Source organism: Arthrobacter sp. UYEF36 (assembly GCF_040547025.1).
Classification (GTDB): Bacteria; Actinomycetota; Actinomycetes; order Actinomycetales; family Micrococcaceae; genus Arthrobacter.
The window spans coordinates 114,879-169,798 of sequence record NZ_JBEPOX010000010.1; the positions used below are offsets into that span (position 1 = coordinate 114,879).

54 protein-coding genes and 1 riboswitch (2 of these 55 cut by a window edge) are annotated in these 54,920 nt (G+C 68.4%); of the genes, 24 read left to right on the forward strand and 30 right to left on the reverse strand.

What is annotated here, in order from left to right:
- Positions 1-542, forward strand: partial view of an MFS transporter gene (locus ABIB29_RS15135; protein ID WP_502915628.1) — the 3' portion only. Its footprint begins 868 nt before the window's first position; only the last 542 of its 1,410 coding nucleotides appear in the window; its start codon lies off the left edge, out of view; it ends in the stop codon at positions 540-542.
- A gap of 117 nt (positions 543-659) precedes the next feature.
- Here ABIB29_RS15135 and ABIB29_RS15140 read toward each other — a convergent pair whose 3' ends face one another.
- Positions 660-1,325 (reverse strand): SAM-dependent methyltransferase, encoded by a 666-nt coding sequence (locus tag ABIB29_RS15140; protein WP_354173627.1) that lies wholly within the window; start codon positions 1,323-1,325, stop codon positions 660-662.
- A gap of 216 nt (positions 1,326-1,541) precedes the next feature.
- Here ABIB29_RS15140 and ABIB29_RS15145 point away from each other — a divergent pair, with 216 nt between their 5' ends.
- Together ABIB29_RS15145 and ABIB29_RS15150 are read left to right on the forward strand one after the other, a co-directional pair.
- The gene (locus ABIB29_RS15145; RefSeq protein ID WP_354173628.1) at positions 1,542-1,931 is read left to right on the forward strand and encodes a hypothetical protein; all 390 of its coding nucleotides are present in this window, start codon (positions 1,542-1,544) and stop codon (positions 1,929-1,931) included.
- Positions 1,932-2,252: 321 nt separating this feature from the next.
- Complete coding sequence (locus ABIB29_RS15150; RefSeq protein WP_354173629.1) at positions 2,253-4,163, forward strand: DEAD/DEAH box helicase; 1,911 nt, start codon at positions 2,253-2,255, stop codon at positions 4,161-4,163.
- 96 nt (positions 4,164-4,259) lie between these two features.
- Here ABIB29_RS15150 and ABIB29_RS15155 read toward each other — a convergent pair whose 3' ends face one another.
- From ABIB29_RS15155 to ABIB29_RS15180, 6 genes are all read right to left on the reverse strand, one after another.
- Positions 4,260-4,910, reverse strand: a complete 651-nt coding sequence (locus ABIB29_RS15155; RefSeq protein WP_354173630.1) for an MBL fold metallo-hydrolase — start codon at positions 4,908-4,910, stop codon at positions 4,260-4,262.
- Positions 4,911-4,930: 20 nt separating this feature from the next.
- Positions 4,931-5,911, reverse strand: coding sequence for an aldo/keto reductase (locus ABIB29_RS15160; RefSeq protein WP_354173696.1), 981 nt, complete (start codon positions 5,909-5,911; stop codon positions 4,931-4,933).
- 177 nt (positions 5,912-6,088) lie between these two features.
- Positions 6,089-6,514, reverse strand: coding sequence for a DMT family transporter (locus ABIB29_RS15165; RefSeq protein WP_354173697.1), 426 nt, complete (start codon positions 6,512-6,514; stop codon positions 6,089-6,091).
- A gap of 2 nt (positions 6,515-6,516) precedes the next feature.
- A complete protein-coding gene (locus tag ABIB29_RS15170) occupies positions 6,517-6,840 on the reverse strand; it encodes a DMT family transporter (RefSeq protein WP_354173631.1) in 324 nt (107 codons plus the stop codon).
- Positions 6,841-6,849: 9 nt separating this feature from the next.
- A riboswitch (guanidine-III (ykkC-III) riboswitch) is annotated at positions 6,850-6,916 on the reverse strand.
- Positions 6,917-7,198: 282 nt separating this feature from the next.
- Positions 7,199-7,786 carry a cache domain-containing protein gene (locus ABIB29_RS15175; RefSeq protein WP_354173632.1) on the reverse strand — a complete coding sequence of 196 codons (588 nt, stop codon included), beginning with the start codon at positions 7,784-7,786 and terminating at the stop codon, positions 7,199-7,201.
- A gap of 37 nt (positions 7,787-7,823) precedes the next feature.
- Positions 7,824-8,564: a FadR/GntR family transcriptional regulator gene (locus ABIB29_RS15180; RefSeq protein ID WP_354173633.1), complete on the reverse strand. Its 741-nt coding sequence runs from the start codon at positions 8,562-8,564 to the stop codon at positions 7,824-7,826.
- Between the two features lie 238 nt (positions 8,565-8,802).
- Between ABIB29_RS15180 and ABIB29_RS15185 the strand changes: the two genes are divergently transcribed.
- The 4 genes from ABIB29_RS15185 to ABIB29_RS15200 all read left to right on the forward strand — a co-directional run bounded on the left by ABIB29_RS15185 (position 8,803) and on the right by ABIB29_RS15200 (position 12,925).
- Entirely contained in the window at positions 8,803-9,876 is a 1,074-nt protein-coding gene (locus ABIB29_RS15185) for an ABC transporter ATP-binding protein (RefSeq protein WP_354173634.1), read from the forward strand.
- A 61-nt stretch (positions 9,877-9,937) separates the two neighbouring features.
- On the forward strand, positions 9,938-11,125 hold the full coding sequence (locus ABIB29_RS15190) for an ABC transporter substrate-binding protein (protein WP_354173635.1): 1,188 nt from the start codon (positions 9,938-9,940) through the stop codon (positions 11,123-11,125).
- Position 11,126: 1 nt separating this feature from the next.
- The gene (locus tag ABIB29_RS15195) at positions 11,127-12,056 is read left to right on the forward strand and encodes an ABC transporter permease (protein WP_354173636.1); all 930 of its coding nucleotides are present in this window, start codon (positions 11,127-11,129) and stop codon (positions 12,054-12,056) included.
- A 41-nt stretch (positions 12,057-12,097) separates the two neighbouring features.
- Positions 12,098-12,925 (forward strand): ABC transporter permease, encoded by an 828-nt coding sequence (locus ABIB29_RS15200; protein WP_354173637.1) that lies wholly within the window; start codon positions 12,098-12,100, stop codon positions 12,923-12,925.
- On the opposite strand, the gene ABIB29_RS15205 is transcribed toward ABIB29_RS15200, so the two are convergent.
- Positions 12,922-13,584: a HutD/Ves family protein gene (locus ABIB29_RS15205; protein ID WP_354173638.1), complete on the reverse strand. Its 663-nt coding sequence runs from the start codon at positions 13,582-13,584 to the stop codon at positions 12,922-12,924. The two genes, ABIB29_RS15200 and ABIB29_RS15205, sit on opposite strands and share 4 nt — an antisense overlap.
- Positions 13,585-13,771: 187 nt before the next feature.
- On the opposite strand from ABIB29_RS15205, the gene ABIB29_RS15210 reads away from it, so the two are divergent.
- The 3 genes from ABIB29_RS15210 (at position 13,772) to ABIB29_RS15220 (ending at position 16,152) form a co-directional block, all read left to right on the forward strand.
- A complete protein-coding gene (locus tag ABIB29_RS15210; protein ID WP_354173639.1) occupies positions 13,772-14,383 on the forward strand; it encodes a phosphoribosylanthranilate isomerase in 612 nt (203 codons plus the stop codon).
- Between the two features lie 46 nt (positions 14,384-14,429).
- Positions 14,430-15,464, forward strand: a complete 1,035-nt coding sequence (locus ABIB29_RS15215; RefSeq protein WP_354173640.1) for an LLM class flavin-dependent oxidoreductase — start codon at positions 14,430-14,432, stop codon at positions 15,462-15,464.
- 118 nt (positions 15,465-15,582) lie between these two features.
- The gene (locus ABIB29_RS15220) at positions 15,583-16,152 is read left to right on the forward strand and encodes a YceI family protein (protein WP_354173641.1); all 570 of its coding nucleotides are present in this window, start codon (positions 15,583-15,585) and stop codon (positions 16,150-16,152) included.
- Here the strand turns inward: ABIB29_RS15220 and ABIB29_RS15225 are convergent.
- Both ABIB29_RS15225 and ABIB29_RS15230 read right to left on the reverse strand, forming a co-directional pair.
- Positions 16,149-16,544 carry a hypothetical protein gene (locus ABIB29_RS15225; protein WP_354173642.1) on the reverse strand — a complete coding sequence of 132 codons (396 nt, stop codon included), beginning with the start codon at positions 16,542-16,544 and terminating at the stop codon, positions 16,149-16,151. The genes ABIB29_RS15220 and ABIB29_RS15225 overlap by 4 nt on opposite strands.
- A 25-nt stretch (positions 16,545-16,569) precedes the next feature.
- Positions 16,570-16,728, reverse strand: a complete 159-nt coding sequence (locus ABIB29_RS15230; RefSeq protein WP_354173643.1) for an LPXTG cell wall anchor domain-containing protein — start codon at positions 16,726-16,728, stop codon at positions 16,570-16,572.
- Between the two features lie 132 nt (positions 16,729-16,860).
- Here ABIB29_RS15230 and ABIB29_RS15235 point away from each other — a divergent pair, with 132 nt between their 5' ends.
- A complete protein-coding gene (locus ABIB29_RS15235; protein WP_354173644.1) occupies positions 16,861-17,274 on the forward strand; it encodes a YccF domain-containing protein in 414 nt (137 codons plus the stop codon).
- A gap of 24 nt (positions 17,275-17,298) precedes the next feature.
- A complete protein-coding gene (locus tag ABIB29_RS15240; protein ID WP_354173645.1) occupies positions 17,299-17,811 on the forward strand; it encodes an SRPBCC family protein in 513 nt (170 codons plus the stop codon).
- Between the two features lie 94 nt (positions 17,812-17,905).
- Here ABIB29_RS15240 and ABIB29_RS15245 read toward each other — a convergent pair whose 3' ends face one another.
- The 3 genes from ABIB29_RS15245 to ABIB29_RS15255 all read right to left on the reverse strand — a co-directional run bounded on the left by ABIB29_RS15245 (position 17,906) and on the right by ABIB29_RS15255 (position 21,418).
- Complete coding sequence (locus ABIB29_RS15245; protein ID WP_354173646.1) at positions 17,906-18,775, reverse strand: DUF4031 domain-containing protein; 870 nt, start codon at positions 18,773-18,775, stop codon at positions 17,906-17,908.
- Positions 18,776-18,800: 25 nt separating this feature from the next.
- Positions 18,801-19,994, reverse strand: a complete 1,194-nt coding sequence (locus tag ABIB29_RS15250) for an AI-2E family transporter (RefSeq protein ID WP_354173647.1) — start codon at positions 19,992-19,994, stop codon at positions 18,801-18,803.
- Between the two features lie 89 nt (positions 19,995-20,083).
- On the reverse strand, positions 20,084-21,418 hold the full coding sequence (locus ABIB29_RS15255; RefSeq protein WP_354173648.1) for an FAD-binding oxidoreductase: 1,335 nt from the start codon (positions 21,416-21,418) through the stop codon (positions 20,084-20,086).
- Positions 21,419-21,589: 171 nt separating this feature from the next.
- Between ABIB29_RS15255 and ABIB29_RS15260 the strand changes: the two genes are divergently transcribed.
- From ABIB29_RS15260 to ABIB29_RS15275, 4 genes are read left to right on the forward strand one after another with little or no spacing between them, the layout of a single operon-like run.
- The gene (locus ABIB29_RS15260; protein ID WP_354173649.1) at positions 21,590-22,000 is read left to right on the forward strand and encodes a TOBE domain-containing protein; all 411 of its coding nucleotides are present in this window, start codon (positions 21,590-21,592) and stop codon (positions 21,998-22,000) included.
- Positions 21,997-22,767, forward strand: a complete 771-nt coding sequence (gene modA, locus ABIB29_RS15265) for a molybdate ABC transporter substrate-binding protein (RefSeq protein ID WP_354173650.1) — start codon at positions 21,997-21,999, stop codon at positions 22,765-22,767. The genes ABIB29_RS15260 and modA overlap by 4 nt, the downstream gene beginning before the upstream one ends.
- A 6-nt stretch (positions 22,768-22,773) precedes the next feature.
- Entirely contained in the window at positions 22,774-23,622 is an 849-nt protein-coding gene (locus tag ABIB29_RS15270; protein ID WP_354173651.1) for an ABC transporter permease, read from the forward strand.
- Positions 23,619-24,668, forward strand: coding sequence for a sulfate/molybdate ABC transporter ATP-binding protein (locus tag ABIB29_RS15275; RefSeq protein ID WP_354173652.1), 1,050 nt, complete (start codon positions 23,619-23,621; stop codon positions 24,666-24,668). Before ABIB29_RS15270 ends, ABIB29_RS15275 begins: the two co-directional genes overlap by 4 nt.
- Before the next feature lie 46 nt (positions 24,669-24,714).
- On the opposite strand, the gene ABIB29_RS15280 is transcribed toward ABIB29_RS15275, so the two are convergent.
- On the reverse strand, positions 24,715-25,206 hold the full coding sequence (locus tag ABIB29_RS15280) for a carboxymuconolactone decarboxylase family protein (protein WP_354173653.1): 492 nt from the start codon (positions 25,204-25,206) through the stop codon (positions 24,715-24,717).
- A gap of 472 nt (positions 25,207-25,678) precedes the next feature.
- Here ABIB29_RS15280 and betT point away from each other — a divergent pair, with 472 nt between their 5' ends.
- The 4 genes from betT (at position 25,679) to clpB (ending at position 34,123) form a co-directional block, all read left to right on the forward strand.
- Positions 25,679-27,820 carry a choline BCCT transporter BetT gene (gene betT, locus ABIB29_RS15285; protein WP_354173654.1) on the forward strand — a complete coding sequence of 714 codons (2,142 nt, stop codon included), beginning with the start codon at positions 25,679-25,681 and terminating at the stop codon, positions 27,818-27,820.
- A complete protein-coding gene (locus ABIB29_RS15290) occupies positions 27,817-29,313 on the forward strand; it encodes an aldehyde dehydrogenase family protein (RefSeq protein WP_354173655.1) in 1,497 nt (498 codons plus the stop codon). The genes betT and ABIB29_RS15290 overlap by 4 nt, the downstream gene beginning before the upstream one ends.
- 4 nt (positions 29,314-29,317) lie before the next feature.
- A complete protein-coding gene (locus ABIB29_RS15295; protein ID WP_354173656.1) occupies positions 29,318-30,895 on the forward strand; it encodes a GMC family oxidoreductase in 1,578 nt (525 codons plus the stop codon).
- Between the two features lie 558 nt (positions 30,896-31,453).
- Positions 31,454-34,123: an ATP-dependent chaperone ClpB gene (gene clpB / locus ABIB29_RS15300; protein WP_354173657.1), complete on the forward strand. Its 2,670-nt coding sequence runs from the start codon at positions 31,454-31,456 to the stop codon at positions 34,121-34,123.
- Positions 34,124-34,217: 94 nt separating this feature from the next.
- On the opposite strand, the gene ABIB29_RS15305 is transcribed toward clpB, so the two are convergent.
- On the reverse strand, positions 34,218-34,949 hold the full coding sequence (locus ABIB29_RS15305) for a septum formation family protein (RefSeq protein WP_354173658.1): 732 nt from the start codon (positions 34,947-34,949) through the stop codon (positions 34,218-34,220).
- Positions 34,950-35,416: 467 nt separating this feature from the next.
- On the opposite strand from ABIB29_RS15305, the gene ABIB29_RS15310 reads away from it, so the two are divergent.
- Complete coding sequence (locus ABIB29_RS15310) at positions 35,417-35,650, forward strand: DUF3073 domain-containing protein (protein WP_354173698.1); 234 nt, start codon at positions 35,417-35,419, stop codon at positions 35,648-35,650.
- A gap of 233 nt (positions 35,651-35,883) precedes the next feature.
- Positions 35,884-36,666, forward strand: a complete 783-nt coding sequence (locus tag ABIB29_RS15315) for a VOC family protein (RefSeq protein ID WP_354173659.1) — start codon at positions 35,884-35,886, stop codon at positions 36,664-36,666.
- Positions 36,667-36,736: 70 nt separating this feature from the next.
- On the opposite strand, the gene purM is transcribed toward ABIB29_RS15315, so the two are convergent.
- The 3 genes from purM to ABIB29_RS15330 form a co-directional block, all read right to left on the reverse strand.
- Positions 36,737-37,909, reverse strand: a complete 1,173-nt coding sequence (gene purM / locus ABIB29_RS15320; protein WP_354173660.1) for a phosphoribosylformylglycinamidine cyclo-ligase — start codon at positions 37,907-37,909, stop codon at positions 36,737-36,739.
- Positions 37,906-39,588: an amidophosphoribosyltransferase gene (purF, locus tag ABIB29_RS15325; RefSeq protein WP_354173661.1), complete on the reverse strand. Its 1,683-nt coding sequence runs from the start codon at positions 39,586-39,588 to the stop codon at positions 37,906-37,908. Before purF ends, purM begins: the two co-directional genes overlap by 4 nt.
- A gap of 78 nt (positions 39,589-39,666) precedes the next feature.
- Positions 39,667-40,011 (reverse strand): hypothetical protein, encoded by a 345-nt coding sequence (locus tag ABIB29_RS15330; protein ID WP_354173662.1) that lies wholly within the window; start codon positions 40,009-40,011, stop codon positions 39,667-39,669.
- A 101-nt stretch (positions 40,012-40,112) separates the two neighbouring features.
- On the opposite strand from ABIB29_RS15330, the gene ABIB29_RS15335 reads away from it, so the two are divergent.
- Positions 40,113-40,961 (forward strand): class I SAM-dependent methyltransferase, encoded by an 849-nt coding sequence (locus ABIB29_RS15335; RefSeq protein WP_354173663.1) that lies wholly within the window; start codon positions 40,113-40,115, stop codon positions 40,959-40,961.
- 17 nt (positions 40,962-40,978) lie between these two features.
- Here ABIB29_RS15335 and bcp read toward each other — a convergent pair whose 3' ends face one another.
- From bcp to ABIB29_RS15395, 12 genes are all read right to left on the reverse strand, one after another.
- Positions 40,979-41,458, reverse strand: a complete 480-nt coding sequence (gene bcp / locus ABIB29_RS15340) for a thioredoxin-dependent thiol peroxidase (RefSeq protein WP_354173664.1) — start codon at positions 41,456-41,458, stop codon at positions 40,979-40,981.
- A gap of 70 nt (positions 41,459-41,528) precedes the next feature.
- Positions 41,529-42,185: a winged helix-turn-helix domain-containing protein gene (locus ABIB29_RS15345; protein WP_354173665.1), complete on the reverse strand. Its 657-nt coding sequence runs from the start codon at positions 42,183-42,185 to the stop codon at positions 41,529-41,531.
- A gap of 8 nt (positions 42,186-42,193) precedes the next feature.
- Positions 42,194-43,537: an allantoinase AllB gene (gene allB, locus ABIB29_RS15350; RefSeq protein WP_354173666.1), complete on the reverse strand. Its 1,344-nt coding sequence runs from the start codon at positions 43,535-43,537 to the stop codon at positions 42,194-42,196.
- Positions 43,530-44,726: a glycerate kinase gene (locus tag ABIB29_RS15355; protein ID WP_354173667.1), complete on the reverse strand. Its 1,197-nt coding sequence runs from the start codon at positions 44,724-44,726 to the stop codon at positions 43,530-43,532. Before ABIB29_RS15355 ends, allB begins: the two co-directional genes overlap by 8 nt.
- Positions 44,727-44,729: 3 nt before the next feature.
- Positions 44,730-46,520, reverse strand: a complete 1,791-nt coding sequence (gene gcl / locus ABIB29_RS15360; protein WP_354173668.1) for a glyoxylate carboligase — start codon at positions 46,518-46,520, stop codon at positions 44,730-44,732.
- Between the two features lie 128 nt (positions 46,521-46,648).
- Positions 46,649-47,527 (reverse strand): 2-hydroxy-3-oxopropionate reductase, encoded by an 879-nt coding sequence (locus ABIB29_RS15365; RefSeq protein ID WP_354173669.1) that lies wholly within the window; start codon positions 47,525-47,527, stop codon positions 46,649-46,651.
- Between the two features lie 65 nt (positions 47,528-47,592).
- Complete coding sequence (locus ABIB29_RS15370) at positions 47,593-48,393, reverse strand: hydroxypyruvate isomerase family protein (RefSeq protein WP_354173670.1); 801 nt, start codon at positions 48,391-48,393, stop codon at positions 47,593-47,595.
- Between the two features lie 284 nt (positions 48,394-48,677).
- Entirely contained in the window at positions 48,678-48,839 is a 162-nt protein-coding gene (locus ABIB29_RS15375) for a hypothetical protein (RefSeq protein WP_354173671.1), read from the reverse strand.
- Positions 48,840-48,929: 90 nt separating this feature from the next.
- Positions 48,930-49,745 (reverse strand): bifunctional allantoicase/(S)-ureidoglycine aminohydrolase, encoded by an 816-nt coding sequence (locus ABIB29_RS15380; protein ID WP_354173672.1) that lies wholly within the window; start codon positions 49,743-49,745, stop codon positions 48,930-48,932.
- 20 nt (positions 49,746-49,765) lie between these two features.
- Complete coding sequence (locus tag ABIB29_RS15385; protein ID WP_354173673.1) at positions 49,766-51,076, reverse strand: DUF6986 family protein; 1,311 nt, start codon at positions 51,074-51,076, stop codon at positions 49,766-49,768.
- A 3-nt stretch (positions 51,077-51,079) separates the two neighbouring features.
- Positions 51,080-52,678 carry a malate synthase A gene (gene aceB / locus ABIB29_RS15390; protein WP_354173674.1) on the reverse strand — a complete coding sequence of 533 codons (1,599 nt, stop codon included), beginning with the start codon at positions 52,676-52,678 and terminating at the stop codon, positions 51,080-51,082.
- A 42-nt stretch (positions 52,679-52,720) separates the two neighbouring features.
- The gene (locus tag ABIB29_RS15395; RefSeq protein WP_354173675.1) at positions 52,721-54,133 is read right to left on the reverse strand and encodes an NAD-dependent malic enzyme; all 1,413 of its coding nucleotides are present in this window, start codon (positions 54,131-54,133) and stop codon (positions 52,721-52,723) included.
- 239 nt (positions 54,134-54,372) lie between these two features.
- Between ABIB29_RS15395 and ABIB29_RS15400 the strand changes: the two genes are divergently transcribed.
- Positions 54,373-54,920, forward strand: the 5' portion of a protein-coding gene (locus ABIB29_RS15400) for an IclR family transcriptional regulator (RefSeq protein WP_354173676.1). The gene runs 208 nt beyond the window's last position; 548 of the gene's 756 nt are visible here — the first part of the coding sequence; its start codon is at positions 54,373-54,375; its stop codon lies beyond the right edge, outside the window.

Sequence of the window (54,920 nt, forward strand, 5' to 3'; positions counted from 1 at the left end):
GCGGCCTGGCCGCTGCCGCGTTCTTCGGCGCCGAGGTGTACCTGCCGTACCTGCTGGTGGAGCGCTACGACTTCTCGCCCACCTTCGCGGGACTGGCGCTCACGGGCGGAGCCGTCTCCTGGGCCGCAGGCTCGGCGGTGCAGGGCCGGCTCGGGGCGCGTCTGGATCACCGCCGCGCGGTCCGGATCGGCGCGGCACTCGTTCTCGGCGCCGTCATCCTGGTGCTGGTGACCACGGCCCTCAACTGGCCGGCCGCCGTCGCGGTCACCGCATGGGTGTTCGCCGGTGGCGGTATGGGGCTGATGTATGCGCGCCTCAGCGTGATGACCCTGGCCCTGTCCAGTAAGCAAAACGAGGGCTTCAACAGTTCGGCAATGTCCATTGCCGACTCGCTCGGCGGGGCGCTGTCCCTTGCCACCACGGGCATCATCTTTGCCGCGTTCCCCACGACGGCTGCGTCCTTCAGCGGTGTCTTCGCCCTGACGGCGGTGATCGGCGTCGCCGGCGTGTTCGTCGCCGCGCGGGTTGCCGGTCCCCGATAGGTTCTGCCCGGTCCGCTACGCGAGATCGCCGACAACGTGCGGGATCGCGGGAACGTTACGGCGAACTGGAGAGTTTCCGGCGAGGTCGGCGCAGGACATCAGGGCCGGCGCAGGACATCAACGGGCGGCGAGGCGGGTGGCGCGCAGCACGGCGTCCGTCAGCGCGGCAGCCTCGCCGTCGGGCCCGGTGGCGCTGCGGTGCCGGGTGTCCATAACGTCAATCCGCCACTCGGGCTCCGCGATTCCCAGCTCCTGGGCGAGCTGCTCGGCGGTATAGAACCTCTCCTGCGCATGATCATGGTGCTGCCCCCACGGCGGCAGCCCGTCGGGGTGGTGGCCCACGATCAGCAGCGTGCCTCCGGCGCGGACGGCCGCGGCGGCCAGCTGCAGGGCCTGCTGCCAGGGCATCACGGTGGAGTGCAGGAACTGGGCGGTGACCAGGTCGAAGAGCTCCCCGGGCACCCAGGTGGCGAGATCCTGCCGCACCCAGGTGATGTTCCCACCCTGGCCGCGTTCCTGCGCATGCGCTTCGGCCCGCTCCAGGGCGACGCCGGAGACGTCGACGGCGGTGACTTTCCAGCCGCGGCTGGCGAGCCAGATGGCGTCCGCGCCCTCGCCGCAGCCCAGGTCAAGGGCCGTCGCGGGGGGAAGGGGCGCAGCCTCGGCGATCAGCTGCGGATTCGGTTCGCCGCTCCAAATTTTGGCCCGGCTGCGGTACTTCTCGTCCCACACTTGGGCCGCACTGGCAGTGCTGTCGTGCTCGGGGTGCTGGTGATCGGTCATCGTTGTCCTCGCCGGTCCGGGGGTGTCGGGTTGTGGGGCCGTTTCCCACATCATGGCAGGGGAAGGCTCCGGGCGACACCGGCAAAACGGTGGCACCCGAAAATTGACACACGAAGATCACCGTCCGGAAACGCCCCCGAAACCTCGGTGGTGGAGGCTGGAGCCGGAGAACGGAATGACGCTGGGGTGGATCCGGATCCGGGGAAGGAGCAGGCCATGACTGTTGAGGTAGCGGAGCAGGTTCTATCGTGTGAGGAGTTGTCGGTGGGGGACAAGATTGAAGCGTGGCATAACGGCAAACTCTTCCACCGGGGCGAGGTAATCCGGACTGTGGCGGCCACCGACCTTTTTTGGATCCTGGACGAGCGGACCGGCATGCGGAGGCTGATCGACGCCGAGGTATTGGTCATCCGGCGGGTCGCGGTCCCGGCAACCAGGCAGGGCCCGGCAGCGACCTGCGGTTCCGCGGTGCCGGACCGCTCCCAGGCGACGCGAGGTCCGGCGTTCCCGCACGGTCCGGCGGCTCCGCACGGTTCCGCGGCTCCGGCGTCCGCCAGCCCGGCGTCGCACGTTCCGCTGTTCCAGGACCCCCGCCTGGTGCCCTGAGTCCGGAAAGCGGCCCTGGGCCCGCCGGATGATAGACTGAGGGAACTTGATGTGCAGTGATGCCCACTTTGGTCTTGAATGATCGGTCCGGTTCATCAACCGGTTCCCCTGCGGATTCCTTTCGGATTCCCTCAGGGAGTGGGACTTTTTCATGTGAGAGGCACATCCTGCGTCGATGAACGCGTTCTATTTGGTCCCGGTTGCCGCCCTAACTAGCAGCTGGCCGGTTGATCACCTGACTTTTCTTCGGCGAACCCCTGGGCCAACCGGCACCGGGGGCCGATATCCGCACGGATACCGCCTGAAAGACCTTTGAAACATATGACTACTTTCGCTGCCCTCGGCACGCCCAAGGCCCTCGCCGACACCCTCACCGCCCAGGGGATCGTTGAACCGTTCCCCATCCAGGTCAAGACCCTGCCGGACACCCTGGCCGGTCGCGACGTGCTGGGCCGCGGCCGCACCGGCTCCGGCAAGACCATTGCCTTCGCCATCCCGCTTGTAGCACGACTCGCTGAGCGGGAAGCCAAGCACTTCCGCAAGCCCGGCCGCCCGATGGGCCTGGTCCTCGCCCCGACCCGTGAGCTGGCCACCCAGCTCAACGCGACCATCGAGCCGATGGCCAAGGCCATGGGCCTGAACACCACCGTGATCTACGGCGGCATCTCCCAGGCCCGCCAGGAAAAGGCGCTGCGTGCCGGCGTCGACATCGTCATCGCCTGCCCGGGCCGCCTGGAGGACCTGATCCGCCAGCGCGTCCTGACCCTCGAGGGTGTCGAGATCACCGTCCTGGACGAGGCCGACCACATGGCCGACCTCGGCTTCCTCCCGGTGGTCAAGAAGCTCATGGACATGACCCCCAGCCAGGGCCAGCGCATGCTGTTCTCCGCCACCCTGGATAACGGCGTGGACAAGATCGTCCAGCGCTACCTGTCCAACCCGCTGACCCACGCCGTGGACGAATCCCAGGCCGCGGTGACCACCATGGAACACCACGTGCTCGTCGTCAACGACCAGACCGTCAAGAAGCAGCTGATCGTCGAGCTCGCCTCGGGTGCCGGCCGCCGGGTGCTCTTCCTGCGCACCAAGCACCACGCCCGCAAGCTCGCCAAGACCCTGACCGACGCCGGCATCCCCGCCGTCGACCTGCACGGCAACCTCTCGCAGAACGCCCGTGACCGCAACCTGGCCGAGTTCTCCTCCGGCGAGGTCCGCGTCCTGGTCGCCACCGACGTCGCCGCCCGCGGTGTCCACGTCGACGACGTCGAGCTGGTCATCCACGTGGATCCGCCCACGGAGCACAAGGCTTACCTGCACCGCTCGGGCCGTACCGCCCGCGCCGGTTCCGACGGCACCGTGGTCACGCTGACCCTGCCCGAGCAGCAGTCCGACGTCAAGAAGCTCATGAAGGCTGCCGGCGTCGAGGTCAACTTCGAACGCGTCACCGCCAACTCCCCGCTGGTTGCTGAACTGGTCGGCGAAATGGCCGACAAGATCGATCCGCGCACCCGCGCCGCACTGCTGGCCGCCAAGTCCAACCAGGGCGGCGGCAGCTCCACCGGTGCCAACGCCGAGCGCAAGCGCGCCCGCCGCACCACCCAGGCTGCGCCCACTGCGGGTGGCCGGGGCGGCCGTGGCGGACGCGGACGCGTCGGAGCCGAGGCTCCCCGCACCGATCTTCCCCGTGCCGAGCGCCGCGCCGTGGCCTACGAAGGCCAGGCCGCCGCGCGCAACGCCGCAGAGCGTGTCATCGAGCGCAATGAGGACCGGTTGGATGCCGAGCGCGCAGAGCGCCGCAGCGTCCGCAGCCGCTCAACCTCGTATGGCACTCACCGCAACGATGTTCCGGCTGCAGGTGGCCGCGCCTCGGCAGGCCGCGGTTCTGACGGCCGCGCCGCAGAAGGACGCAGCGACGCCCGGGGCGCTTCGGCTCCCCGCAGCGGCGCACCCCGCAGTGGCGCACCGCGTGGCGGGGCACCCCGCACGGGCGGCGCCACCGGCGGCCAGCGCGGCGGACGTCCGGCAACGGGCCAGCGTGCAGCTGCCGGCGCCAAGACCGGTGGCAGCAGCGCCGGCGGGAATGCGGCTGTTTGGTCCTCCAACACCGGCGGCACCTCGGGCGGATCCTACGCAGGCGGCGGCAACGGCCGCTCCGGCGAAGGCCGTCCGGCACGCAGCGGCGGCCCCCGCCGCGCGTCCGCCCCGGCGTCGAACGAACGCCGCAGCCGCTAAGGTAACGGTTTTCCGCTACACAAACGGACGGACGCTACGGGGATTCCCGCAGCGTCCGTCCGAAAGCGCAGCGCCAGTCTGAAAGCGCAGCACAAGCTACCAGCCGCGGGCGCGCCACTCCTTAAGGTGCGGGCGTTCCGCACCCAGGGTGGTCGGCTTCCCGTGGCCCGGATGCACCAGGGTGTCATCCGGATAGGCCCCGAAGAGCCGCTCGCTGACATCGCTGATCAGCTGGGCGAACCGTTCAGGATCGTTCTGGGTGTTGCCCACGCCTCCCGGGAACAGGGAGTCGCCGGAGAAAATGTGTGCCGGGCCCTCCGGGTCCTGGTACACGAGCGCGACCGACCCCGGGGTGTGGCCGCGCAGGTGCACTGCCGTCACGTCGAAGCCGTCGAAGTTGCCGACGTCCCCGTGATCCAGCAGCACATCCACCGGCACCGGCAGCTCCGGGGCGTCATCCGTCCCGGCCGCCGTCTTCACCCCGGTGGCTGCCACCAGGGCCGGCAGCGCACGGACGTGGTCCCAGTGCTGGTGGGTGGTGGCAACCAGCGCCAGCTTCGGCGCCGCGGCGGTATCGGCGGCGGCGTCGGCAAGCAGCCCCTGGATGGCGGCCAGATCATCGGCCGCATCGATCAGGAGCTGCGCACCGGAGGCTTTGCTGGTGAGCAGATACACGTTGTTGTCCATCTCGCTGACCGAAATGCGGCGGATGGTGATGTCACGTAACGAGTGAATGAGCGAGTCCATGGCTTCAGTCTACGGACAGGCTATTCACGGCCCTGGGACACCCACTGGGGGTCCGCGGAACGGGAGCCGACGACGGCGTCCGCAGCGGCGTCGAGAGTCTCGAGTTGCGCTGCGGTGAAGTGAAGCGTCAAAGCCAGGGCTCCCCAGTTTTCATCGATCCGGTCCGCCTTGCGGGTGCCGGGGATGGGCACGACGGGCAGCCCCAGCTTCCGGCCCTGCGCGAGCAGCCAGGCCAGAGCCACCTGGGCAGGAGTTGCAGCCTGCCCGGCGGCGGAAAGTTCAGCCGCGACGGACTGCACGGCCGCGACCACGCCCCGGTTGGCATCCAGCGCCGCCTCGGCGAAGCGCGGGATGTTGCGGCGGAAGTCGTTGCTGCCCAGCTTCGACGCGTCCACGGTGCCGGTGAGGAATCCCCGGCCCAGCGGCGAATAGGGCACAAACCCCACGCCGAGTTCGGCCGCGGCAGGAACAACGTTGCGTTCCACATCGCGGCTCCAGATGGACCACTCGCTCTGGACCGCGGCGATCGGGTGGACGCTGCTGGCTTCACGCAGCTCCTCGGCCGTCACCTCGGACAGGCCAAGATGCCGCACCTTGCCGGCCTGCACCAGCCCCGCCATGGCCTCCACGGTTTCCACTATCGGAACGCGGAGGTCACGGCGGTGCATGTAGTACAGGTCGATGGTGTCGGTGCCCAGCCGTTGCAGGCTGCGGTCCACGGCCTGCCGCACATACGCGGCGTCACCCCGGATGTCCGAGTAGCCGGTGGACGGGGTGCCCACCAGGCCAAACTTGGTGGCCAACTGAACCTCGCCGCGGCGTTCCGCCAGGAGCCGGGCGATGAGCTCCTCGTTGCTGCCCCCGCCGTAGATGTCCGCCGTGTCAAGGAAACTGGCCCCGGCATCCACCGCATGGTGCAGGGTCCGCAGGGCCTCGGCGGGGTCCACCTCCCCGTACACCGGGGTCAGGGCCATGCCGCCGAACCCCAGGGGACTGACCATCAAACCGTCGCCGAGCCGCACTGTCGCTGCCTTCACCGTGGTCTTCCTTTCGCTGTTTCTACGCCCAACCCCGGGGTGCGCGCGGCTATTCCGGCTGCGACGGAGGAATCTCCCCACCTTTGATTGTTGCGCGGCCAGTACGACGGCGCGGGCGCCGGGACACGCCGTCGCACTGCCTTAATCGTGGGGAGTTTCCGCGGGGGCAGGCGGCAGCGCCGGGGAAACCGCGGATTTTTCGGCCGGCAGCAGCTTCAGCCCGGCCGCGCAGCCCACGATCCCCGCGATGAACAGTAATTTCAGCGGACTGGCCGGTTCGACGCCGGTCGCCATCGCCCAGCCGACCGTCAGGGCCGCGCCGATCCCCACCCAGACGGCGTAGGCCGTGCCGAGCGGGATACTTTTCACGGCCAGGCCCAGCCCCGCCATGCTCAGTGCCGCGGTCAGCGCGAACACGAGGGTGGGCAGCGGCCGGGTGAAGCCGTCGGACATGCCCAGTGCCGTCGCCCAGACCGCCTCCAGCACCGCGGAGGCGAGCAGGACGACCCAGGCCAGGGTGGTGGCCGGTGGCTTGGTTGCCGGGTTCGGTGTGCGGTTCGCAGCCATGGTCACGCCACCAGCTTCAGGCCGGCCACGCAGGCGACGATCCCGCCGAGCAGCAGGATCCGCGCCGCCGTCGCGGGCTCCACCTTGGTAGCCATGGCGTAGGCGGAGGTCAGCACCACGCCGACGCCCACCCAGACGGCGTAGGCGGTGCCCGTCGGGATGGACTGCATGGCGATCGCGAGACCGCCGGTGCTGGCGAGCACGGAAACGAGGAAGACGGCGCCCGGTGCAATCCGGCGGCGGCCCGTGGCCTGCGCGGTCCGGTGCAGGGCCGCAGCCCAGACGGCTTCCAACGACCCCGAAAGTATGAGAATTAACCACGACATGGCAGCTCCTGTGGCCAGTCTTGTCGCGTGCCGGGTACTGAACCGTCGTCCGGAGACCCCTTAGACGAGGCCTTCCTTCCAGCCTAGCAACGCCCCCGCGGAGAGGCGAACCCCCGGCATCCCCGCCCGGCACAACCGGCGCACCGCCCGCGCCCATGGACTGCTCCGATATCGCCGTTTTGAGGGTTCATAAGGGCTGTTCTGGGGCACTCGATCGGGGTTTCGGCAGGGTCAGAGCGCCGTAGCTCCGCTCCAAATCTGGAACTTCCGGCCCACGGGATGGACGCTGCAGCCCTCCCTGGCGGCGGCGCGGTCTCCGGCGGCGATGTCCGGGGCGGCCGAGACGATGGCGCGGCCGTCAGGATTGACCAGGGTGGCCCGTTCGCCGATCCGGCGCAGCGCCCGCCGGCATGGCGCCGCGCTCCAGCCGCTGCACGGTGACGTCCACCCCCACAATGCCCACCACCGGACCGTCCGCGCGGCAGAAGACCGGATGCGTGAAGGTCAGGACATATTCGTCCGTGCACAGGAAGTCCACGTACGGCCCGGTCACGTGGGCTTGTCCGGTTTCCACCGGGATGCGGAACCACTCGGACTTGACGTAGCGGCTGATGGAGTTGGGGCTGAAGTTGGCGAGGGCGTCCACGTGCTCCAGCTCCTCGCCCTGCCACCAGGCGATGTAGCTGCGTTCGGGCCCCAGCAGCCCGGCGTTGGCGAGGAATCCTGCGCCGGCAACGTACCCGTCGGGAGTGCGCACCAGTTCCTCGACCACCGGCCGGATGAGCTTGTCCACGGCGGTGCCGGTGACCCTGCCGGAGAGCGCGGCCAGGGCGGCCCCCGTGTCCGCCGCCCACGCGGCAAGCCTGTCCTCGATCCCGGTGATGGCGGCGTCGAGTTCCCCGGCGTGCAGGGCGGTGGTGTCATGGGAGGCGGTTGTTTCAGCCATCGGGGTCTCTGCCTTAGCTCGAAGGAACCTGGGGTGGTCAGTAGCGTTTGGACTGTTCCGTCAGCAGCCAGTCCGTAGTGGCGGCTACCAGCGCTTTCACCGCGGCTTCCGCGGCGGGCGGCTGGTGGGCCTCGATGGCAGCCGCGGCCTCGTGGAGGAGGTTGGTGGTCGTCGCGCAGTAGTCGGAGTCCGAGCACGGCAGCAGTGTGAGGGTGCCCAGGTCGGCCTGCAGCCGGATCAGTTCCCGGGCCAGTCTGGCCGAGCGGGCGATGGCGGCCACCTCGAGCAGGAACTCGGAAAGCGCCAGCCGCCAGTGCAGCGGATCCTCCTCCGCCGTCGGGATGAAGGAACGCAGGGTAGCCAGGTCCGCGGCGTCGGAGCGGCGGGCCGCGACGCTGGCGCAGGCGGCGGCGATGGCCTGGTAGTGCAGGCCTAGGTCGCTGATCTGGAGCCGGGTCAGTTCCCGCAGCTGGTCCAGGGCGCGTTCCCGGGAGGGCAGGACGTCATCGGCGATGAAGCTTCCGCCGCTCCGGCCCCGGACCGTGCGGATGATGCCCGCGGTCCGCAGCTGGGACAGCGCCTCGCGGGCGGTCACCGCGGAGACGCCCAGGGCGGCGGCGAGCTCGGTTTCGTTGGGCAGCCGCTGGCCGCTGGTGAGCAGCCCGGTTTCCACCGCCTGTTCAATCCGGCCGCACACCTCGTCCACCAGGCCCCGGGACTTGATCGGCGTGAACACGGCCGCCAGGCTGCGGGAGGCCCCCTGCGGTGTCAGCAGCATCCGGGCCTCCCTGGCAGTTTCTGGCGTCGCGTCCCTGGCACCTGGCCCTGGCATCCTATAGCCGGCGCGCTGGGGGCCGCCGACGCCCGGTTGATGCCATCCTAATCCGGGCTTTCGTGGGGGTCTATACACAAAACCTATGGAGTAATAGTATTTGGCCCAGCAGCCTGTTGTGGCCTGGATCACACCCCGCTGTGTCGCATCTAAGACGATCCGGCAACGGAGTTAGGCGCACCCCATGACCGAAACCCTCGCCGCCGGAAGACAGGCGCAAACGGACGCGGTTCCGGCGATCCGCCTGCGGAAACTCACCAAAGTCTTCGGGGACACGGTCGCCGTCAACAACGTGGACCTGGACATCCGCCAGGGCGAATTTTTCTCCATGCTCGGACCCTCGGGATCCGGCAAAACCACCGTCCTGCGCCTGATCGCAGGCTTTGAACTGCCCACTTCCGGAAGCATCGAGCTCGAGGGCAGGGACGTCACCGGAATGGCGCCCTTCGAACGCGACCTGAACACCGTTTTCCAGGACTACGCCCTGTTCCCGCACATGTCCCTCGTCGACAACGTCGCCTACGGCCTGCGCGTGCGGGGCATACCCCGGAAGGAACGCCGCGAGCGGGCCCGCGAGGCTTTGGAACGGGTGCAACTGGGGAAATTCCTCGGACGCAAGCCCGCCCAGCTCTCCGGTGGCCAGCGCCAGCGGGTGGCCCTGGCCCGGGCGCTGGTGGTGCAGCCGAAGGTCCTGCTGCTGGATGAGCCGCTCGGCGCCCTGGACCTCAAACTCCGGCAACAGATGCAGGTGGAACTCAAGGAACTGCAGCGCTCCCTCGGCATCACCTTCATCTTCGTCACCCATGACCAGGAGGAGGCCCTGACCATGAGCGACCGGATCGGCGTCTTCAACAACGGGAGCCTGGAACAGATCGGCACGGCGCACGAGATCTACGAGCGCCCGGGCGGTGCGTTCGTGGCCAACTTCGTCGGCACATCCAATATCTTCGACGCCGCGCACGCCCAGAAACTCTACGGCCGGGCGGAGCAGGTCTGCATCCGGCCGGAACGGCTGCGCCTGTCCTGGACGGCGGCGCCGGAACCGCGCGCCGGCGTCACCTCCCGCCCCGGAACCGTCACCGCGCTCGTCTACGTGGGGCACGCCACCCAGGTGCACGTGCAGCTCGACGACGGTCCCGCCGTCGTCGTTCTCGCGCCGGAGACGCTGCCCGGCGGCGACGCGGAACTGCTGGACCGGCGCGTCACGGTGAGCTGGGACGACGCCGCCGCCGTCTGGCTGCCGCCCGGCGGCTCCTGACGCATCAGTGGTGCACCCACACGCGGAATCCGTTTCACCCCCACAACGAAAGGTAAGGATCATGGCATCAAGGAATAGGGCCTCCCTCGTGGTTGGGGTGGCCGCGGCGGCAGCGCTCGTATTGACGGGCTGCGGCACCACCGGCGGGGGATCGGCCACCCCGGCCCCGCAGCCGGTCAAGTCTGAAATCGGCCAGGGCGAAGGGCAGCTCTCCATCCTCGCCTGGCCGGGCTACGTCGAGGACGGCAGTAACGACCCCGCCGTAGACTGGGTGACGCCCTTCGAAAACCAGACCCAGTGCAAGGTGAGTTTCAAGCCCTTCGGTACCTCGGACGAAGCCGTGACCCTGATGCGCACCGGCCAGTACGACGTCGTCTCGGCCTCCGGTGACGCGTCCCTGCGGCTGATTGCCGGCAACAACGTGGAGCCCGTCAACATGGACCTGCTGAAGAACTACGCCGACGTGTACCCGTTCCTGAAGGACAAGGCCTGGAACACCGTGGACGGCAAGAACTATGGGATGCCCCACGGCTGGGGTGCCAATCTGCTGATGTACTCCGCGGATTCCGTCACCCCGGCACCCACCTCCTGGGGTGCCGTGTTCGACGACGCCGCGCAGCACAGCGGAAAGGTCACCGCCTACGACTCTCCGATCTACATCGCCGACGCCGCCGTGTACCTGATGGCGCACAAGCCGGAACTCGGGATCAAGAACCCCTACGCGCTGGACAAGGACCAGCTTGCGGCCGCCGTTGAACTGCTGAAAGAGCAGCGCAAGCACATCGGCGAGTACTGGAGCGACGTCGTCAAGGAGGTCCAGGCCTTCGCCAGCGGCAGCACGGTGGTCGGCACCACGTGGCAGGTCGGCGCCAACATCGCCGTGGCCAACGGGACGAACGTGAAGACCCTGCTCCCCGAAGAGGGCGCCACCGGCTGGTCGGACACCTGGATGATCAATTCCGAGTCCAAGAACAAGAATTGCGCCTACCTGTGGCTGGACTACATCGCCAGCCCCGAGGCCAACGCGGCGGTGGCGGAATACTTCGGCGAATCGCCTGCCAACCCGAAGGCCTGCGAGCTGACCAAGGACAAGGCACACTGCGAGACCTTCCACTCCGGTGATGAGGCCTACGCGGAGCGGATCTGGTACTGGACCACGCCGGTGGCCGAATGCCTGGACGGCCGCACGGACGTCAAGTGCACGGACTACTCGGAGTGGACGAAGGCCTGGACCGAGATCAAGGGCTGAGATGACGCTCCAGACGCAGCACCCGGTCCCCGGGGCGCCGCCGGCAGCGGCCCCCGTGCCCCGGCCCAAAGCCCATAAGTTCTCGGCGCTGCTTCACCGCACGCCGAAGCTTCGGCTGGCGGGACTGATTACCGCCCCCGCCGGCTGGCTGGTGCTCGTCTATATCGCCGCCCTGGCGGCGCTGCTGATCACCGCGTTCTGGACCGTGGACACCTTCACCGGCAAGGTGTCCACGGTCTGGACCACCGACAACCTGGTGACGGTTCTGACCGATCCGGTCTACCAGCGGATCACCCTCCGGACACTATGGATCGCCATCGCCGTGACCCTGATCGACCTGGTCCTGGCGCTGCCGATGGCGTTCTTCATCGCCAAAGTGGCAAGTCCGCGCTGGCAGAAGCTGCTGGTGGTGGCCGTGCTGATGCCGCTGTGGGCCAGCTATCTCGTCAAGGCCTACGCCTGGCGGAACGTGCTGGCCGACGGCGGGCTGCTGGAGTGGCTGGGGGCGCCGGTCCGGCTGGAGTCCCCGGGGTACGGCGAAACCGCCGTGATCCTGACTCTGGCCTACATCTGGCTGCCGTTCATGATCCTGCCGATCTACGCGGGCTTCGACCGGGTACCTGATTCGCTGCTGGAGGCCTCCGGGGACCTGGGCGCGAAACCGCTGACCACCATGCGCCTGGTCATGTTCCCCCTGCTGGTCCCCTCCATCATTGCCGGGACGATCTTTACGTTCTCACTCTCGCTGGGGGACTACATCACGGCCCAGATCGTCGGCGGCACCACCCAGATGCTCGGCACCGTGGTTTACGCGAACGTCGGGGCCGCGAACAACCTGCCCTTCGCCGCAGCGGTCTCGCTGGTCCCGATCGCGATCATCACGCTTTACCTCTTCATAGTCCGGCGCTCCGGCGCCCTCAACAGCCTGTGACCAGTGGCGGCATTTAGCCCGGAACAGCCGGCAGGAGCACCATGAGACTTTCCCGAAGCGCCAAAGTCATCCTCGGCGTCGTCACCGCGCTGGTGTTCCTCTTCATCTATCTGCCGCTGCTGCTGGTGGTGGTGAACTCCTTCAACGCGGACCGGACGTTCGGCTGGCCGCCGCGGGGGCTGACCCTGGAGTGGTGGGGGCGCGCCTTCGATTCCACCGGCGTCCGCGAGGCTGTGGTGTCCTCGCTCTGGGTGGCGGTGGTGTCGACCATCATTTCGCTGGTGCTGGGGACGCTGCTGGCGCTGGCCCTGCTGCGCTACAAGTTCTTCGGCCGGGACGTCATCAGCCTGCTCGTGATCCTGCCGATCGCGCTGCCCGGCATCGTGACCGGCATTGCCTTGAACAACATGTTCACCACCATTCTGGGTGTCTCGCTGAGCATGTGGACCGTCGTGATCGCCCACGCCACCTTCTGCATGGTGACCGTGTTCAACAACGTCATTGCGCGGCTGCGCCGGATGCACGGCGGCCTGGAGGAGGCGTCCGCCGATCTGGGCGCCGGCGTGTTCACCACGTTCCGGCTCGTCACGTTCCCGCAGCTCCGCTCCGCCCTGCTGGCCGGCGGCCTGCTGGCCTTCGCCTTGAGCTTCGACGAGATCATCGTGACCACTTTCACCATCGGCGCCGGGGACACCACCCTGCCGATCTGGATCCTGCAGAACCTCTTCCGGCCCAACCAGGCGCCGGTGGTCAACGTGGTGGCCGTCGTCCTGATCGTCGTCTCGATCGTGCCGATCTGGCTCGCGCAGCGCCTGTCCCAGGACTCGGTGGGGATCGGCGCCCCCCGGGTGAAGGTGACGGAGGGCTAATCCCCGACGCGGTCGATCGACACGACGGCCAGGAAGCCGCGGCCCAGGATCTCGGGGGTGCCGGTATCGGAACCGACGACGGCGTCATAGCGGGCGAGCGGGGTCGGCTCGGCGCCGGGTGTGCCGGGGGAGTCCGCAGCCGTTCCCGGGGCTGTCTCGCCGCCGGACGGCGTGCCCAGTTGGGTGCCGGCGGTGCCGGGCGTGACCGCGGCCTGGCCCTGCAGCAGGATCCCCAGCTGGCCCTCGAACACGGGATGCGCCCGCTTCTTGGAGAGTTCGATGATGGAGGTGTACCCCTTGAACACGCCGCGGCGGGTGATGACGTTCAGGTCGCGGATGTCGCCCGTAGGCAGCGCCCCGGCCGCGGCGGCGTCGCCGGAGAACCGGAACGGGCGGTACTTCTCGAGCGGATGCTCGGCGCCGTCGACGCTCAGCAGCAGCAGTTCACCCTCCAACACGGTGAGGACGCGGTCCATGCCGGGGAACGCGGAGAAGTCGCCCGCCTTGGACACCTCGGCGATGCTCACCCGCCAGTCCCAGCCGCCGGCCGTGCTGTCCTGCGTTGCGGCCGCCGTGGGATGGCTGGCCAGTTCGCGGGTCACCCCGCCGCCGTTGCGCCAGGGGTGGGCTTTCAGCTCGGCATAGCGGATGATCTCCATCCCTCCACCCTATCGGCGCGGGCGGACACGCGGCTCCCGGGGCCAGCGCCGAGGTGAGACTTCGCGCCCATGCTCCGGGCAAACATGGGCGCCAAATCTCACCTCGGCGGCCGTTGGGGCGGCGGACTGCCGAGGTCCTTGCTACCGTCGGAGGCAGAAACAAGGTAAACACAGCAAAAGGAGCGGAATGTTCGTCAAGGTATGCGGGCTCAGCACCCCCGAGTCGGTCCGGACCGCCGCGGAGGCCGGGGCGGACGCCGTCGGCTTCGTCCTGACCCGCAGCCCCCGCGAAGTGACGCCGGCGCAGGCACGGGAACTCCTGGCCCACGTCCCGGCCGGACTCCCCGCCGTCGGCGTCTTCCGGCACGAAGCCGCGGCGGACGCCGTCGCGCTGGCCCGCGCGGCCGGGCTGGGCTGGGTCCAGCTCCACGGCGACCGCACCCCGGCAGACGTGCGCACCGTGCACGACGCCGGACTCAAGCTCATCCGGGCCGTCACCATGGCCGCCGCACCCGAGGCGTTTGCGGACTGGGGTGAGGACCTGCTCCTGATCGACGCCGCCGTCCCCGGCTCCGGTGAAGCCTGGGACTACGCCTCGGTCCGCGCCAAGGGGCTGGCGGGGCGCAACTGGCTGCTGGCCGGCGGGCTCGATCCCGCCAACGTCGCCGGGGCCGCCTCGCAGGCAGGCGCCTGGGGCGTGGACGTCTCCTCCGGCGTCGAGTCCTCCCGGGGTGTGAAGGACCTGGCCAAGATCCGGGACTTCGTGGCGGCGGCAAAGTCCCTCGCGGCGAAACCCTGAACCCCGTGGCAGGAATGCCGCCGGACCCTGCCGTGTTAGCCCTTGCATGTTGCGCATCGGATTCCTGTCCTTCGGGCATTGGGGGCCCGGCGGGGGCTCCCGCACCCGGACAGCCCGCGACGCCCTGCTCCAGGGCATCGAACTGGCCGTCGCCGCCGAGGAACTGGGCGTCGACGGCGCGTACTTCCGCGTGCACCACTTCGCCCGGCAGCAGGCCTCCCCGTTCCCGCTGCTGGCCGCCGTCGCGGCCCGGACCAGCCGGATCGAAATGGGCACCGGCGTGATCGACATGCGCTACGAAAACCCCCTGTATATGGCCGAGGAGGCCGCCGCGACGGACCTGATCAGCGGCGGGCGGCTGCAGCTCGGGATCAGCCGCGGTTCACCCGAACCCGCCCGCGACGGCGCCGCCGCCTTCGGCCATGTGCCGGCGGCCGGCGAGACCGCCGCGGACATGGCCCGGCGGCACACCGCGGTCTTCCGCCGCGCCATTTCGGGCGCCGGGATGGCGGAGGCGGAGCCCCGGTACGCCGGCAGCGGCTCCGGGCTGCTGCCCGTGCAGCCGCATTCACCGGACCTCGGCGAGCGGATCTGGTGGGGCGCCGGCTCGCGTGCCACGGCCGTGTGGACCGCGGAACAGGGCATGAACCTGATGAGCTCCACGCTGCTCACCGAGGACACCGGTGTGCCCTTCGACCAGCTTCAGGCCGAACAGATCCGCATGTTCCGGCAGGCCTGGGCCGACGCCGGCCATCAGCACGAGCCCCGCGTCTCGGTCAGCCGCAGCGTCCTGCCGATCGTCGACGAGGAGGACCGCCGGTTCTTCGGTCTCAGCGCCCTGCGGGAAAAGCGCGACCAGGTCGGGAAGGCCGACGTCGTGGCCCGCTTCGGCCGGAGCTACGTCGGCGCCCCCGATGCCATTGCCGAGGAACTGGCCGCCGACGCCGCCGTGCGGGACGCCGACACCCTGCTGCTGACCGTCCCCAACCAGCTCGGCGTGGACTTCAACGCCAAGCTGCTGGGCACCGTGGTCCGGCACATCGCCCCGGCGATTGGCTGGGTGCCCAAGCCGCGGCTGTAGGGGCCGCTCGGGTTCCGCGGAAGGCTAGCCGGGCCGCGGCGCCGTGGCTAGCATGGCTCTTTGGGGGAGTACCCCGACTTCCCGGCGGGCCCGCCCGCCACCTGCGAAGGAGACCGTTGTGACCCTGCCCAAAGGTTTGACCCCCGGCGTCTGGACGCTGGACATGTCCCACAGCGAAGTTGGTTTCAGCGTCCGCCACGCCGGCATCAGCAAGGTCCGTGGCCGCTTCAACGAAGCCACGGCGGAGGCCCGGGTCGGCGACTCCCTCGCCGACTCCAGCCTGCATGCCAGCATTAAGACCGCCAGCTTCGACTCCGGCGACGCCAACCGCGACGCCCACGTCCGCGGCGCTGACTTCTTCGACGTCGAAAAGTACCCGGAGATGACCTTCCGCGCCACGGGGATCAGGGGCGACGGCGAGGACTATGTGCTGACCGGCGACCTCACCATCCGCGACGTCACCAAGCCGGTGGACCTGGAGGTTGAGTTCACCGGGATCGCGGTGGATCCGTTCGGCGCGACCCGCGCCGGGTTCAGCGCGGAGGCGGACATCAGCCGCAAGGAATTCGGCCTGACCTGGAACGCCGCGCTCGAGGCCGGCGGGCTGCTGGTCAGCGACAAGGTCAAGATCAGTGTCGAGGCGGCCATGGTGAAGCAGGAGCAGCCGGCAGGGCAGTCAAACGTTTAGAACAGCAGCAGGACGAAGCCGCCGAGCGTGGAAAGGATCCCCACCCCGGTGAGTATCCAGCCCAGGACCCAGGCCGCATTGTCCTGCTTTGCTGGGGTGAGCCCCCAGCGGGACGGATGGCAGACGTCATAGTAGAGGTCGACGTCGGACCCCACCACCAGGCCGTGCGACTCGGCCGCCGGAAGCAGCGACCGGTGGTCGGCGTCGTGGTGGTCCGTCCAGCTGTAACCTGTGAACCCGCCGGCGCTGATCACCTTGCCGGTGGTCCCGGCCCACTGGCAGTGGCGCCGTCGGGAAATCCAGCCCCACACCAGCAGCGGCAGGCCCAGGACGAAACCCACCCACGTCATGACTTCGAGAATGGGGCCCAGAAGGTCCCCGATGTTTGTCATCTGCGCACGTCTTGGGCGGGCGGCGTCAGCGCGTGATGCGCGAGCGGCGCAGGAAGAACAGGATGCCGGCGCCCACCAGGACCAGGAGGCCCACGTAGAGCAGGAACTGCACGGCTTCCACCACCACGCCGACGACCAGCAGGACGAGGGCAACGATCAGGGCAATCTTCAGGAGTGCAGGCATGCTCCCAGTATTGTGCCCTTTCCCGCGTTCGCAAAGCTGCCCGTCCGCCGCCCGCGTCACGGGACACATTTCAGGAAATGTTCAGGGTGAACCCCTAGGCCGGATCGGCCTCCGGCAGGGGAGAATGGAGCCATGAAGACACTGCTCAACATCATCTGGCTGCTCTTTGGCGGACTCTGGCTCGCGCTTGGCTACTTCGTGGCCGGGATCATCTGCTGTCTGCTGATCGTGACCATCCCGTGGGGGCTCGCGTCGTTCCGGATCGCAAACTATGCCCTCTGGCCGTTCGGCCGCACGGTGGTGGACCGCCCGGGTGGCATCGGGGTGTTCTCCCTGCTCGGGAACGTCATCTGGCTGCTCGTCGCCGGCATCTGGATCGCGATCGGCCACGTCGTCACCGCCTTCGCCATGGCGATCACCATCATCGGCATTCCGCTGGCCATCGCCAACCTCAAGCTCATCCCGGTCTCGCTTATGCCGCTCGGCAAGCAGATCGTCCCGAGCGACAGGCCCTTTGTGACGGCCTACAGCAAGGCCTACCGCTAACCGTTGTAGAGGAGAAGTCCCGCAATGTCAGAGCACGTCACCGCTGTTCCCGCCTCGTCCGGCCAGGGAGAACCGCCTGCTCCGGCCGAAGATCTCATGCTGGTCATCACCCGCGAGTTCCAGGCACCCGTCGCCCGTCTGTGGTCCGCCCTGACGGACCCGGACCAGGCACCGGACTGGTGGGGGCCGCGCGGCTTCCACGTTCCCCGCGAGAGCATCGACGCGGATCTGGAGATCGGCGGCCTGTACCGGGCCTGCATGGTCCGGGACAGCACGGGGGAGGAGCACTGGTGGAGCGGCGTCCACACGGACGTCGAACCACCCAATCTCTTCATCTTCACCCACGCCTGGGACAAAGCCGACGGAACGCGCGGCTTTGAGACCGAGGTGACCGTCCAGCTGGAGGAGATCGACGGCGGCACCCGGATGACGTTCTTCCAGGGCCCCTTCGACACCCTCGATAACCGCGACAGCCACGGCGTCGGCTGGCGCGAGTCCTTCGACCGCCTCGCCGAACACCTCCGCCGCAGCCCCTGACCCACCAAAACAACGCCAAGCAACGCGGGGTCACTTAGCGCCCATCCCGGGGGGATTTATGGGCGGTAAGTGACCCCGCGTTGCGGTTCCCCGGCTAACCGAGCTCGGCCTGCAGGTTCCGCCGCGCCGCGTCCAGCCACAGGGCCCGGCCCCGCGGGGTGTGGAAGAGCGGATCCAGCTGCAGCAGCTGGCGGACGACGGCGGCGCGACCGGCGGCGAAGTCGTCGTCGCCGATGTGCGCGAAGTCCTGCCGGACGGCGGCCAGGTAGCGGGCGTAGGCGGCCGGCTCGCCGCCGAGCACAGAGAGGTCGGCGTCGCTGAGCAGGGCGGCGGCCCCGTCGCCGGCCGCCGGCTGGTGGTCGGCCGTCATCCGCACCAGGCGGGCAACCTCGTCCACCTCGGCCGAGGGAAGGCCCGCCCGGGCCAGCCGGTCCTCGGCGAGCCGGGCCGACTCCTCCTCATCCTGGCCCGCGATGCCGCGGTAGACGGCGTCGTGGAACCAGGCGGCGAGCAGCACAGTGCGGGGCGGGTCAACAGGCTCGGTCAGGAGGTCCAGGGCCTCCAGGACGGCCAGCAGGTGGGTCCGGCCGTGGTACTTCCGGTGTTCCTCGCCCCAGCGGTCCAGCAGGTCCAGGAAGAGCGCGTCGTTGCCGGGCAACACGCCGTTCCAGCGCGTCAGCAGAGGGAGTTTGAGTGAGCTGCTGCGCCGCCGGGCCGGGATCCGCAGGCCGCTCGCGATCAGTTTGCGGACCAGGACCCGCCCCTCGACCGGGACGGCCCCGGCTGCCACGAGGGCGCTGTACCGGGCTTCGGCGACATCGTAGTGGTCGCCGTCGAACGCCCGGTCCGGAATGCCGGCCGCCGCTGCGAAGGCGTGCAGTTCCTCCAGCGAGGTGTCCGAGATCAGGTGCGAGAAGTGCGTTCCGTGGGCCGGCCAGAGCGGAGGGTCCAGGTAAATGGCCATGGGGGAAGTCTAATCCGGCCGCGGATCAGCCCTGGCTGGCGTCAGCAGCCGCGGTGTCGGACTGCTCTTCTTCCTGCGTCCGCGCATGGTGCGGCGTGGAGCGCACACCTACGCCCTGTTCATTCAGCTCGGTCTCATGCTCGGCTTCCGCTATGGCCGCGGGAGTGATGTTCTCCGTTGAGTTCCAGGCCTTGATCGCGGCCCAGCCCACCGCCACGAGAGGGACAGCGAGGATCGCGCCGACAATACCGGCGAGGATGGTGCCCGCCGTGAGGGCCAGCAGGATGACGAGGGCGTGGACGTTGAGCGCCTGGCCCATCACCACGGGCTGCAGGAAGTTGCCCTCCAGCTGGTTGACGACGATCACGACAATGATGACGACCAGGGCCGCAACCGGGCCGTTGGCGACCAGCGCGACGAGCGCCGCGATGATGCCGGCCAGGGTGGCGCCGATCAGCGGGATGAAGGCTCCGATGAAGGTCAGTGCGGCGAGCGGCAGCGCGAGCGGCACCCCCATGATCACCAGCGCCAGGCCAATGAAGAACGCGTCCACGAAGGCCACGATGGAAGTTCCGCGCACGTAGCCGCCGAGCACGCTGAGGCTCCGCTCCCCGGCGCGGCGTGCCCGGACCAGCTTCTCGCCCTTGAACGCCCGCAGCGCAAAGGCCCAGATGCTCTCGCCGTCCTTCAGGAAGAAGAACAGGATCACCGCCATGAGCAGGGCGCCGGTGATGAAGTTGCCGGCCGCACTGAGCCCGGAGATGGCGCCCGCGCCGACGGTGCTGCTGGTGGCGAAGTCGATGGCAGCCTCGCGCGCCTGCTGGATCTGCTGGTCATCGATGGGGATGGGGCCGGTGCGGATGAAGTCGTAGACCCGGTCAAAGCCCTGCGTGGCCTTGTCGGCCAGCTCATCCGCCTGGTTCATGACGGCGAAGACGATGCCGGTGATGACGGCCCCGAACGCGAGCAGGAGCGCCACGAACGACACGGTGGTGGCGGCGGTGCTGGGCCAGCCGCGGCGGCGCAGCCAGTGGACGAAAGGTGCGATCGCGGCGGCCAGGATCAGCGCCAGCAGCGCCGGAATCACCACGAGCCGCACCTGGATCAGGGCGTACACCACCACCACGGTCAGGACCAGCAGCAGGAGGACCTGCGCGGTCCTGATGCTGGCGCGGCCCAGGCTGTCGCTCCAGGGAGTTGTCTTATCCGGACTGCCCATGCTGCTTTGTCTCCCACTATCGGATGGTCATGTTACTTACTAACCGTCTCACAGCCGGAGGCCCCAGCCCGGTGGGACTGGCCCGTTTGTCAGGAAGTGGCGGGCCGGATGTTCTGGTTTCCGCGGAAGGTGTTTTCCGGGTCGAACTCCCGTTTGACCCGGGCAAGCCGGTTGTAGTTTTCCTCGCCGAAGGCGGCCCGGACCCGTTCCTGGCCCTCGTCGCCGATGAAGTTCAGCCAGACGCCGCCGTTCGCGTAAGGCGCGATGTCCTGGCGGAACCTCTTGACCCAGGCCTTCGCCTCCTGGCCGCCCTGCGGTGTTTCGCCGAGGCCGAAGGGGTGGGTCACCCAGCTGGCGTTCCGGTGCTGCAGCGGTGTCGCCGTCGCGGCCGGACCGCTCACCGCGCCGCCCCAATGGGCAATCAGCTGCTGGGAGCTCGGCCCCGGCAGGTTCCGGGCGGAATCGACGATGACGTCGAGGGCTTCGTCGGACAGTTCGTCATGGTAGTCCGCGCTCCAGTAGTTGTACTTGCCCGGCGGATCGTCCAGGGAACACTGGAAATCGGCGTAGCCGGTGTCCTCCAGGAGGTCCACGGCCGGTTTGAGCGCCTGATAGGGCTTGGCGTGTTCCGCACCTTCCGCCGCGTTCCCGGCGTAGAGGTAGGCGACGGCGACCGCCATCTTGCCGACCATGTCCGGGGGCACGAAGGGCTCGGGCGGGGCGGTGAGGTAGATGATGGCCCCGGTTTCCTCATTCGGTGCCGCGAGGGCCAGTTCCCGGAAGCCGCGGCTGATTTCCTCCGCCGCGTCGCCGGGCCACAGCATCAGGCCCGCGTGGACCGTCGGACCGAGCTGGTGCAGCCCAAACGTGAAGGACGTGGCGACGCCGAAATTTCCGCCGCCGCCGTGCAGGGCCCAGAACAGCTCAGGGTTCTCCGCTGCGCTGGCGGTGACCTGTTCGCCGGCAGCGGTCACCAGGTCCGCGGAGATGAGATCGTCGCAGGCAAAGCCGAAGGCCCGCTCGAGCCAGCCCGAGCCGCCGCCGAGGGTGAAGCCGGCCAGACCCGTGGTGGAAACGCGGCCGCCGGTGAGGGCGAGGCCGTGCTGCTGGGTGGCCCGGTCGAATTCCCCGCACGTCAGGCCCGCCCCGGCTGTGACCGTCCGGGCGTCCGGGTCCACACTGACGGACTTCATCGGCCGCACGTCGATCACCAGGCCGCCGTCGTTCAGTGACATGCCGGCCACGGAATGACCGCCGGCTCGGACGGCGACAGCCAGGCCGTGGTCCCTGGCATATTTCAGCGCTTCGGCGACGTCGGCCGGGGTGCTGCAGGGGGCGATCACCGCCGGGCGGCGGTCGATCATGGCGTTGAACAATGTCCGGGACTCGTCATAGCCCGGGTCCTCTGGTTTGATCCACTTCACGGCGGTGCTCCTCGGCGACCGCGGCTCCACCCCTCGCAGAAATTTTAAGTCCGGTGGCAGCGCAGCGGCTAGAGGACGCTGCTTCCGGAACGCCAGGGCCGCCATCTCACGGTTTATGGTTTACGGACACTTCTCGTTATATTCTCCGCAAATGCGGACTAGAGTATCCCTATGCCTAATATTCGCGTGTCCGAGGCGGCCCGGCTGCTGGGGGTCAGCGATGACACCATCCGGCGGTGGGCCGAGAACGGAACCCTGACCCCGCTCAAGGACGACGCGGGCCGGCTCGCCGTTGACGGGCTGGAACTGGCGCGGCTCGCCCGGGAGCAGGCCCAGCTCCCGGATGACCCGGCCAAAGCGGGCAGCTCCGCCCGTAACCGCTTCGTCGGCCTCGTCACGGCCATCACCGCCGACACCGTCATGGCCCAGGTGGAACTGCAGTGCGGGCCGTTCCGGGTGGTGTCCCTGATGAGCAGCGAGGCCGTGCGGGAGCTCGGCCTGGAACTCGGCTCGGTGGCGACCGCCGTCGTCAAGGCCACCACGGTGATCATCGAAACGCCCAAAGGAAAGGGGACCGTATGAGGCCCGCCATCCGGTCCGCCGCCGTGCTGGTGGCAGCAGCCGTTGCCGCCGGACTGGCGGCCTGCGCGGCACCGGCCGGGACCGGGGGCGCCGGTGCCACCATCACCGTCTACGCCGCGGCTTCGCTCAAGGCCCCCTTCACGGCGCTCGCCGAGCAGTTCGAGGCCGCAAACCCCGGAACCACCGTGACCCTCAGCTTCGCAGGGTCCTCCGACCTCGCCACCCAGATCAGCCAGGGCGCTCCGGCGGATGTCTTCGCCTCCGCCGACGCCAACACTATGGCCAGACTCAGCGGCGCGGGACTGGTGGACGGAATTCCCCGGGACTTCGCGAGCAATGTGCTGACCATCGCCGTGCCGCCGGAGAACCCCGCGTCCATCGGGTCCTTCGCGGATCTCGCCGGGCCCGGCGTCAAGACTGTCATCTGCGCGCCGCAGGTCCCGTGCGGCACGGCCGCGAAGACTCTCGAGCAGGAAACCGGCATCTCGCTGACTCCGGTGAGCGAGGAATCGTCGGTGACCGATGTCCTGGGCAAAGTCATCTCGGGAGAGGCCGACGCCGGGCTGGTCTATGTCACGGACGTTTCGGCCGCCCGGGACAAGGTGCGGGAAATCCCCTTCCCCGAGTCGGCGCAGGCCGTGAACACCTATCCGATCGCCGCGGTGCGGACCAGCAAGCACAAGGACCTCGGGGCCACTTTCATCGAGTCGGTCTTAGGCCCGGACGGCCAGCAGCTCCTCCGCGGCGCCGGCTTCGGAACCCCCTAGGCCCGCATGAAACGCCGGAGAGACAGTACCTATAACGGGATTCCGCGCTGGGTCATGGCCATTGCCGCCGTCGGGGCGCTGCTGGTGCTGCTGCCGCTCGCGGCCATGCTGGGCCGGGTCAACTGGCCGCAGTTCATCCCGCTCATCACCTCGGAATCCTCGCTCACCGCGCTGGGGCTCAGCCTCCGCACGGCCGCCGCGAGCACGGTGCTGTGTGTGCTGTTCGGGGTCCCGCTGGCGCTCGTGCTGGCCCGCGGCGACTTCCCGGGCCAGCGGCTGCTGCGTTCCTTCGTCCTGCTCCCGCTCGTGCTGCCCCCGGTCGTGGGCGGCATCGCGCTGCTCTATGCCTTCGGACGCCAGGGCCTCCTGGGGCAGAGCCTCGAGATCGCCGGCATCCAGATCGCGTTCACCACGACGGCGGTGGTACTCGCCCAGACCTTCGTGGCCCTGCCGTTCCTCGTGGTCAGCCTCGAAGGCTCCCTCCGTTCTGCCGGCAGCCGGTACGAGGCCGTAGCCGCCACCCTCGGCGCGCGGCCCACCACCGTGCTGCGCCGGGTCACCCTGCCGCTGGTCCTGCCCGGCCTCGCGTCCGGGGCCGTACTCTCCTTCGCCAGGAGCCTGGGCGAATTCGGCGCCACGCTCACCTTCGCCGGCAGCCTGCAGGGTGTCACCCGCACGCTGCCGCTGGAAATCTACCTGCAGCGGGAGACCGACGCCGACGCCGCCGTCGCGCTGTCGCTGCTGCTGGTCGTGGTGGCGGTCGTCGTCGTCGGGCTCTCCTACCGGGGCCCGGCGCCCGCCGGGTCCCGCAGCACAACGGCCCGCACCGGCGCCGGCGGGAGAGTGGCGTCGTGACGTTCACTTTCGACGCCGCCCTCGCCGCCCGCCGCTTTGAGGTGTCGCTGAGCCTGGCGCCGGGCGAGACCGTTGCCGTGCTCGGCCCGAACGGGGCAGGCAAATCGACCCTGCTCGCCGTGATCGCCGGGCTGCTCCGCCCGGACACCGGACAATCCGCAGTGGACGGCCGGGTGCTGTTCGAGCTCGGCGCGGGCGCGCACACCTGGACCGCGCCGCACCGCCGCGGAACCGCCCTGCTGGCCCAGGATCCCCTGCTGTTTCCGCACCTGAGCGCGCTCGAAAACGTCGCCTTCGGGCCGCGGAGCGCCGGGGTCCCCACACGGGAAGCCCGGGAGACCGCCCGGCACTGGCTGGCCGAGGTCGACGCCGCCGACCTCGCCGGCCGCCGGCCCGGGGAGCTGTCCGGCGGACAGGCCCAGCGCGTGGCGGCGGCCCGTGCCCTGGCCGTGAATCCGGATCTCTTGCTGCTGGACGAGCCACTCTCCGCCCTGGACATCCATGCGGCTCCGCTGCTGCGGCGGCTGCTCAAGCGGGTGCTCGCCGGGCGGCGCGCCATCATCGTCACCCACGACGTCCTGGACGCCTACATGCTCGCGGACCGGGTGATCGTGATGGAGGAAGGCCGGATCACCGAGGACGGGCCCACCCGTGAGGTCCTCCGGCGGCCGCGCAGCCGCTTCGCCGCGGGGCTGGCCGGGCTGAACCTGGTGGCGGGGACCGTAACGTCCGCGGGGATCCGGTCCGCCGAGGGCCTGGAGTTCGCGGGTCAGCACGATGCGCCGCTCGTGCCCGGGCAGGCCGGGGTGGCGGCCTTCCCGCCGTCGGCCGTGTCAGTGTTCCTGAGCGAGGCGCACGGCAGCCCGCGGAACTCGTTCCGCGTCACGGTTACGGATCTGGAGCCGCACGGGGACCAGATCCGGGTCCGCGCCGGCGAGCTGTCCGCGGACGTGACCCCTGCAGCGTCCGCGGACCTGGGCCTGGCTCCCGGCCTTGAGGTCTATTTCGTGGTCAAGGCGGCGGCGGTGTCGATCTACCCGGCGTGAGGGACCGGACGGTTGTCCGCGGCTGGAAGCGGCCGGCTGTGGCTGGCTACCCGCGGTCCTTGCGGACGGGGTGCTGGCTGACGATTGACACCCGGTTGAAGGCGTTCATGGTGATCACCAGCCAGCTGATGGCGGAGAACTCCCCGTCGGTGAGGTGTTTCCGGGCGGCAGCGCCCTCGTGCTCACGGGCTCCGGCGTCCGAGATGTTGGTGATGGCCTCGGCCAGGGTCAGGGCGGCACGTTCCTTCTCGGTGAAGAGGTCCGTGTCCCGCCAGGCCGGGAGGACGGCCAGGCGCTGGGCGGATTCGCCGTTTTTCACGGCGTCGCCCACGTGCAGGTCCAGGCAAAACGCGCAGCCGTTGATCTGCGAGATGCGGACGTTCAACAGTTCGATCAGCGTCCGGTCCAGGCCGGCTTCATCCGCGGCCTCCGCGGCTTTCAGGCCCAGTCCGTTGAGGGCCCGCCAGGCGGCCGGGTGCTCCTTGTCCAGAAAGACGGATCGGGTGGTGTGGTGCTTCGTTGCCGGTGTCTCATCCATGGACAAAGACTACCCACGGGAAACCTCAAAAATACACGTGACAGATTTGTCATGTGTGTGACAAGATACTTGAACAACAGAATCCCACGCAGGAGCGGTTCCCTCGACCGTTCCCGGCAGCTGGTCCGCCGACATCGGACCAGCCCCATCAATCGACGGTCGGCTCCTTGGGGGAGCCGACCGTCGAATGAGTTTAACGGGGATCGGCACAGGCCTTCATGTGGGGCCAGTCCAGTGCCCCGGCCCCCTTTTCGCCCCAGTGCCGTTCAGTTCGAGCCCTCTTGGCGTCCGGTCCGGCAAAGTGGCCGAATTCACTTAACTCATCACTTCGTGCTCGAAATTGCTAGCCTCGATGGCCGAGCCAGACCCAACGGGACGCCCGCCAGGCCTCGAACCCGGCTGAAACAGCCAAACCGCGTCATCATGCCGCACTGGCGTCCCGACCGCAGCCTCAACAACTGGAACGGGATCAATGAGCCAGAATGCCACTGTCAGGACCAACTCGACCGCAGCCCCCGGCGAGCCGGATGGAGGTGGGGAGCGAAAGACGCGGGTCAACAAGAGTGTCTTCATCGGGTCTGCCACAGGCGTCGTGGGGATCACGCTCTGGGCCATCCTCGCCAAGGAGAATGCCGAAGCCGTCATTGGAGCCATGGTCGGCTGGGTGTCCGCCAACATGGGCTGGTACTACTTCCTGATTGTGACCGCCGCCTTGGTTTTTGTGCTCGTAGTGGCGCTGTCCCGGGTGGGAAAAACCAAGCTGGGCCCGGACCATTCCAAGCCCCAATTCGGGATGTTCACGTGGGCTGCGATGCTTTTCGCGGCAGGCATCGGCATTGACCTGATGTTTTTCTCGGTCTCCGAACCGGTCAGCCAGTACCTCGCCCCGCCGCGGGGCGAGGGAAGCAACCCCGAGGCCGCTCGTCAGGCCCTCGTCTGGACGTTGTTCCACTACGGGCTTACCGGTTGGGCCCTTTACGCGCTCATGGGGTTGGCCCTGGGCTACTTCGCCTACCGGCACAACCTGCCGCTAAGTATCAGGTCGGCGCTGTACCCGATCTTCGGGAAGAAGATCGAGGGACCGATCGGGCACGCGGTGGACATCGCAGCCCTGCTCGGCACGATCTTTGGTATCGCCACTTCGCTGGGAATTGGCGTCGTGCAGCTCAACTACGGGCTGAACTTCATGTTCGGAATCCCCGAGAGCCTCGCCGTCCAGATCGGACTCATCGCACTCTCTGTGGTCATGGCCACCGTATCCGTGGTCTCCGGGGTGGAAAAGGGCATCCGCCGGATGTCGGAACTCAACGTTGTCCTGGCGTTGGCGCTGATGCTCTTTGTGCTCATTGCCGGGAAGACAAACTTCCTCCTGGACGGCATCGTGCAAAACTTCGGCGATGTCATGAGCCGGTTCCCCGCCATGACGCTTGACACTTTTGCCTACGACCGGCCCACCGACTGGCTGAATGCCTGGACTCTGTTCTTCTGGGCCTGGTGGATTGCCTGGGCCCCGTTCGTGGGATTGTTCCTGGCCCGGATTTCCCGCGGCCGTACCATCCGCCAGTTCGTCATTGGCACCATGACTGTCCCGTTCCTTTTCATTCTGCTCTGGATTTCGATCTTCGGTAACTCCAGCCTCGAGCTCATCATGAACGGAAACGCTGCCTTCGGCGAGGTCGCCATGAGCAATCCGGAGCGCGGGTTCTACAGCCTCCTGGCCGAGTACCCGGGGGTTCCCGTGACGGCCGCCATCGCCACCTTCACAGGGCTTCTCTTCTACGTCACCTCGGCTGACTCCGGTGCTCTCGTGATGGCGAACTTCACCTCGCACCTCAAGGACGCGGACTCCGACGGGCCGGAGTGGGTCAGGGTCTTCTGGGCTCTCGCCACCGGCCTGCTGACCCTCGCCATGCTGATGGTCGGCGGTGTCGTGACACTGCAGAACGCCACGATCGTTATGGGCCTTCCGCTGTCCCTGCTGTTGGTGTTCATCATGCTGGGGCTGTACAAGGCGCTCAGAGTGGAGAATTCGCTCAATGACAGTTACCGCGCCAGCCTGCCCGGAATCATTTCGGGCCGGGCCGGGGGAGAGCAGCGGGGCGGCCGCAGTTGGCGGCAGCGGTTGACCAGGGCAATGAGCTACCCCGGCCGCCGGCAGACCACGCGATTCGTGGAGGGCGTTGCCCTTCCTGCGCTGCAGGAAGTGAGTGAGGAACTCAGGTCACAGGGCGCCGAGACCACCCTGTCGGTCGCCAAGGTGGATTCCTGTGGAATCGACAGCATCGACCTGCAGCTCGCAATGGCGGAGGAGCGTCCGTTCAAGTACCAGATCTACCCCGTGCAGTACGAGACCCCGTCGTATGCCACCCGGAGGGCGGACCCGGAGGACCACTACTACCGGATGGAGGCGTTTTCCCTCGAAGGCAGCCACGGCTACGACCTGATGGGCTACACCAAGGAACAGGTCATCACCGATGTCCTGGACCACTACGAACAGCACCTGGAATTCCTGCATCTGAACCGTGCAGCCCCGGGCAACACCGTGCTGGCTGAAGACCAGATGGCCAAAGACAATTGGGAATCAGATTTTGAGACGCAGGAGGCAACAAAATGACAACCGCAACACTTTTTATTGGCGGCACCTGGAGCGCGGCATCCGACGGCGGAACCCGGGAGATCCTCTGCCCGGCGGACGGGGAGTTGGCCGGCGTCGTTTCTGAGGCCACCGCGGCCGACGCGGTCCGCGCGGTCGACGCTGCCCGGAAGGCGTTTGACGGAGGTGACTGGGCCGGCACGCCTGCTTTGGAGCGGGGCTCCTTCCTGCTCCGTGTGGCGAACCGGCTGCGCGAGCGCAAGGCGGAATTCGCCCGTGCGGAAACGCTGGACACCGGAAAGCGCCTGGTGGAGAGCGAAATCGACATGGACGACATCGCCAACTGCTTCGAGTACTTTGGCAAGATCGCCGGGCAGGACTCCGGCCGGCTTGTGGATGCCGGCAGCAACACGGTGGTCAGCCGGATCGAATACGAACCCGTGGGTGTCTGTGCGCTGATCGCACCGTGGAACTACCCGCTTCTGCAGGCCGCCTGGAAGATCGCACCCGCGCTGGCGGCAGGATGCAGCTTCGTCCTCAAACCGAGCGAGCTCACCCCGCACACCGCGATCCTCATGATGGAAGTCCTTGCAGAACTGGGCCTTCCCGACGGGGTTGCCAACCTGGTGCTGGGCGACGGCAAGACAGTAGGGTCCGTGCTGTCCGGGAATCCGGACGTGGATTTGGTCTCCTTCACAGGCGGGCTGGAGACCGGCAAGACCATTGCTGCGTCCGCCGCGGCCTCGGTCAAGAAGGTCGCCCTGGAACTGGGCGGCAAGAACCCGAACATCATCTTCGCGGACGCTGACTTCGACGCCGCGCTGGACAATGCCCTCAATGCGGCCTTCGTGCATTCAGGCCAGGTCTGCTCCGCCGGCTCACGGCTGATTGTCGAGGAGTCCATAGCGGAACGATTCGTGGATGAGCTGGTCCTCCGCGCCCGGCAGATCCGCCTCGGCGGCCCTTTCGACCCCGATGCCGAGACCGGACCGCTGATCTCGGCAGCGCACCGCGACAAGGTGAGCTCCTACGTGGAAAAGGGGCTCGCCGAGGGCGCGCGCCTGCGCTGTGGCGGGAAATGGGGCGAAGGCGACCTGGCAAAGGGTTACTACTACCTGCCCACCGTCCTGGACCGGGTGCACAGCGGTATGTCCGTGCTCACGGACGAGGCGTTCGGCCCGGTCGTCACGGTGGAGACGTTCACCAGCGAGGAGGAAGCCGTGCGGTTGGGCAACGACACCCACTATGGGCTTGCGGGCGCGGTCTGGTCCCAGGACGCCGGCAAGAGCCAGCGGGTGGCCCGCAAGCTGCGTCACGGCACCATCTGGATCAATGACTTCCACCCGTACCTGCCGCAGGCGGAGTGGGGCGGATTCGGCCAGTCCGGCGTCGGGCGCGAACTCGGCCCTACGGGGCTGGCCGAGTACCAAGAGGCCAAGCACGTTTACCACAACATCGATCCGCAGGTGACCGGATGGTTTGCCGACCGTTCCGCCGCCGCTGAGGGAAAGTAGCACCATGACCAACCTGAACAAGGCTGAATTCGACTACATCGTCATTGGCGGCGGCTCCGCCGGCGCGGCAGTGGCGTCCAGGCTCAGCGAGGACCCCTCGGTGGAGGTGGCCCTGGTTGAGGCCGGCCCCGATGACCGGGGCTTGGATGAGATCCTGCAGCTGGACCGCTGGATGGAACTGCTGGAATCCGGCTACGACTGGGATTACCCCGTCGAAGAGCAGGAAAACGGCAACTCGTTCATGCGCCACGCGCGGGCCAAAGTAATGGGCGGCTGCTCCAGCCACAACTCCTGCATCGCCTTCTGGGCGCCCCGCGAGGATATCGACGAGTGGGAGCAGAAGTTCGGCGCCACGGGCTGGAACGCGGAGATGGCATACCGCCTGTACAAGCAACTGGAAACCAACGAGGACGCAGGTCCGGACGCACCGCACCACGGCGACGCCGGCCCGGTCCACCTGATGAACGTTCCGCCGTCGGATCCCACCGGCCGGGCCATGCTGGATGCCTGCGAGCAGGCTGGCATTCCGAAGGTCCGCTTCAATACCGGTGAGACCGTCATCAACGGTGCCGGCTTCTTCCAGATCAACCGCCGGAAGGACGGCACCCGGGCTTCCTCGTCCGTGTCCTACATCCATCCGATCCTTGACCGGAACAACTTCACCCTCCTCACGGGGCTGCGCGCCAAGGAACTGACGTTCGACGGCGGCAACCGCTGCACCGGCGTCGCCGTCGTGGACAACGCCTTTGCCAAAACCCACCTGCTGGGCGCCCGACACGAAGTGATCGTTTCTGCCGGAACCATCGACTCCCCCAAGCTGCTGATGCTCTCCGGCATCGGCCCGGCCGCACAGCTGGAGGAGTTCGGCATTCCGGTGCGGGCAGACTCCCCGGGCGTAGGCGAGCACCTGCAGGATCACCCCGAGGGTGTCATCCAATGGGACGCCAAGCAGCCCATGACCGAGACATCCACGCAGTGGTGGGAGGCCGGGATTTTCACCACCACGGAAGAGGGCCTGGACCGGCCCGACCTCATGTTCCACTACGGTTCCGTGCCGTTCGACATGCACACCCTGCGCCAGGGCTTCCCGACGACGGAGAACGGCTTTTGCCTCACCCCGAACGTCACGCACGCGCGCTCCCGTGGCACCGTCAAGCTCCGGAGCAAGGATTTCCGCGACAAGCCCAAGGTGGACCCCCGCTACTTCACCGACCCGCACGACATGCGCGTCATGATCGCAGGCATCCGGAAAGCCCGCGAAATCGCAGCCCAGCCGGCGCTTGTCGACTGGGTGGGAACCGAACTCTACCCCGGCCCCGACATCCAGACCGACGAGCAGATCGCCGACTACATCCGCAAGACGCACAACACGGTCTACCACCCGGCCGGCACCGTCCGCCTGGGTGCCCCCGAGGACCGGATGTCGCCGCTGGATCCCGAACTGCGGGTCAAAGGTGTCACCGGACTGCGCGTGGCCGACGCCTCGGTGATGCCCGAACTGACCACCGTCAACCCGAACATCACCACCATGATGATCGGCGAACGCTGCGCCGAGCTGGTCGAGCTGGCGCGCCAGGCCTAGCGGCCGCTGGCTGGCATCCGAGCGGCCGTACCCGCATGCGCCCCGCTGCGCCCTGGGGACATGCCCAGCCTTGAGCCGGGCCGCTGGGCATATTGGGATTATGTCCAGCGGCTGGCCCGAACGGAGGGCATGTCCAGCACCGCCGCCTCGCGCGAGGGGGCATGTCCACTCGGGGGCCGGGTCCGTTCCTGTGCGCGGAGGGTATGTCCATTGCTTCCCTCCAAGCCTTGGGGACATGCCCACCCCTGGACCCGGGGCGTGGGCATATTGGGAATATGTCCAGCGGCCGGCCCGAGCGGAGGGTATGTCCATTGCTGCCCTCCAAGCTTTGGGGACATGCCCACCCCTGGGCCCGGGGAGTGGGCATATTGGGGCTATGTCCAGCGGCCGGCCCGCACGGAGGGCATGTCCACGGCGGGGTGACGCGGGCGCCCGGGGGGACTCCGGCCCTAGACAGCAGTTTCGCCGTCGGCAAACATGGAGCCAAAGGGACCCCATGCAAAGTTGAGCGGAGTAGACTCAACTTTAATATCAGCATGTTCCCGTAAGGAGCTCTCTTTGGACGCCAAATTCACCACCAAGAGCCAGGAGGCTCTTGCGGCAGCCGCCATGAACGCCTCGACGGCGGGCAACCCCCAGCTCGAACCCGCCCACCTGCTCAAGGCGCTTATGGACCAGCGCGAGGGGGTGGCTGTGGCGCTCCTCCGCGCCACCGGCACGGACCCGGATTCCGTCAGCGTCCAGGCCAGCACCGCGATCAAGGCCCTTCCGTCGACCTCCGGCAGTTCGGTGCAGCAGCCGCAGCTGTCCCGCACCGCCCTGCAGGGGATCAAGAACGCGCAGAACGAGGCCGAGCGGCTTGGCGACACGTTCGTCTCCACCGAGCACCTGCTGCTGGGCCTCGCGTCCGGAAGTGACGCCGTCGGCAAGCTGATGCGCGACGCCGGCGCCTCCCACGAGGCCCTGCTCGCCGCCCTCCCCGGGGTCCGCGGCGACCGCAAGGTGGACACCGCCGATCCTGAGAACACCTTCCAGGCCCTGGAGAAGTACGGCACCGACCTCACCGCGATTGCCCGCTCCGGCAAACTGGACCCGGTGATCGGCCGCGACGCCGAGATCCGCCGCATCATCCAGGTGCTGAGCCGCCGGACCAAGAACAACCCCGTCATCATCGGCGAACCCGGCGTCGGCAAGACCGCCGTCGTCGAAGGCCTCGCCCAGCGGATCGTCGCCGGCGACGTGCCCGAAAGCCTGCGCGGCAAGACCCTGATCGCCCTGGACCTCGCGTCCATGGTGGCCGGTGCCAAGTACCGCGGCGAATTCGAGGAACGCCTCAAGGCCGTCCTGGAGGAAATCAAGGGCTCCGAGGGCCAGATCGTCACCTTCATCGACGAGATCCACACGGTGGTGGGGGCCGGCGCGTCCGGGGACAGCTCCATGGACGCCGGGAACATGCTCAAGCCCATGCTGGCCCGCGGCGAACTGCGGCTGATCGGCGCCACCACGCTGGACGAGTACCGCGAAAACATCGAGAAGGACCCCGCGCTGGAACGCCGGTTCCAGCAGGTCTTCGTCGGGGAGCCGAGCGTGGAGGACACCATCGGCATCCTGCGCGGACTCAAGGAACGCTACGAGGCGCACCACAAGGTCGCCATCGCCGACTCCGCCCTCGTCGCCGCCGCCACCCTCTCCAACCGCTACATCTCCGGCCGCCAGCTCCCGGACAAGGCGATCGACCTCGTTGACGAGGCCGCATCCCGGCTGCGGATGGAGATCGATTCCGCCCCGGAGGAGATCGACCAGCTGCGCCGTTCCGTGGACCGCCTGACCATGGAGGAACTGGCCCTGGCCAGCGAGACCGACCCCGCATCGGTGGAACGGCTGGCCGCCATCCGGGCGGACATGGCGGACAAGAAGGAAGAACTTTCCGCGCTCAACGCCCGCTGGGAAGCCGAGAAAGCCGGCCTGAACCGCGTCGGCGACCTCAAGGCCAGGATCGACGAACTGCGCTCCGCCGCCGAGAAATTCCAGCGCGAAGGCGACCTTGAGGCCGCCTCGCGGATCCTGTACGGCGAACTTCCCGCCCTGGAGCGGGAGCTCAACGAAGCCGCCGAAGCAGAATCCGCCCGCGTGGCCGGGGGCGGGGCCAAGCAGGAACTCATGGTGGCCGAAGAGGTCACCGCCGACGACATCGCCGAGGTCATTTCCGCTTGGACCGGCATCCCCGCCGGCCGCATGCTGCAGGGCGAAAGCCAGAAGCTGCTGGAGATGGAGCACGTGCTCGGCGAGCGGCTCATCGGCCAGACCAAGGCCGTCACCGCGGTCTCCGACGCCGTCCGCCGGGCCCGGGCCGGAATCAGCGACCCCAACCGGCCCACCGGCTCCTTCCTGTTCCTGGGCCCCACGGGCGTTGGCAAGACCGAGCTGGCGAAGGCCCTGGCCGACTTCCTGTTCGACGACGAACGCGCCATGGTGCGGATCGACATGTCCGAATATTCGGAGAAGCACTCCGTGGCCCGGCTCGTCGGGGCGCCCCCCGGCTACGTGGGCTACGAGGAAGGCGGCCAGCTGACCGAAGCCGTCCGCCGCCGCCCGTACTCCGTGCTGCTGCTGGACGAGGTGGAGAAGGCCCACCCCGAGGTGTTCGACATCCTGCTGCAGGTGCTCGACGACGGCCGCCTCACCGACGGCCAGGGCCGCACCGTGGACTTCCGCAATGTGATCCTGGTGCTGACCTCGAACCTGGGCAGCCAGTTCCTGGTCGACCCGGCCCTGGATGCGAAGGCCAAGCGCGACGCTGTCATGGCCACCGTGCACGCCTCCTTCAAGCCCGAGTTCCTGAACCGGCTCGATGAAGTGGTGCTGTTCGACCCGCTGAGCGTCGAGGAGCTCTCCCGGATCGTGGAGCTGCAGGTCAAGGAACTGGGCGAACGCCTCAAGGGCCGCCGGCTCAACCTGGAAGTGACCGAGGGTGCCCGCGCCTGGCTCGCGGTGACCGGCTTCGACCCGGCCTACGGTGCCCGGCCGCTGCGGCGCCTGGTGCAGCGCGAAATCGGCGATCGGCTGGCAAAGGCCATCCTGGCCGGCGAAATCATGGACGGCGACACCGTGCTGGTGGACACCGCGCCTGACCTTACGGAGCTGACCGTGGGCGGCATCGAAGCGTCGCTCCGGCCCGACGGCGGCGCCTCCACCGGCAGCGGGCTCTCGGTCCGCCGCAAGGCATAACGCAGCACTAAACAAGAAACTGCCAGCCTGAGCGTGCTCCGGCTGGCAGTTTCTTTGTGGGCAAAGTCCCCGGTGAGGGGCCGGTGTGAACCCTTTAGGGGACCAGCGTCTCCATGATGACGTTGCCGCCATCCGCGGTCACGTAGCAGTCCACCCGGCGGTCGCCGTTGTCCCAGCTCGAGGCGCTCGGGTAGGCGTTGCGCTGCAGCAGGGTATAGGTGGTGGCGGCAGCGGCCAACTGCGCACTGCGGCACGTCTCGCGGCCCTTGTCCTTCAGCGCGTTCAGGCCGGGGTAGGCCTCCGTTGCCTGATAGTGATGGATCCCGATCAGCTGGGCTGAGTGCCCCGTGCCGCAATCCACGACGGTGGACTGCGGAGCCTCCGGATCGAAGTCCTTGAAGCAGTCGCCGAGCTGGAAATCCAGCGGGCCGACCCCTTCCAGCGGCAGCGGGCCCCGGCTCGCGGGTGCGGCCGACGTCGTGGCGGCAGCAGGGGCAGGGGCGGCATCCGCGACGGGCTGTTTCGGGGCGCCGCCCAGCGAGGTCAGCCACCAGATCAGCAGACCCATGACAACGACGGCGGCCACGGCGCCGCCCATCCGCGCGGCACTCTGGCGGCGTGCCCAGCCGCCCAGCTGGAACGCTTTGTCCGAAGCCACCTTCCCGGCCCCCGCGAGGGCGGCGGTGGCGGCACCGGCAGCGCCGGCTGCGCGCGCGGTCCCCGGGGCGCCCCCGGCGCGGCGCGGGCCCGGCTGCCCGGCGTCGGGCCGGTTGACCGGCGGCACTGACGGCCGGGCAGGCGCTGCGGGCGGGGCCGCTGGCGGCATGAGCGGGGTCGACGGCCGGGCCGACGGCGGCACAATCGGCGTCGCGGACGTGGGCGGCGCCGACGGTTTCGGGGGAACGGCAGACGGTACGGGAGGCGCGGACCGCTCGCCGGGTCCGCCGGCCGGGGGAAGCCCAGGCGTGCCGGCGTTGCCGGGCCTTTCGTTCTCTTCGGTCACTGAGAATTCACCACTTCCGTGCGTCTGGGCCGCGGCGGGACGCACGGCGGCGGGACCCGTTTCCGGAAGTCCACTACGGAACTCTATCTAAGATGCCGGGCGGCCTGCATGCCGCCGGGGCGCCGCCCGGAGCAGCGGCGCGCCCGACGTCGCCCGGAGTGGCCGTCCCGGGGAGCAGTTACCGCTGAAAGCATGTAATCTAGGTGTACGACAAATTGACCAAACATTCCGGGGCCTCACTAACGCCAATGGTGACCACCTCCGGTCCGAGTACAAAAGGGGGTCACGCCATGGGGCGCGGCCGTCAAAAGGCAAAAGCTACCAAGCAGGCTCGGGATATAAAGTACTATTCCCCGAACACTGACTACACAGCCCTTCAGCGTGAGCTCAAGAGCTCTGAGGTCCGGGCACCGAGTCGTTTCTCGAGTGAGCCTGCTGAGCCGGATTATTCGGCCTATGTGGATAAGTACGCGGACGATGTGGAAGAGGACGACGACGAGGTGGATTCCCGTCGGATAGGTTAGTCGACACTTCTTTCCGGCATGCACTTCCGTTAGCGGATTGCCGACCACATGATTTCAGGCCCGCCGGCCACTCCCAGTAATGGGGTGGACGGCGGGTTTTCTGCTGCCCGGAAGTTCCGGCGGGCAGGGCGGGTGGCCCGGCGGTCCGGGCGTGTGTGTTGCCGGGGTCCGCGGCCCGGGGCTACCGTGGACGTGCCGGGAAACCCCGTGCTCCCCTCCCCGGAAGGACTGCCATGACTATTCGCACGGGCTTCACCGAGGGGGAAGTTTGCTGGACGGACCTCCAGACCAGTGACGTGGCGGAGGCCAAGGCGTTCTATGCTGCGGTCTTCGGCTGGCGCTTCGAGGACCTGCCCACCCCGGACGGGCGCAGCTACGCGCAGGCATTCCTGGGCGGGGACCTGGTCACCGTGATCGCGCCGCAGAATCCGTCGCAGCTGGCCGCCGGAGCTCCCTGTCAGTGGAATGTGTACTTCGCATCCTCCGACGCCCAGAAGCTCGCCGCCAGCCTGGTCCATGCCGGCGGAACCCTGGAGTTCGGCCCCGAGGAGGTGGACGGCACCGGCGTGATGGTCTTCTTCGCCCCGCCCGGCGGCGGCACTACCGGTGCCTGGCAGCTCGGCCCAGGCCAGGGCACCGTCCGGAGCGGCGAGCCCGGTGCCCTGGCCTGGGCCGAGCTGCTGACGCCCGAGCCGCAGTCCGCCGTCGGATTCTTCCAGCAGCTGTTCGGCCAGGACGTGACCGAGTACCCGCAGGACGACGGCGGCAAGTACAGCACGCTGATGGTCAACGGCGCGGAGGTGGCCGGAATCGCCGCGGTGCCGGCGGATGCCGAGGGCACGCTCAAGCCCGGGTGGCAGGTGTATTTTGGGGTGGCCAGCGTCGCCGAAGCAGTCGCGGCGGCTGTGGCTGCGGGCGGCATGGTCCTGATCGCGCCGGACGAGTCCGAGGACGCCGGGACCATCGCCACCCTCGAGGACCCGCAGGGCGGAGTGTTCAGCGTCCTGGAGGTCTAACCCCGCTTAAAACACATCGAGTGCTCCATGACCGCCGTTTTGAGGGCCGGTGGGGAGCACTCGATGAACCTTAAGCGTAGGCGTTGACCAGCCGGACGGCGCCGCCGTCGACGCCCTTGGCGCCCTGGACGTAGTCCGGTCCGGTCTTGACGATGGCGTCCGAGTTTTCCTCCACGGTGCCCATGGCCCAGGCCGGGAGCCCGCGCTCGTTGAGCCGGTTCACGGCGGCGTCGGCGGCCTCGGGGGAGACGATCGCCACCATGCCCACGCCCAGGTTCAGCGTGCGCTCGAGGTCGGCCAGCGGGACGTTGCCCAGTTCGGCCACGAGCCGGAAGATGGCCGGAAGCTGCCAGGTGGCGCGGTCCACAGTGGCCAGCAGGCCCTGCGGCAGCACGCGGGCCAGGTTGGCGGCGAGGCCGCCGCCGGTCACGTGGCTGAAACCGTGCACGGCCTGGCCGGCGGCGGAACCGTTCACCGGGAACGTGCGGGCCAGGTCCAGGCAGTCGGCGGCGTAGACGCGGGTCGGTTCCAGGAGTTCCTCGCCGAGGGTGCGGCTGAACTCGGAGACGTGGCGGTCCAGGGCCCAGCCGGCGTGGTTGATGACGCGGCGGACCAGGGAGTAGCCGTTGGAGTGCAGCCCGGAGGAGGCCATGCCGATCACGACGTCGCCGGCGCGGACGCGGTCCGGGCCCAGCAGGTCGGCGGCTTCGACAACACCGGTGGCGGCACCGGCGACGTCGTACTCGTGCTCGCCCAGCAGGCCCGGGTGCTCGGCGGTTTCGCCACCCACGAGGGCGGTGCCGGCCACGGAGCAGGCGGCCGCGATGCCGCGGACGATGTCCGCGATGCGCTCCGGGACCACCTTGCCGCAGGCGATGTAGTCCGTCATGTACAGAGGCTCGGCGCCCACCACGACGATGTCATCGACCACCATGCCGACGAGGTCGAAGCCGATGGTGTCGTGGATGTCCATGGCCTGCGCGATGGCGACCTTGGTGCCGACGCCGTCGGTGGAGGTGGCCAGCAGCGGGCGCTTGTAGGTCAGCAGCTTCGAGACGTCGTACAGGCCGGCGAAGCCGCCGACGCCGCCGATCACCGAGGAGTTGTGGGTCGCCTTGACGGCGTCCTTCATCAGTTCGACGGCGCGGTCGCCCGCTTCGACGTCGACGCCGGCGGAGGCGTAGGTGATGCCGACGGCGTTCTGGGCGGCGTTCATGTCAGCGGCCGGGGAGGCGGAAGTCATACGGGCTCTTTCTTGTCGGCAGCAATGGTGCGATCAATGCGATCGTCAGCGGTGAGCAGTTCTTCGAATTCGGCGTCCGGACCGGGATCGCAGCCGGTGGCACCGGACTTCTCGGCCGGGTCCTCGGTGGCGCTGATACCGGCGGCAGTGTCGGCGGCGGATTCCGACGCTGCGGCGCCGAGGGCTGCATCCCCGGCGGCGGGGAGCCCGCCGAGGTCGGTGCGTTCGAGCAGGTTCTTGCCCAGCTTGTCGGCGCCCGGGAGCGCGATCGGGTACTGGCCGGTGAAGCAGGCGGTGCACAGGCGTTCGCGCGGCTGGCGGGTGGCCTCGATCATGCCGTCTTCGGAGATGTAGGCCAGCGAGTCGGCGCCGATGGCCTGTGAGATTTCCTCGATCGTGGCGCCGTTGGCGATCAGCTCCGCGCGGGAGGCGAAGTCGATGCCGTAGAAGCACGGCCACTGCACCGGCGGGGAGGAGATCTTTACGTGGACGGAGGCGGCGCCGGCTTCGCGGAGCATCCGGACGATTGCGCGCTGGGTGTTGCCGCGGACGATCGAGTCATCCACCACCACCACGCGCTTGCCGCGGATCACGGATTCGAGCGCGTTGAGCTTGAGCCGGATGCCGAGCTGGCGGAGCGTCTGGGAGGGCTGGATAAACGTCCGGCCCACGTAGGCGTTCTTGACGAAACCGTGGGCGAAGGGGATGCCGGATTCCTCGGCGTAGCCGACCGCCGCGGGAGTGCCGGACTCCGGGACCGGGATGACGATGTCCGCTTCCTGGGTGTTTTCGCGGGCCAGCTGGCGGCCCATCTCCACGCGGGACTCGTACACGGAGCGGCCTGCGATGGAGGCGTCCGGGCGGGCGAGGTAAACGTACTCGAAGACGCAGCCGGCCGGCGTCGCCTCGGCGAAGCGCTGGGAGCGGACGCCGTCCTCGTCGATCGCGATGAACTCGCCGGGCTCGATTTCGCGGATGAAGCTGGCGCCGACGGTGGCGAGGGCGGACTGCTCGGAGGCGACCACCCAGCCGCGCTCCAGCCGGCCCAGGCAAAGCGGGCGGATTCCGTAGGTGTCGCGGGCCGCATAAAGGGTGCCTTCGTCCATAAAGACGAAGCAGAAGCCGCCCTTGATCTTGGGCAGCAGTTCCATGGCGGTCTGTTCGAGCGACTTGCCCTCTTCGCCCTCCAGCAGGGCGGTGACGAGGGCGGTGTCCGAGGTGTTGCCCTGCTTCATTTCACCGGTGAGCTGGCCGCCGTTGCGGTCCACGATCATGGCTTTGAGCTCGGCGGTGTTGGTCAGGTTGCCGTTGTGGGCCAGGGCCACGGTGCCGGTCGCGGTGGCGCCCAGGGTGGGCTGCGCATTGGCCCAGTGGCTGGCGCCGGTGGTGGAGTAACGGCAGTGGCCGACGGCCAGGTGCCCGGTCAGGGTGTTGAGCGTCGTCTCGTCGAAGACCTGGGAGACGAGTCCCATGTCTTTGTAGACGTTGATCCGCTTGCCGTCGCTGGTGGCTATACCAGCCGACTCCTGACCGCGGTGCTGCAGTGCATACAGCCCGTAATAGGTGAGTTTTGCAACCTCTTCGCCGGGAGCCCAGACCCCGAAGACGCCACATGCGTCCTGAGGGCCTTTTTCGCCAGAGAGAAGATCATGAGAAAGTTTTCCATCGCCGCGTGCCACTGGTCGATTATCTCACGTTGTGCGGTAGGACTTTCCCGGCTACCGGTTTATGACCTCCTGGGGTTGGCCTCCGGCCGGTCATGCCCCCTGCTGATCCCCGGTGTCGGGAACAGAATCGGGAACGGATTCGACGACGGCGCGCTTGGCCTTGCGGACGCTCAGGCGGTCCAGGATGAGCGCCGCGACGCCACCGAGGATGACGCCGCCCGCGCCGCACAGGATCATAAAGAAGCCGAACACGGAGCCGGCGTCGTAGGCTTCATCGCCCGGGAGCCCGTAGGCGAGGAAGGCGGCCACGCCGAAGCCCAGGAGCCCGCCCAGGACCAGGAACGGCACGTACTTCGGCGCCCGGCGCACGGCGACCTCGCGCCGTTCGGGGACGTGCTGCTCGCCTGCGGTGCCGGGGGTTTCGGGGGTAGACATGCCGTTAAGCCTACTGCCCCGCCAGCCATTGCTCCCGCCGGGGCGGCAGGAGCACACTAGGGGGTGGGGGAGGGTGCGGTCCGGGCGTAAGGAGTCGCACCATGTCAGTCGCAGCGGACAGCATCCGTGACCAGCAGCGCATCATCTGGGACCAGTTCGCGGCAGGCTGGAGGAAATGGGACGCCGAGTTGCTGGCGTGGCACGGCCCGTTCGGGGCTGCCCTGATTGAGGAAGCGCGGCTGCATCCGCGTAGCTCGGTGCTTGACGTTGCGTCAGGAACGGGGGAACCCGGGCTCACAGCGGCGGCCCTGGTGCCGGACGGCCATGTTGTCCTGACCGACATCTCAGCCGGCATGCTCAAGGTGGCCGAGGCTAAAGCGGTGGCCCGGGGGCTTCAGAACGTGCGCTTCGAGGTCTGCGACGCCGCCGCTTTGCCGCTGGAAGACGAATCCTTCGATGCCGTGTTTTGCCGCTTCGGGTTCAACTTCTTCCCCGCCATAGGGCCTGCGCTCCGGGAGATGTTCCGGACGGCCAGGCCCGGGGCGCGGATAACGGCTGCCGTGTGGGGTCGGGCCGCGGAAAACCCGTGGGCCAGCCTGATCCAGGGAACGCTGGCGCACCACACGGAACTGCCGCCGCCGCCCGCAGGGACACCAGGGCTGTTCCGGTATTCCGCGGCAGGGCTGATGTCCCGCATGTTTCGGGACGCCGGGCTGGTCGACGTCACGGAGCGGAGGGCCAGCACGGACCTGGTCAAGGCGTCGCCGGAGCTCTACTGGGAGTTCATGACCGAGATTGCGACCACAGTGGCGGCGGGGCTGGCGCAGACCGACCGGGAGGCCCGGGAGCTGATCCGCTCCGACGTCTTCCAGCTGCTGGGCCGCTACGAGCACGACGGCGCCATCCGGCTCCGCTCCACGGCCACGATCGTGGCCGGGACCCGGGGGTAGCCGGAATCGCAGGGTGCCTAGACGCCCAGCTCTTCCTTCAGCGCGGCGACGTGGCCCTGCGCCTTGACCTGGTACTGCGCCAGCGTCACGTTGCCCTCGGGGTCCAGGACCACGGTGGAGCGGACGATCCCCTCGGTGACCTCGCCGTTGACCAGCTTCTCGCCCCACGCGCCGTAGGCCAGCGCCACAGCGTGGTCTTCGTCGGCGAGCAGCGGGAAGGTCAGGGCGAAGTCGCCGGTGAAGTTCGCCAGGGCCTCCGCTGCGTCGGGGGAGATGCCCAGCACTTCATAGCCGGAACCCTGCAGGGACGCCAGGTTGTCGCGGAAATCGCAGGCTTCGGTGGTGCAGCCCGGGGTGGCGGCCTGCGGGTAGAAGTACACAATGACGTTCTTCCCGCGGTAGTCGGCCAGCGCGACTTTCTCTCCCGCGGCGTCCGGCAGCGTGAAGTCCGGGGCGGGGGTTCCGGGCTGGAGTTTGACGGTCAGTTTGGAGCTCATGGGAATTCCTTAGGGGTCTTTGAGGGGTCTGTCTGCGGAGAAAGCTGCCTGCCGATGCACAACAACTGGTTCAGATGCTGTATTCCGCCGGCCCGCGCACCTTGGCATGGGGTCCGGGCACAAATCGGTAGCCGCCGCCGCGGACCGTCGCGATCGCGTGCCGCCCGCCGCGCAGCTTGCGCCGCACCCGGCCGATGTACACGTCGATGGAACGGGACGCCGCCGCGGGTGAATCAAATGATTCAAGAAACAGCCGGAGCTCTTCCCGGCCCACGGTGTGGGAGCAATGCTCCACAAGGTACCGCACCAATCTGAACTCGACGCCGGTCAGCGGCACCCGCTGCCCGTCCAGCTGCACCTCGCCGGCGGCCAGGTCCACGGACACCAGGCTGGCGGGACCGGCCGACGGCGGCAGGCGGGTGGCGCCGTCGTCGTCCTTCTGCGGGGAGTCCTCCGCAGCGGACGGCGACGGCACGGTGTTTCCGCCGTCGGCGGACGTTGCAGCCCCGGCGGCGGGCCAGAGCTGGACGTCCGCCTCCGGGGCAATCTTCTCGGCGTGCGCAAGCAGCAGTTCCGCCGCCCGCGCCAGCACGGCGCCATCGATGTCCTGGCCGGCGGCCGGCGTTACCCAGACGGCCAGGCCGTGTGCCCGGAGCTGCGCTCCGGAGGCCGGGTCTGGCTCCCGGCGAGCATATATGCCTCTGGGGGAATGGGCCTCGGTTGCCATGGAAGCCGTCAGACTCCACCGCGGCGGAGCAGCTGTCCGCTGGGCGTGCGGCCGTCAATTTCGTGGCCGCGCAGGAAGGTCCGGCGGACCACGCCGGAGAGTGCCTTGCCGTCGTACGGGGTGATGGGGTTCTTGTGCTTGAGCTTGGAGACGTCCACCACGAAGGCCTCGTCCGGCGCGAAGACCGAGAAATCTGCGTCGTAGCCCAGGGCGAGCTGGCCCTTGGTGGTCAGCCGGGCCAGGGCGGCGGGCTTGCCGGCCATCCAGGAGACCACCTGTTCCAGCGGAATACCGCGGTGCCGGGCCTCCGTCCAGATCAGGGACAGGCCCAGCTGGAGGGAGGAGACCCCGCCCCAGGCCACGGCGAAGTCGCCGTTTTCCAGGTCCTTGAGGTCTAGGGTGCTGGGGGAATGGTCGGAGACGATGCAGTCGATGGTGCCGTCCTGGAGGCCCTTCCAGAGCAGTTCCCGGTTGGCGGCCTCGCGGATGGGCGGGCAGCACTTGTACGCTGTGGCGCCGTCCGGGATCTCCTCCGCCATCAGGGTCAGGTAGTGCGGGCAGGTCTCCACGGTGAGCTTCACGCCGTCGCGCTTGGCGCTGGCGATCATGGGCAATGCGTCCGAGGAGGAGAGGTGCAGGATGTGCGCCCGCGCACCGGTCCAGCGGGCCCGTTCGATGACCTCGGCAATGGCCTTGTTCTCGGCGCCGCGGGGGCGAGAGGCCAGGAAGGTGGCGTAGTGGTCGCCGCCGGGGTGCGGGGCGCGGTCGATCGCGTGCGAGTCCTCGGCGTGGACGATCATGAGCGAGTCAAAGGACGTCAGTTCCGCCATGTCCTCTTCCATCTCATCGGCTTCCAGGTGCGGGAATTCGTCCACGCCGGAATGCAGGAGGAAACACTTGAAGCCGAAGACGCCCTCGTCGTGCAGCGGACGCAGGTCCGCCTTGTTGCCGGGCACTGCGCCGCCCCAGAAGCCCACGTCAACGAACGCCTGGTCCTCGGCCACTTCGCGCTTGAGCTTGAGGCCTTCCACGGAAGTGGTGGGCGGGATGGAGTTCAGCGGCATGTCGATGATGGTGGTCACGCCGCCCGCTGCGGCGGCGCGGGTGGCGGAGGCGAAGCCCTCCCACTCCGTGCGGCCGGGTTCGTTGACGTGAACGTGCGTATCCACGAGCCCGGGAAGGAGGGTCTCGTCGTCGGCCAGTTCGATGATCTCGGTGCCGGCCAGGCCGTTGCCCAACGGTTCCAGGGCCACGATCCTGCCGCCGCGGACGCCTACTTCGCGCGGGGCGATCCCGGCGGTGGTGAGGATGCGCCGGCCGCGGATGACCAGGTCAAAACGTTCTTCAGACACGGAGGTCCTCCTTGGTATGGGCGGTGCCGGCGGGCTTTTCAGCCGCCAGCCAGCCGCTGATTCGGGTGCCTAGCTGCTCCAGAAGCGCTCCCGCCTCTGCTATGCACCTGTCTACATTGCTTTCCAGCGCGGTCAAAGCATAAATGTCCTCGAAGCCGGCGGCGGCCGCCTGGCCGGGAGCCAGCGTGGTCCGGCCGCAGACGGCGATCACGGGCACGCCCTGCGCGGCTGCGGCCCGGGCTACTCCGATGGGGGTCTTGCCCAGCAGGCTCTGTTCGTCCAGGCTGCCTTCGCCGGTGATCACCAGGTCGGCGCCAGCCAGGCGTTCGGCCAGGCCGGTGAAGCCGAGGACCACGTCGATGCCCGGGCGCCGGGTGGCGGCCAGGACGGCGATGGCCGCAAAGCCCACGCCGCCTGCCGCGCCGGCGCCGGGCGCTTCGGCTGCCTTAACAGCACGGAATCCGATTTCCCTGGCCAGGACTTCGACAAACCTGGCCAGGGCGGCGTCGAGCGTGTCGACATCCTGTTGTGTGGCGCCCTTCTGCGGGCCGAAAACCGCCGCGGCGCCCTGGGCGCCCAGCAGGGGGTTGTCGACGTCGGACGCCAGCACAAAGCGTGTATCCACCAGACGGGGTTCAAAGTCGGTGAAGTCGATGCTGTGGAGATCGGCCAGCGCGGCACCGCCGGCCGGGAGTTCGTTGCCCTGGCGGTCCAGGAGCCTGGCGCCGAGCCCCTGCAGGAGTCCGGCGCCGCCGTCGGTATTCGCGCTTCCCCCAACGCCCAGCACAATGCGGCGGCAGCCCTCATCCAGGGCGGCGCGGATCAGCTGGCCGGTGCCCCGGCTGGTGGCCGTGGCGGCTGTTTTCGGATCCGGCCGGCCGCCGGCCATGACCTGCGGCAGCAGCGCGAGCCCGGAGGCGGTGGCCATTTCGATGACGGCCTCGTGGTTCCGCACGGCGAAGTCCGCGTCCACGGGTTCGCCGGTGGGGCCGGCCACCGTGACGGTGCGCCGGGTGAAACCGGAGCCGACGGCGGCTTCGAGGGTGCCCTCGCCGCCGTCGGCCACGGGAATCCGGATGACGTCAAGGTTGCCGCCGGCGCCCGCCTGCAGGCCCTTTTCCAGGTGCCTGCAGACGTCCGGGGCGGAGAGAGATCCCTTGAACTTGTCCGGCGCAATGATGATCCGCATGGTTTACGCCTGCAGTGCCAGGATGGCGGTGGGGGCGTCCGCGGCGGTTTCGGCCAGTTCCTCGAACTCGTTCACGGCGTTGATTTCCACGCCCATGGAGATGTTGGTGATCTTTTCCAGGATCACTTCAACCACCACGGGAACCTGGAACTCGCCCATCAGGGCCTTGGCCTTGTCGAAGGCGGACGCCAGGTCGGTGGGATCCTCCACCCGGATGGCCTTGCAGCCCAGGCCCTCGGCCACCTTGATGTGGTCCACGCCGTAGCCGCTGGCGGTCGCCGAGAGGCTGCTGGAGTTGATGTTCTCGAACGCCAGGGACACGTTCTGCTCCATGTTGAAACCGCGCTGGGACTGGCGGATCAGGCCCAGGTAGGAGTTGTTCACCACCACGTGGATGTAGGGCAGGTTGAACTGCGCGCCGACGGCCAGCTCCTCGATCATGAACTGGAAGTCGTAGTCGCCGGACAGGGCCACCACGGTCTCGTCCGGCTTGCCGCGCACCACGCCGAGCGCGGCGGGGCCGGTCCAACCCAGGGGTCCTGCCTGGCCGGCGTTGATCCACTTGCGCGGCCCGAACACGTGCAGCATCTGGGCGCCGGCGATCTGGGACAGGCCGATGGTGGACACGTACGTGGTGTCGCGGCCGAAGGCCTTGTTCATCTCCTCATACACGCGCTGCGGCTTGATGGGGATGTTCTCGAAGTGCGTCTTGCGGTGCAGGGTGGCCTTGCGGTCCTGGCACTCGGCAGCCCAGGCGCTGTAGTCCGGCAGGGATCCTGCTGCCTGGCGCTCGCGGGCCAGCTCCACCAGTCCCGTCAGGGCCGCGCCGGCGTCGGAGGCGATGCCCAGGTCCGGGGAGAACACGCGGCCGATCTGGGTGGGCTCGATGTCGATGTGAACGAACTTCCGGCCCGCCGTGTAGGTGTCCAGGCCGCCGGTGTGGCGGTTTGCCCACCGGTTGCCGATGCCGATGACGAAGTCGGAGGCCAGCATGGTCTCGTTGCCGTAGCGGTGCGAGGTCTGCAGGCCCACCATCCCGGCCATTAGCGGGTGGTCGTCGGCAATGGCACCCCAGCCCATCAGGGTGGGGATGACCGGAACGCCCAGCAGTTCGGCCAGTTCCACCAGTTCCGCGGACGCGCCGGCGTTGATGATGCCGCCGCCGGCCACGATCAGCGGGTGCTTGGCTGCCGTGAGCATGTCCAGGGCTTTCTCCAGCTGCTTGCGGCTGGCCCGCGGCTTCTCAACGGCCAGGGGTTCGTAGGCGTCGATGTCGAATTCGATCTCGGCCAGCTGCACGTCGATGGGCAGGTCCAGCAGCACCGGGCCCGGGCGGCCGGAGCGCATCAGCTGGAACGCCTTCTGGAACGCGCCCGGCACCTGGCCCGGTTCCCGGACGGTCATGGCCATCTTGGTGACCGGCTTGGCGATGGATTCGATGTCGACGGCCTGGAAGTCTTCCTTGTGCAGCTTGGCCACCGGGGCCTGGCCGGTGATGCAGAGCATGGGGATGGAATCGGCCCAGGCCGCGTACAGCCCGGTGATCATGTCCGTGCCGGCGGGCCCGGAGGTGCCGATGCAGAGGCCGATGTTGCCGTCCTTGGCCCGGCTGTAGCCGTCCGCCATGTGGCTGGCGCCCTCAACGTGGCGGGCCAGGGTGTGGCGGATTCCGCCGTGGTTCCGCATGGCGGAATAGAACGGGTTGATGGCCGCACCTGGCAGGCCGAACGCCTCGGTGGCGCCCTCCTTTTCCAGGATGGCGACGGCAGCGTCTACGGTGCGCATCTTAGTCATGGTGTACTCCTAGGAAGTCTGTTTTTGGGTGTGCTGAAGGAAGGCCCGGCGAACCGTCGCGGGGCACTTTGGGGATGGGAGGCCTGGCCTGGCGGGCCGGGCGGCTGCGCTGCCTGGTGGCGGCCTGGTTACTTCCGACCCGAGAGCTGGAGGACCTGCTTGAAGAGTCCTGAGTGGTCCAGTCCGCCGTCGCCCTGGTTGACGGTGGCGGCGACCAGCTGCGCGACGACGGCGCCGAGGGGGACGGCGACGTTGGCTTCGCGGGCGGCCGAGGTGACGATGCCCAGGTCCTTGTGGTGCAGGGCCAGGCGGAATCCGGGGTCGAAGTTGCGGTCGAGCATCTTCTGACCCTTCTGCTCCAGGACCTTGGAGCCGGCAAGGCCGCCGCCGAGGACCTTGAGGGCCGCGTCCGTGTCGACGCCGTAGGCCTCGAGGAAGGCGATGGCCTCGGCCAGGACCTCGATATTGACGGCGACGATCAGCTGGTTGGCTGCCTTGACGGTCTGGCCGGAGCCGGCCGGGCCGACGTGGACGATAGTCTTGCCCACCGCGGTCAGGACATCCTGGGCGGCTTCGAAATCTGCCGCGTCGCCGCCGACCATGATGGACAGGGCGGCATCGATGGCGCCCTGTTCACCGCCGGACACCGGGGCGTCCAGGGCGCGGATGCCGGCGGCCTTGGCGTCGTCGGCCAGGCGCTTGGCGACATCCGGGCGGATGCTGCTGGCATCGATCCACAGGGCGCCCTGCTTGGCGTGGGCGAACACCCCGTCGGGGCCGCTGACGACGCCCTCGACGTCGGGGGAGTCCGGCACCATGGTGAGAACGACGTCGGCGTCCTTGACGGCGTCGGCGACGCTGGAGGCACCCCGGCCGCCTTCGGAGACCAGCTTGTCGATCTTGTCCTGGCTGCGGTTGAAGCCGGTCACGGTGTGGCCGGCGTTGACCAGGTTGATGGCCATGGGCAGGCCCATGATTCCGAGTCCGATGACTGCAATATTGCTCATGATGGTTCCTTTACTGAAGTCTTTTTAGCGCGGGTGTGCTGCTGGGTTGCGGCGGGTGCGGGTGGCTAACGGGCGATGCGCTGGCGGATGGCCCAGGCGAATGCGGTTTCCGCCGGTGCCTTGTACTCGAGGCCGATGTAGCCCTCATAGCCGAGTTGGCGGCTGCGGGCGATCCACTCGCCGAGGGGAAGCTCACCGGTTCCGGGAGCCCCGCGGCCGGGGTTGTCGGCGATCTGGATGTGGCCGAAGTCTTTGGCGTGCTTTTCGATGACGGCGGCGACGTCGTCCCCGTTGACCGAGAGGTGATAGAAGTCGGCGAGGAGTTTGATGTTGCCCGCACCGGTTTCCTCCTTCACGCGGGAGATGACCCGGACGGCGTCGTCGGCCGTGAGGAGCGGGTACCTGGGGGCCCCGCTGACCGGCTCGAGCAGCACGGTGCCGCCGATGCCCGCCACTCCCGTGGCCGCGGCTGCGAGGTTCTTGACCGCCAGTTCGTCCTGGGCCTCCGGGGTCTGCCCGTCCTGCCGGTTGCCGTAGAGGGCGTTGAAGGACGTGCAGCCGAGCCGTCCGCCGATGCCGGCCACCACGTCGATGTTGTCCTTGAACTCGGCGCAGCGGCCCTTCCAGGACACGAGGCCGCGGTCACCGCCGGGCATGTCACCGGCGTTGAAGTTGAGGCCGGTGAGCTGGACCCCGGCGTCGGTGATGGCCCGCTCGAAACGGGTGACCTCGGCGTCGGCGGGGACTGATGCCGAGAAGGGCCACCAGAACTCGACGGCGTCAAAGCCGGCAGCCTTCGCCGCGGCGGGCCGCTCGAGGAGCGGCAGTTCGGTCAGCAGGATGGAGCAGTTCACGGTGTACGTCATGGTGGGTTCTTTCCGGTGCGGGCGGGAGCTGGCGGAGGGGCTTCCTCGCCTCTCGCAACTTCCGCTTGGTGGAATAAAGATTCTGCTTTATGAAAAGTGTAGGGAAAGTGGGGCGGGTTGGTCAAGGGGTGAATGGTGAAGGGCGTGGCTGCCGGGTCCTCAGCCGGGACCATGATGTTTCCGGGCACAGCCACAGCTGGTGGGACGTCAGGGCCAGGGGCGTCAGGGCGCAGCCTCAGGGCCCGGGGCCATCATTGTCCGGGCAGTCCAGGGCGGGGGCTGCCCTACCCTTTCGAGGGGTCTTTCCGGGCCGCCAGGCCCACCAGCGCACCGACGGCGACGCCGATCAGCAGGCCCGTGAACGGCTTGTCGGCGGTGGTCACGCCGATAGCGAAGCCGAGGGCTGCGCCAACGAGCATTCCGATCCACAAGCGTTCGTACTTCACAGCCTCAGGCTAGCAAGCGCCGCCAAGCCCCACCGTAACGGGAAAGGGCCCGCCCCGTCAGGCGGGGCGGGCCCAGTGTTCCGGCCGCGCCTAGGTGAGGCGGATCTGCCGGTTGACGTCCTTGTAGAGCAGGTAGCGGAACGGACCCGGCCCGCCGGCGTAGCAGGCCTGCGGGCAGAAGGCGCGGAGCCACATGAAGTCGCCGGCCTCGACCTCCACCCAGTCGTCGTTGAGCCGGTAAACGGCTTTGCCCTCAAGGACAAAGAGCCCGTGTTCCATCACGTGGGTTTCGGCGAACGGGATGGAGCCGCCGGGCTGGAACGTAACGATGTTCACGTGCATGTCGTGGGCCAGATCGTCCGGGTCCACAAAGCGGGTGGTCGCCCAGGCGCCGTTGGTGTCCGGCATGGGCCGCGGTTCGACGTCCTGGTCGCGGGTCACGAAAGACTTCGCGGTGAAGCCGTCCAGCGGTTCGTAGGCCTTGCGGATCCACTGGAAACTGGCAGCGTCCGAGGCAGCATCGTTGGAGACCTTCCAGTCCGAGCCGGCGGCGAGATAGGCGTAGCCGCCGGACTCGAGGTGGTGGATCTCGCCGTCGAGCGTCAGCGTCAGTTCGCCCTTGGTGAGGAAGATGACGCCTTCGACGCCGGCCTCCGCCTCGGGCTTATTGCTGCCGCCGCCCGGCGCCACTTCCACGATCAGCTGCGAGAACGTTGTGGCGAAGCCGGCGATGGGGCGGGCGATGATCCAGGCGCGGGTTTTGGTCCAGCCGGGGAGGTTGCTGGTGACAATGTCACGCAGCACCCCTTTGGGGATGACCGTGTAGGCCTCCTTGACCACGGCGCGGTCGGTGAGGAGCTGGGTCTGCGGCGGCAGGCCGCCTTCGGGGGAAAAGTAGTTGCTCATGGGTGCACTCCTTTAAGGGGTCAGTGGTTGTGGGAGGCTGCCGGCTGCGCCAGCCGGGGGTGGGCCAGGACGGTCAGCTGGGGCAGCCCCAAGCCGGTCAGCCCGCGGACTTCCTCGGCGCCGGCGGCACCGCACTGGATGCCGCGCAGCACGAAGGCAGCGAGGGCCCTGGCCGTGGCGGGTTCGTCCATCACGCCGCCCTCGGTGCGCTCCACATAGTTGCGGAGCCGTGCGGCGGCGGCGGGAAGGCCCTGCCGGTAGAACGCGTAGGTGGCGGCGAAACGGCTCGGCAGCTGGGCCGGGTGAAGGTCCCAGCCCTGGTAGTAGCCGCGTTCCAGCGAGCGGCGGACCAGCCGGCCATGAAGCCGCCAGGCGTCCTGCACCCCGTCGCCGACCGGGATGACGTTGGTGGACCCGTCGGAGAGCCGGATGCCGGTGCCGGCGACGGCCAGCTGCATCACCTCTTTGGCGTAGTCCGCCACCGGGTGCTCCATCGACTGGTATTCCGCGGAGATCTGCAGGGAGGCCGAGTAATCGTAGGTGCCGTAGTGCAGGGCACTGATCCGGCCCGGAACGGCGTGCGGCAGCTGCGCCACCGGGGAGGTGCCGTCCGGGCCCAGGATCAGCTGCGGTGTTTCCACCTGGACCTCGAAGCGCAGGCGGCCGGCGGGCAGCGAGTGGACTTCCTCCAGCCGGGACACGGCGTAGTCCATCGCCTGCACCTGGGCCACGGTGGTGACCTTGGGCAGGGTGAGGACCAGCCCTTCCGGGAGCTCGCCGGCGGCGGCCAGGCCGGAGACGAACAGGTCCAGGGTGCGCAGCCCGCGGGCACGGGTGGGCGCCTCGAAGCACTTGAACCGGATCCCGATGAACGGCGGGGCACTGCCGTCCGCCACCGCGGCGGCCACGGCGGCTGCAGCAGCGACCGCGTCGGCGTCCTCGGCGTCGTCACCCCGGTCCCCGTAGCCGTCCTCGAAGTCCAGCCGGAGGTCCTCGATCGGTTCGCTGCCGAGCTTCGCGGCGACGCGGGATGCGACGGCGGCGGCCAGCTCGGGGTCCTGGCCCAGCAGGGTTCCGAGCCGCTCCAGCCCGCCGTGGGCTTCGGCGACGGCCAGCGCCTGGGCGCCCCAGCCTTCGGCGAAGCCCGGCGTGAAGCGGTCGGCCGGGACGTAGACGGTGTGGACCGGCTGGCGGGTGCCGTCGTCGCCCGGGTAGTTCCGCTCGAGCATCAGGTCGGTCGCCGCGAGCTGGGCATCGATCCGGCCCAGGTCGGCGCCGGAGAGTGCCCCGGAGGGAGACACCGAGAGCGGCCCGGAGGGAGGGACATTCATGGCTCAGCCCACCAGTTCGTAGGCCGGAGTGGTGAGGAAGTCCGTGTAGTCCTCGGAGAGGCAAATGTCGCCGATCAGCTTGCTGGCGGGCAGGTAGTGCTTGGCGAAGGCGTCCTCGCCCACCTCGCCGCGGAGCTTCTCGGTTTCCTCGGCCAGGATTCCGGACACCAGTTCGCGGGTCACGGTCCGGCCGGTGTCGGCGAGGACCACCTGGTTGCGGATCTGCTGCCACACCTGCGAGCGGGAGATTTCGGCCGTTGCGGCGTCCTCCATCAGGTTGTGGATGGCGACGGCACCGTTGCCGGAGATCCACACCGCGGTGTAGGCGACGGCGACGTAGAGGTTCAGGCGCAGGCCCGCCTCGGTGACCGTGCCGTTCGCGGAGGCGATGTCCAGGAGCTGGTCCGCAGTGACCGAAACTTCCGGGCGCTGCTTGTCCAGCTGGTTCGGCCGCCCGCCCAGGACGGCGTCGAAGACGTCGCGGCAGACCGGAACCAGGTCCGGGTGGGCCACCCAGGACCCGTCGAAGCCGTCGTTCGCCTCGCGGGTCTTGTCCGCGCGCACTTTCTCGAAGGCCTGGGCCGTCACCTCGGGCTCGCGGCGGTTGGGGATGACGGCCGCCATGCCGCCCATGGCGAAGGCGCCGCGGTGGTGGCAGGTCTTGACCAGCAGTTCGGTGTAGGCGCGCATGAACGGCGCGGTCATGGCCACGGTGGCGCGGTCCGGCAGCACAAAGCGCGATCCGGCGTCGCGGAAATACTTGATGATGCTGAACAGGTAGTCCCAGCGCCCGGCATTCAGGCCGGAGGCGTGGTCGCGGAGTTCGTAGAGGATCTCATCCATCTCGAACGCCGCCGGGATGGTCTCGATCAGGACGGTGGCGCGGATGGTGCCCTGCGGAATTCCGAGGTAGTCCTGCGCAAAAACGAAGATCTCGTTCCAGAGGCGGGCCTCGAGGTGGCTCTCCATTTTGGGCAGGTAGTAGTAGGGGCCCCGGCCGTTCTCCAGCAGCTGCTTGGCGGTGTGGAAGAAGTGCAGGCCGAAGTCCACCAGGGCGCCCACGGTGTGCTCGCCGCCGATCAGCAGATGGCGCTCGCTCATGTGCCAGCCCCGCGGGCGTGCCACGACGACGGCCAGCGGCGCGTCGGTCCGGAGCGTGTATTCCTTCCCCTCGGGGGAGGTGTACGCCAGGGTGCCGGCCGCGGCGTCGCGGAGGTTCAGGATCGATTCGATCACGTTGGACCAGGTAGGCGTGCTGGCGTCCTCGAGGTCAGCGAGCCAGACCTTGGCCCCGGAGTTCAGGGCATTGATGGCCATCTTGGCCGGCGCGGCCGGGCCCGTCATTTCCACCCGGCGGTCCTGCAGGGCTGCCGGGGCGGCGGCAACGGACCAGTCGCCCTCGCGGATGTCGCGGGTCTCCGGCAGGAAATCGAGCCGGCCGGTGCGGGCCACCTCCTCGCGCTTGACCGCGCGGGCCCTGAGCAGATCCCCGCGGGTGGCGGCGAAACGCTGGTGCAGTTCCTCAATGAAGGCCAGGGCCTCGGGGGTAAGGATCTCCTCCGCACGGTCAACGGGGTGCTGGGCTGAAATGGTGAGAGCCATTGTGGTCCTTCCTGTTCGGTGAATCAGGGCTGCAGATCGGAATCAGGCGTGCGCGAGCGCGGCGGCCGGGGCCGCTGCATGGGCCGCCGCGGCTACGGCGGCGGCGACATCGGCGGCAACGTGGGGGTCGAAGACGCTGGGAATGATGTAGCTGGCGTTGAGCTCGTCGTCAGCCACCCGCTTCGCGATCGCCTCGGCGGCGGCGACGAGCATCTCGGGGGTGATGTCCGCTGCCCCCGCGTCCAGGAGCCCGCGGAAGAAACCGGGGAAGGCCAGGACGTTGTTGATCTGGTTGGGGAAGTCGCTGCGGCCGGTCGCCACCACGGCGGCGTGCCGTGAGGCGATGACCGGATCGATTTCCGGTGTGGGGTTGGCCATGGCGAACACAATAGCGTCCTTGGCCATGGATGCCACCTGCTCTTCGCCGATCACGTGCGGTGCGCTGACGCCGATGAAGACGTCGGCTCCCTTGAGCGCCTCGTGCAGGGTGCCGGAGAATCCCTGTTCGTTGGTGTTCTCGGCAATCCAGGTGCGGTGCTCGTCGTTGTACTGTTCGCCGAAGTGGATCGCGCCCGAGCGGCCGGCGGCAATGATGTTCCGGGCCCCCTGCGCCTTGAGCAGCGCGATGATGGCGGAGCCGGCCGCCCCGACGCCGGACACGACGATCCGGACGTCGGGGAGCTTCTTGCCCACCACGCGCAGGGCGTTGGCCAGGGCCGCGAGGGTGACGATGGCGGTTCCGTGCTGGTCGTCGTGGAAGACCGGGATGTCGAGTTCCTCGCGGAGCCGGGTTTCGATCTCGAAGCAGCGCGGCGCGGCGATGTCCTCGAGGTTGACGCCGCCGTAGACCGGGGCGAGTGCCTTGACGATCTTGATGATTTCCTCGGTGTCCTGCGTGTCCAGGCAGACCGGCCAGGCGTCGACGTTGGCGAACTGCTTGAACAGCGCAGCCTTGCCTTCCATCACCGGCAGCGCGGCGGCCGGGCCGATGTTTCCCAGGCCCAGGACGGCGGAGCCGTCGGTGACGACGGCGATGGTGTTGCGTTTGATGGTCAGGTTCCGGGCGGCCTCGGGGTTTTCCGCGATGGCCATGCAGACGCGTGCCACGCCGGGGGTGTAGGCGCGGGAGAGATCGTCGCGGTTGCGCAGGGCGACCTTCGGGACCACCTCCAGTTTGCCGCCGAGGTGCATCAGGAAGGTGCGGTCCGAGACGTTGCGGACGGTGACGCCGTCGAGCGCGTTAAGCGCGTCCTTGACGCGTGCGGCGTGGTCGTCATCCGTGGTGTTGCAGGTGACATCGACTACCAGGGTCTCGTGGTGTGACTCGGTGACGTCCAGGGCGGTGATCGCGGCGCCGGCGGCGCCGACGGCTGCGGCCAGTTCGCTGGTGGCGGTGAAGCTGGACGGTGCCTCCACGCGCAGGGTGATCGAATTTCCGGGGCTCGGATTCGCCATTGAATTTTCCTCCTAGTCGGCCCGCTGACGGGCGCTTGCTGCCAGCACTAATTTCGTATTATGGATATTATTATCTACTTCGTGGAAACACAAGCCCTGCGTGAAGGCATCCCGGGCGTGTCGGCGCGGCCTGGGCCTCATTGACGATGGCCGGGGGTGCTGTATCTTGGGTCTACAAAGCACTTTTTTCACGATGCGGATAAAAGTTGTCGCAAGCGATCCCTCAGGAGACCCAAGCTATGGCCGAAAAAGCCCCCGGAGGCGTGCAGTCCGTTGAGCGCGTTTTCGAACTTCTGGAGCTGATCACTGATGCCGGCGGGGACGTCACACTCAGTGAACTGTCGTCCTCCACCGATCTGCCGCTGCCCACCATCCACCGGCTGCTGCGCACCCTGGTCACGCTGGGATACATCCGGCAGCTGCCAAACCGCCGCTACGCCCTGGGTCCGCGCCTGATCCGCCTGGGCGAGGGGGCGAACAAGCAGCTCGGTGCCCTGGCCCGGCCGCAGCTCCAGTCGCTCGTGGAGCGGCTCGGCGAAACCGCCAACATGGCGGTGCTGGATTCGGACATGGTCATGTACGTGGCCCAGGTCCCGTCCCTGCACTCCATGCGGATGATCACCGAGGTGGGCCGCCGCGGCTACATGCACGCCACCGGCATGGGCAAGGCGATCCTGGCGCAGCTGGACGACGAGACGGTGCGCGGCATCGTCACCCGGAAGGGCATGCCCACCCCCACCCCGAAGAGCATCGGCGACGTCGAGTCCCTGTTCGCGGACCTCAAGCT

Excerpts from the sequence above, each read along its gene's own strand:
- ABIB29_RS15140 (WP_354173627.1), bottom strand. The coding sequence starts at position 1,325 with ATGACCGATCACCAGCACCCCGAGCACGACAGCACTGCCAGTGCGGCC.
- ABIB29_RS15145 (WP_354173628.1), top strand. The coding sequence starts at position 1,542 with ATGACTGTTGAGGTAGCGGAGCAGGTTCTATCGTGTGAGGAGTTGTCG.
- ABIB29_RS15150 (WP_354173629.1), top strand. The coding sequence starts at position 2,253 with ATGACTACTTTCGCTGCCCTCGGCACGCCCAAGGCCCTCGCCGACACC.
- ABIB29_RS15155 (WP_354173630.1), bottom strand. The coding sequence starts at position 4,910 with ATGGACTCGCTCATTCACTCGTTACGTGACATCACCATCCGCCGCATT.
- ABIB29_RS15160 (WP_354173696.1), bottom strand. The coding sequence starts at position 5,911 with ATGGTCAGTCCCCTGGGGTTCGGCGGCATGGCCCTGACCCCGGTGTAC.
- ABIB29_RS15165 (WP_354173697.1), bottom strand. The coding sequence starts at position 6,514 with ATGGCTGCGAACCGCACACCGAACCCGGCAACCAAGCCACCGGCCACC.
- ABIB29_RS15170 (WP_354173631.1), bottom strand. The coding sequence starts at position 6,840 with ATGTCGTGGTTAATTCTCATACTTTCGGGGTCGTTGGAAGCCGTCTGG.
- ABIB29_RS15175 (WP_354173632.1), bottom strand. The coding sequence starts at position 7,786 with ATGGCTGAAACAACCGCCTCCCATGACACCACCGCCCTGCACGCCGGG.
- ABIB29_RS15180 (WP_354173633.1), bottom strand. The coding sequence starts at position 8,564 with ATGCTGCTGACACCGCAGGGGGCCTCCCGCAGCCTGGCGGCCGTGTTC.
- ABIB29_RS15185 (WP_354173634.1), top strand. The coding sequence starts at position 8,803 with ATGACCGAAACCCTCGCCGCCGGAAGACAGGCGCAAACGGACGCGGTT.
- ABIB29_RS15190 (WP_354173635.1), top strand. The coding sequence starts at position 9,938 with ATGGCATCAAGGAATAGGGCCTCCCTCGTGGTTGGGGTGGCCGCGGCG.
- ABIB29_RS15195 (WP_354173636.1), top strand. The coding sequence starts at position 11,127 with ATGACGCTCCAGACGCAGCACCCGGTCCCCGGGGCGCCGCCGGCAGCG.
- ABIB29_RS15200 (WP_354173637.1), top strand. The coding sequence starts at position 12,098 with ATGAGACTTTCCCGAAGCGCCAAAGTCATCCTCGGCGTCGTCACCGCG.
- ABIB29_RS15205 (WP_354173638.1), bottom strand. The coding sequence starts at position 13,584 with ATGGAGATCATCCGCTATGCCGAGCTGAAAGCCCACCCCTGGCGCAAC.
- ABIB29_RS15210 (WP_354173639.1), top strand. The coding sequence starts at position 13,772 with ATGTTCGTCAAGGTATGCGGGCTCAGCACCCCCGAGTCGGTCCGGACC.
- ABIB29_RS15215 (WP_354173640.1), top strand. The coding sequence starts at position 14,430 with ATGTTGCGCATCGGATTCCTGTCCTTCGGGCATTGGGGGCCCGGCGGG.
- ABIB29_RS15225 (WP_354173642.1), bottom strand. The coding sequence starts at position 16,544 with ATGACAAACATCGGGGACCTTCTGGGCCCCATTCTCGAAGTCATGACG.
- ABIB29_RS15230 (WP_354173643.1), bottom strand. The coding sequence starts at position 16,728 with ATGCCTGCACTCCTGAAGATTGCCCTGATCGTTGCCCTCGTCCTGCTG.
- ABIB29_RS15235 (WP_354173644.1), top strand. The coding sequence starts at position 16,861 with ATGAAGACACTGCTCAACATCATCTGGCTGCTCTTTGGCGGACTCTGG.
- ABIB29_RS15240 (WP_354173645.1), top strand. The coding sequence starts at position 17,299 with ATGTCAGAGCACGTCACCGCTGTTCCCGCCTCGTCCGGCCAGGGAGAA.
- ABIB29_RS15245 (WP_354173646.1), bottom strand. The coding sequence starts at position 18,775 with ATGGCCATTTACCTGGACCCTCCGCTCTGGCCGGCCCACGGAACGCAC.
- ABIB29_RS15250 (WP_354173647.1), bottom strand. The coding sequence starts at position 19,994 with ATGGGCAGTCCGGATAAGACAACTCCCTGGAGCGACAGCCTGGGCCGC.
- ABIB29_RS15260 (WP_354173649.1), top strand. The coding sequence starts at position 21,590 with ATGCCTAATATTCGCGTGTCCGAGGCGGCCCGGCTGCTGGGGGTCAGC.
- modA (WP_354173650.1), top strand. The coding sequence starts at position 21,997 with ATGAGGCCCGCCATCCGGTCCGCCGCCGTGCTGGTGGCAGCAGCCGTT.
- ABIB29_RS15270 (WP_354173651.1), top strand. The coding sequence starts at position 22,774 with ATGAAACGCCGGAGAGACAGTACCTATAACGGGATTCCGCGCTGGGTC.
- ABIB29_RS15280 (WP_354173653.1), bottom strand. The coding sequence starts at position 25,206 with ATGGATGAGACACCGGCAACGAAGCACCACACCACCCGATCCGTCTTT.
- betT (WP_354173654.1), top strand. The coding sequence starts at position 25,679 with ATGAGCCAGAATGCCACTGTCAGGACCAACTCGACCGCAGCCCCCGGC.
- ABIB29_RS15290 (WP_354173655.1), top strand. The coding sequence starts at position 27,817 with ATGACAACCGCAACACTTTTTATTGGCGGCACCTGGAGCGCGGCATCC.
- ABIB29_RS15295 (WP_354173656.1), top strand. The coding sequence starts at position 29,318 with ATGACCAACCTGAACAAGGCTGAATTCGACTACATCGTCATTGGCGGC.
- ABIB29_RS15305 (WP_354173658.1), bottom strand. The coding sequence starts at position 34,949 with ATGCCGCCAGCGGCCCCGCCCGCAGCGCCTGCCCGGCCGTCAGTGCCG.
- ABIB29_RS15310 (WP_354173698.1), top strand. The coding sequence starts at position 35,417 with ATGGGGCGCGGCCGTCAAAAGGCAAAAGCTACCAAGCAGGCTCGGGAT.
- ABIB29_RS15315 (WP_354173659.1), top strand. The coding sequence starts at position 35,884 with ATGACTATTCGCACGGGCTTCACCGAGGGGGAAGTTTGCTGGACGGAC.
- purM (WP_354173660.1), bottom strand. The coding sequence starts at position 37,909 with ATGACTTCCGCCTCCCCGGCCGCTGACATGAACGCCGCCCAGAACGCC.
- ABIB29_RS15330 (WP_354173662.1), bottom strand. The coding sequence starts at position 40,011 with ATGTCTACCCCCGAAACCCCCGGCACCGCAGGCGAGCAGCACGTCCCC.
- ABIB29_RS15335 (WP_354173663.1), top strand. The coding sequence starts at position 40,113 with ATGTCAGTCGCAGCGGACAGCATCCGTGACCAGCAGCGCATCATCTGG.
- bcp (WP_354173664.1), bottom strand. The coding sequence starts at position 41,458 with ATGAGCTCCAAACTGACCGTCAAACTCCAGCCCGGAACCCCCGCCCCG.
- ABIB29_RS15345 (WP_354173665.1), bottom strand. The coding sequence starts at position 42,185 with ATGGCAACCGAGGCCCATTCCCCCAGAGGCATATATGCTCGCCGGGAG.
- ABIB29_RS15355 (WP_354173667.1), bottom strand. The coding sequence starts at position 44,726 with ATGCGGATCATCATTGCGCCGGACAAGTTCAAGGGATCTCTCTCCGCC.
- gcl (WP_354173668.1), bottom strand. The coding sequence starts at position 46,520 with ATGACTAAGATGCGCACCGTAGACGCTGCCGTCGCCATCCTGGAAAAG.
- ABIB29_RS15365 (WP_354173669.1), bottom strand. The coding sequence starts at position 47,527 with ATGAGCAATATTGCAGTCATCGGACTCGGAATCATGGGCCTGCCCATG.
- ABIB29_RS15370 (WP_354173670.1), bottom strand. The coding sequence starts at position 48,393 with ATGACGTACACCGTGAACTGCTCCATCCTGCTGACCGAACTGCCGCTC.
- ABIB29_RS15380 (WP_354173672.1), bottom strand. The coding sequence starts at position 49,745 with ATGAGCAACTACTTTTCCCCCGAAGGCGGCCTGCCGCCGCAGACCCAG.
- ABIB29_RS15385 (WP_354173673.1), bottom strand. The coding sequence starts at position 51,076 with ATGAATGTCCCTCCCTCCGGGCCGCTCTCGGTGTCTCCCTCCGGGGCA.
- aceB (WP_354173674.1), bottom strand. The coding sequence starts at position 52,678 with ATGGCTCTCACCATTTCAGCCCAGCACCCCGTTGACCGTGCGGAGGAG.
- ABIB29_RS15395 (WP_354173675.1), bottom strand. The coding sequence starts at position 54,133 with ATGGCGAATCCGAGCCCCGGAAATTCGATCACCCTGCGCGTGGAGGCA.